The following is a 50,130-nucleotide window of genomic DNA, read 5'->3' as shown; positions in this document are numbered from 1 at the left end:
AGTGCAAACCCATCGAATGCAAATGCCGAATCTTTGCCCAGTCATCCAAATTGATCACCTTCCATAGTGGCTAGGTGGCCCTGTTTTCAATCGGCAGAAACGGCATCACATTCGGTCGGCGTCAACATTGCGCGGCAATGCATTCGAATCGCAACTATTCGAAACGATTATGCGAACGAGCTTTGGTTACATTTTGAGCTCACGACCATGGAGCCGGGGGATGAGAATGCGGCAACTTCCCGAGAATACCTGTCGAGAGGCGAAAGGCTTCGGGGTCTGTTCGGAGTAAGCGAAGGAAACGACATCATTAACGACGCCTATCACCGATGGACAGCAGATCGCTCCATTGCGAACCCCGCGGGGGGTGCGCCCCTCATTGCGGTGAGGTCGATCGCTATTCTTGAGGCACACGCAGCCGAAATTAGGCGGGTACACGACGAGAGCAAACCTGCAGCGAACCTATCCCCCGCAGACACCGCTCGCGCAATGCGTGACGCAACCGCGGCCCGAACACACCTGACTCCGCTTCTGCTCCAATCAATGACGGTGATCGAGGCGGTGCGAGGATCTCTTCATAACTTCCTCGTCAATACCGAACGCGAGCTAGACCGAGGACAGCAGCAGTCGTCTATCTTCGAGCGTGCTCAGGCGTACGTGAACGCTCAGCTAGCAGCCGAGGCGCCCGACGCTCTCGCCGTCTTTGTTGCAGCTCAAGACAGGATTGTCGGGGGTACCCCCGAACAGATGTCGCAGGCGCTCGGCTCGTGTCGTCGCATGATCAAGGCCTTAGCTGATGCGTTCTACCCGGCCACTGGTGAGGCAGTCGTAGTCGACGGCGTAGCGCGAGTGATGGATGACGAACACTATCGAAACAGGTTGACCGAGTTCGTGCGGATGAGGCTTGGAAAAAGCACAAGCGCCGCTGTACTTAAGGCCACTCTCTCGGATTTGGGCAGTCGGCTGACGGCACTCGACAACCTCGCAAGCAAAGGCGTTCACACCGCAGTCTCGGCTGCCGAGGCCGAGATGAGCGTCGTTTGGACCTATCTGCTCGCGGCAGATTTGATGCGAATCAACGAGGGCCAGTGGCTCGTTTCCTCTTCCGGTCCGACAACCGAAGTTTGAGTGTCAAGGAACCGAAACGGCCCCCAGCCTCCGGAGAGATTGAGGGCCGCTTGGTTAGGCGCTGGTTAGGTCATCGCGCAATGACTCGCTCGCTTACCATCCGTTCCGCTGCACTCGGACATCAGGCCGGCCGCGGTGCGGTTGACGCCAGTCTGTTAGGCCGCGTGTTGCCCGACGGGTTCGAATGCCCAGTCGGGTGCTGCCTCGCCTGGCACGAACACCACGTCGAGGCCGGTGTCCGGGTGAACCGCTGTCAGGTAGTCCTGGACGATCCGTTGCCGCTTTGTGGCGCTCTCACCGCGGACGCTCTGTGTTCGGGCGAGATCCTTCGCCTCCTTGAAGTCGAGTCCCGCCATGGTGATCTCATCAGCATTCTGCGTACTCGCTCTCACAGCGCGCCCTGCAGCCCGCGGTACACGGCAAATGCGCTCGGTCGTGCAGGCTGAACGTCGCCGCGCCAGTGCGCCACGATGCCAATTTCGCCGGTATCTGCGTACCGCTCGGTGAGAAGCTGCAGTGTGACGCCGAGGCGCTGCCCAATGATGAGCTGCGAGAAGTCGCCCGCGAACACATCGTTCGCCCGGCTGGCCATGGTCCCGAGGGTGTACGACGGCAGGTTATTGGACTCGAACCGGGGTACGTCCGAGACCGCGCTCGGGATGTTGAGAGGCTGGCCTGTTGTGTCATAGGCCTTGCTGTACATGCGCGAGACTTTGCTGTTCCACACGAGACCAGTGGGGGTCTCGTTGCTGTCTCGCACTGTGTAGAGCAGATCGATCAGCTCGTCGTAGTAGCGGCCGACCGTCTGCACGGTGCCGTTCGCTGCCGCAGTCCCGAGCACGTTTGCCGGCCGCTGCGCATTGAGTGCGGCAAGGATGCCCCGGGGGTTCGGCGGTGTCGGCAGACTGATCGCCCCTGCGCCAGCCGTGATTCCGCCGTAAAGCGCGACCTGGTCGAGCTTGCCCGCGATAGCTCGGGCGATCGCGTTCGAGACAACCTCGTCGGCGTTGTCAGCGTCCTGGAAAAACTCGAGCGAGCCCTTTACGAGAGCACTCATGGTCTTTGCGGTCAGGGTTACGTTGTCGAACGTCGGGTCGCTGGTCGCGATGGATCCACCCTCAGCCCGGAACGCGGCCGAAGCATCTCCCGTTGCCCGACCAATGTTGACGGTTTGCGTGTCCATCGGAATGATGGTCGCTCCGGCCTGCGTGATTGCAGCCTTGCTGCGTGCCAGGTCGATGAGGGTTGCGCTCCACGAAGCGGGGACGATCGCTGACCCGCCCGTCGTGGTGAGTGCGCGGACCATCTGGCCGATGCCCGAGAACATGGCCTGCGCGATGTCGTCGCCCTTCTCGGCGCGGGCGTTCGGGTGGGTGATGAACGCTTGTTTGGGTTCGAGCGCCGCGCGCACCCCTGTGTCGCGGTTGAGCCACTGCCCGGCGCTGCTTGCGCCGAACGGCTCGGACTGGTGCAGGCTGCGGGAGAATTCCGCGATCTGCGCCTCCTGGCTGAGGTGTCCTCTCAGCGTTTCGAGGCGCTGCTCGAATGCACGGTTGTCCGCCTCCACACCCTCCCATGAGGACTTTTCGGCGGGGGTGAGCTCGCGGGTTGCTGCGATATCGGCAAGCGGCTTGCCGACCTTCTCCCATGCCGCGGCGCGTTCTTCGAGGAGTCGTGCAATGTTCTTCTGAATGGCTGACATTTTGTCTCTTTCCGTTGGGTTGTGCGTGTTGTGGATTGGTGCTGGTTTGTGGGTGGTCAAGCGGCGTCCCGGTCGAGTTCCCAGCCGGGGCGCATCTCGTCGCAGCGCACGCAGCACTCGGACCACTGCCCGATGTACCGGTGCTTGCCCTGCTCGCAGGTCTCGGCCTGCGCGGGTGCGGCGCGCAGCAGCCACCTGCTGGGATCGGTGCGAATCGCTTTCGCGACGTACGCTGCGGGGCTTGCGACCTGCAGTGTTGTACGACCCATGACATCGGCGATCGCGGCTGCGATGTCGAGCGAAGCCACGTCGACCGGGTAGCGTGCCAAGCACTTGATCACCGAGGCGGTGCTCGGCAGTGCTGCGGCAGCCTCAGCAGCGTCCCCCGCAGGGCTGTCGGCCCCGAAGAAATCAGAATCGCGATCGCTTTTAATCTGGTGTTCTTTATAGATAGTGTTCTTGGGGTCTGATTCCCCGTCATACGGTTTTACCGTCCTACGGTTTTCCAGTAGCACGGTGGAATCCGCGGGATCAGTGAGCTCGTGAGCCTGCCCGATGAGTTTGCCGGTGCCCTCCTCCTGCGCCGGAACGGTTTTCATGTACCCGGCTGCGCGGAGCTCGGCGAGCGCCTTCTGAATCGCTTCCCGGCCCTCGCTGCCCTCTTCCACGAGCTTCTTTAGCGAGATGTTCCACCCTGCCTGGTGGCTCATCATGTAGACGAGCACACCTCTGGACCTGTACGAGAGTCGCGAATCGCGCAGCCAAAGGTTCGGAATCTGGGCAAAATTTTTCTCGAACGAGAATTGCGGTCTAAGAATCATCGCGTCCACCGTCCGAACGTATGTCCGCTGATTGAGACAGAAACCGGGCACCAAGAACCGAACACTAGTTCTCTGGCACTCCCACCCGCCTTGACCGTCGCGAGGCCGCTGGCGGGGCTCACAGAGCGTCCCGGTCAACCGCGTTGCTGTCATCGAGGTCCGCGGCGTCTCGCTCGGCGTTTACGCGAGCAAGGTAGATAGCGAACTCGCGGCCGGCTGCAGCGAGGCACTGCTCGCGGGTGGGGCGCGGCTCGACGGGCTGTGGCATCAGAGGGCCTGGCCGATCAGCAAGGCGGGGGAGATGCCGAGAGCGCGGGCGATACTCGCTATCTCGCCGACCGTGAAGTCGGCGCGCCCTCGCATCTTCCGCTCGAAGATGCGGGGCGAAATTTCTGCACGCTGAGCGACCCAATGCGGTGACCGAGATGCAGCACGCATCGCCGCGGCAACCTGCGTGACCGAGAACGCAGAATAGTCCTGCCACGCCTTCTTCGTCGCCAGGGCTTTCGCTCGGTCTGCGGCGGAGCGCATCTCGGAAGCTTTGATCTCGGCAGCGAACGCGGCCTCTTGAATCAACGCCGCGACGGCGAGAGCGGTCGCGGGAGTCATGTCGAAACCGCTGTTACGGTCCTCCACGAAAACCTTTGGCGTGTACGCGCCCTTGTCGAACCACACCTCGGCACGGATGCCCCACACGTTGCGGTACTCCCCGCCGTCCTGCGTGACCTCGACCGGCGTAGCGAACACGCACCCGAACTCGTCGGGCGCTTCCCAAACGATTGTGCCGTGCTGTAGCGTTTCGGTCATGTCCTGATTCCCCCTGATGGATTGTTTGGCCCGGCGTTGATGCGCCGGGCCTCTTTCGTTTGTCTCGTCACTCACGCGGCAGTGCTCGTGATGGTCTGCACCGAGTCACTGAGCCACGCGTCGATGTCTTCCTCTCGGTACAAAACTGTTTTTCGGCTGGGCTTGAGGAAAACAGGCGGCAGGCCCAGAAATCTTCGCTGCGCTAGGAGCGAAGTGCTCATGTGCACCTTTTCTGCCAGCTCGTCAGGCGTAAGTAGCTTTCCCATTGATCTCCCTTGAAATCTCGTTTGTTGTTTGCTTGAACACGATTTCAGCATACACCAAAACAAGCGAGTCACAAGAACACGTTTTGGATTAGGGTTCCTCTATGGATGAAAACGCAGATGAGCCGAAGTTCAGCCCCGTCGACAGGGCATTCGGCAGGAATGTGAAGAGGGCTCGCGAAGATAGCGGATTGCTACAGACGGACATCGCATCGCAAATGACCGCACGCGGACATCGATATCACCAGGCCACGGTCTACAAAGTGGAGTCGGGTCAGCGGAAGATTCCGCTTGGTGAGGCCGTCGACCTTGCAGACATCGTGCAGCGGCCTCTCGCCGAGCTACTGGCTCCTACGGAGCAGGCCAACGATGAGCGGGCCGTCCACCTCGCTGCGCAGACATTCGCCGATAAAGTCTCGACCCTTATAGACGCGTCAGATGAGGTCTATGGCTCGCAAGCGGCACTTGCGCTAATCGTCGAGCGCGTCACTGAAAAATATGGTGAAGCGCTCGGCAACCCTGACGAGTTCTATGCCATGTACGGCCCGCTCATCGGATGGGAGGGAGCAACCCGAATTTGGGACACGCTGCGGGATCTCCAGAAGGACCGGCAGTGGATAGCGCTGATGGAAAACATGGGCCGCGACTCGCTGGGGAAATAGGATGGGCAGCATCGAGCCGTATGTCATCGCGGCTGGCAAGAGGTACCGCGTTCTGTACCGGAAGCCGGATCACAAGCAGACTCAGAAGCGAGGCTTCACGACGAAAAAGTCGGCCGAGCTGTTCCTCGCTGGGGTGGAGGTCGATAAAAGCAAAGGTGCCTATATCGACCCCGGAAAGACGCGGGTGACGCTGGGGCAGTGGCTTGACGATTGGCTGGCCGGTCGGTCAGACCTGCGGATGACCTCCCGCGAACGGGCCGAGGGGATTGTCGAAAGGCACATCAAACCGCGTCTCGGTGGGTACACGATTGGGAACCTGAACCACAAGACAATCCAGGAGTGGGCCGGTGGACTGTCGGCCACCCAGTCGCCGTCGAGCGTCCGCAAGATCGTCAACGTGCTATCGGGCAGCCTGCAGCTCGCGGTGAAAGACGGGAGGTTGCCTGCGAACCCCGCGCACGGCCTGAACCTGCCAAAGGTCGATGCGAACGCAAAGCGTTACTTGACGCACGAGCAGGTGCGCGACCTCGCCGCGGCCGTCGATGTCATCGGCCGCGGTCAATTCAACGGCGCCCGCAATGGATACGGTCTGCTCGTGCGAGTCCTGGCCTATTGCGGGCTTCGCTGGGGGGAGCTTTCGGGGCTTCGCGTCAAGGACATCGACTTCGCGCGCGGCCGGCTGGAAGTGCAGCACACCGTCGTTGAGGTCGAGGGCGTGCAGCACGACTCGAAACCGAAAGACTATGAGGCCCGATCGATTCCCGTTCCGGCCTCGATCCTGGCCGAACTGCGGGTGCACGTCGACGGTCTCGACATCGACGGCCCCGCCTTTCCCAGCCCTCGCACTGGGGGTTGGCTACGCGGCCGCGTGTTCCGCCGAGGCTGGCTTACCGCGGCCTCAGAAACCATCGGAGAGCACGGACTGACACCGCACGAGCTGCGCCATACGGCCGCGAGTTTGGCGATCAGTGCGGGGGCGAACGTGAAGGCCGTTCAGAGGATGCTCGGTCACGCCTCGGCAGCGGTGACACTCGATGTCTACTCAGACCTTTTCGATTCCGACCTCGACACCGTTTCAGAGGCGTTGGATGCGGCCATTCTAAGATCAAGTGTTGCCAAAGTGTTGCCACGCGGCGAATTGTCCTCAGTGTAGAGAGAGGGCCGAGGCCCTTCGATCCCAGTGTTTATGCGGGTTGTGACTGTGTGGCCCCAGGCAGATTCGAACTGCCGCCCCTGCCTCCGGAGGGCAGTGCTCTATCCCCTGAGCTATGGGGCCAGGAGTGCGGTGTCAAGGCTACCACTGGCCCGGGGGTGCTCGTGTCAGCGCCTCCGGGATCCGTGAAAGGATTCATGACATGAAGCGAACGGTCAGCGCCCACATCGTCTGCGATATCGACGCCCCTGCGAACCTCGTGTTCTCGATCGCCACCGCAGCCAACGTGAAACTCGCGTCGGAGACGGTGGAATACCTCTGGAACGGCCAGCCGATCACACCCGTCGACATCCTCGACGTGCACGGCACGCGCCTGCACGAGTTCGATGCGAACGCGGGCCGCCTGACGCTCAACTACTGGGCTGTCGTCGAAGGCAGCTCCGCGCAGGCTCCCGTCACGAAGAACGACCTCATCACCTACCTCCGCCCGAGCCGGTACTGCGAGTCCGACACGCTGCTGCCGACGGCCCGGTCCGAGTTCGCCGGGCTCGAGGGGCGCATGCTGCTCGACAGCGTGAGTTCGTGGGTGGGCGAGAAGCTCAGCTACGTTCCGGGGTCGAGCCTGCCGACGGATGGGGCGATCCAAACCCTTCTGAGCCGGCGTGGCGTCTGCCGCGACTACGCACACCTGGTGATCACGCTGCTTCGGGGGCTCGACATCCCGGCCCGCCTGGTGTCGGTGTACGCGCCCGGTCTCAGCCCGATGGACTTCCATGCGGTGGCCGAGGCGTTCGTCGACGGCGAGTGGTACATCGTCGATGCGACCGCGCTCGCCCCCCGGCAGAGCCTGGTGCGCATCGCCACGGGCCGGGATGCCGCCGACACGGCCTTCCTCACCAACCACGGCGGCTGGCTGAGCCTGAAGGAACTCGAGGTGACGGCGACGGCGGATGCCCTTCCGCTCGACGACACCCGGGAGTTCGTGCAGCTGCACTGACGAGTCCCCGGGGCGGGTGTGTCGACTCCGATAGACTTGCTGCCCGTGACTCCCGAAGACCTCTCCAGCGTTCTGTTCGACATCGTGACCGCCCGGCTCGCCGAGCGCGGGTCCGACGTGACGATCACCCTGGGCGACGTTCTGCTGGAGCGCCCGCGCAACCGCGACCACGGCGACTGGACCTCGAACATCGCCATGAAGCTCGCGAAGCGCGTCGCTTCGAACCCCCGGGCGTTCGCCGAAGAGCTCCGCCCGGCGATCGAGAGCATCGACGGCATCAGAGCGGTGGATGTCGCGGGCCCCGGCTTCATCAACATCACGTTCGACACCGCCGCGGCCGGTGAGGTGGTGCGCAGCATCCTGAACCAGGGTGACGACTACGGTCACACGAAGGTGCTCGAGGGGCTGAGCGTCAACATGGAGTTCGTGTCGGCCAACCCGACCGGGCCATTGCACCTCGGCCACACCCGCTGGGCCGCGCTCGGCGACGCGATCGCGCGTGTGCTCACCGCGACTGGCGCGAACGTCACGACCGAGTACTACATCAACGACGCCGGCAACCAGATGGACAACTTCGGTGCCTCGATCCTGGCAGCGGCCAAGGGCGAGCCGACCCCGGAGAACGGGTATCCGGGGGAGTACATCCAGTCGCTCGCGGCGCACGTGCTCGAGAAGGCCCCCGATCTGCTCAGCCTCCCGCACGACGACGCGATCGCCATCGCGCGCGACCTCGGCTACTTGCAGCAGCTCGAGGAGATCAAGACCTCGCTCGAGAACTTCAACGTGCACTTCGACGTGTACTTCTCGGAGCGGAGCCTCCACGCGCCCGACCCGTCGACCGGCAAGAGCCTGATCGACGATGCGGCCGTGCGCCTGGCCGAACAGGGTCACGTCTACGAGAAGGACGACGCCGTCTGGGTGCGCACCACCGACTTCGGCGACGACAAAGACCGAGTGCTCACCCGCGGCAACGGCATCACCACCTACTTCGCAGCAGACGCGGCCTACTACCTCAACAAGAAGGATCGCGGTTTCACCGAGAAGATCTACCTGCTGGGGGCCGATCACCACGGTTATGTCGGGCGCCTGAAGGCGCTCGCGGCCGCCGCGGGAGACGACCCCGACGTCAACATCAAGGTGCTCATCGGCCAGCTGGTGAACCTGAACGGCGCGAAGCTGTCGAAGCGCGCGGGCAACATCGTCGAACTCGACGACCTGCTCAACTGGGTCGGTGCGGATGCCCTGCGGTACTCACTCGCCCGGTACCCCGCCGACTCACCGCTCTCCCTCGACGGTGAGAAGCTCCGGGAGCGCACGAATGACAACCCCGTGTTCTACGTGCAGTACGCACACTCGCGCACCCGTTCGGTGGCGAAGAACGCCGAGGCGGCGGGCGTGGACCGCAGCGCGTTCGAACCGGCCCTGTTGACCCACGAGACCGAGACCGAACTGCTCGGATCGCTGCAGGAGTTGCCGCGCATCGTCGCACAGGCTGCAGAACTCCGCGAGCCGCACCGCGTCGCCCGGTATCTCGAGGAGGTCGCCGGCCACTACCACCGCTGGTACGCGAGCTGCCGGGTGCTGCCGCTCGGCGACGAGCCGGTGACCGACCTGCACCGCACCCGGCTGTGGCTGAACGACGCCACGGGCCAGGTCATCCGCAACGGACTCGCCCTCCTCGGCGTCTCCGCGCCCGACCGGATGTAGCGGCCCCGCCATGAGCGAGGCACCCCACGTCGGCGCCCCTGTCGTCGGCCGGACGGCGAAGCGCGCGCCCCTGCGGCTGCGCACCAGGGTCATCATCGGCATCGCAGTAGCCGTCGTGCTGCTCGTCGTCGCCGTGGTGGTAGCCGATGTCGCGTTGCGCTCGTTCGCCGAGGGCAAGGTGCGCGACAGCATCCTCCAGAACCTGCCCAGCAATGTCACCGGCGACGTGGCGGTCACCATCGGAGGCACCTCGTTCCTGCAGCAGTACCTCGCCGGCAGCTTCGACGACGTGACTCTCGCATCGACGAACCTCTCGGTGGGCGGTGTGCCGGTGGCGGCGACCGTCGTGGCGCACGGCGTGCCGACGGACCAGGCGAAGCCGGTCGCGGAGGCCGTCGCAAGCCTCACGCTGTCGCAGGGTGCGGTGAACTCGTTCCTGACGGTGCCGGGCTCGAACGAGATCGTGCTGGGCGAGGGAACCATCGGCTACTCGGGGTCGTTCGACGTTCTCGGGCTGACCCTCGGTTACGACGCCATGGCGACGGCGACTCCGAGCGGGCCGGATGTGCTGCTCACGCCGACCGGGGCGACCCTGTCTGCGGGCTCGGCGTCGATCGACGTCGGCGGAGCGCTCAAGGCGATCGTTTCGAAGCCCGTGCCGATCTGTGTGGCGACGTACCTGCCCGAGCGCGTGCAGCTGACGTCGATCGAGCCGTCGACCGGACAGGTGACGGTGACCGCCGAGGCGACGAACCTCCTCCTCTCGGCCGATGCGCTGAACACCACCGGTACCTGCAATCAGCCCTGAGGCTCGGCATCGACCTTTGTCACGATGTGGAAGTCGGCGCCCTTCACCTCGCTGATCGTCGTCACAGAGTCGTAGAGCACCGTGGGCGCCTCGGTCGCGCTGAAGAAACAGTGGACGGTGGCCCCATCGACAATCTCGACAGGCGAGTCACCACACGTCACGATCGGTCGCGGGATCTTCTCCTGGTCGACCATCACATCGGCCACGTGACCCGCGAACTCCTCGGCGGGCATCATGAGGGTGCCACTGTCGCTGCTGCACCCCGCCAGCGTGAACGGAAGCACGATCGCGGCGAACGAGAGGGCCAGCCACGGCCGCAGGTCAGAGGTTTTCGACATAACCTCAGTATAGAGGAATGCTCATCGAGCGTCGAGTCCCGATCCGTCACCCGCGCGCGGCTTCCGATAGGATTTTATTGATCCCTCGCCTGCCCTGAGCGCCCCTGCCACCGCTCTGCCTCACATCCGAAAGTGCCCGATGACTGCCAACCCGCTCGCTCCCGTGTGGCTGTCGCAGCCGGAAGACGCCAACGACCTCCCCACCGCGGTCTGGCCAGGGGACGCCCACCGCACACCCTCGGGTGAGCTCCGGCTCGGGGGAGTGTCGGCCGCCGAACTCATCGCCGCCCACGGCACCCCGCTCTACGTCGTCGACGAAGCCGACGCCCGTGCCCGCGCACGCGGCTTCCGGGAGGCGTTCGAGCGCGAGTGCGCCCGCATCGGCACCGGCGTGACCGTCTACTACGCGGCCAAGGCGTTCCTCAGTTCGGCTGTCGCCGAGTGGATGACCGGCGAGGGCCTCAGCATCGATGTCTGCAGCGCGGGGGAGTTCGCCGTCGCTCAGGCCGCGGGTGTGGCGCCAGCGCGGATGGGTTTCCACGGCAACAACAAGTCCGTCGCCGAGATCGATGCTGCCGTCGAAGCCGGCATCGGTGCGATCGTGATCGACTCGCCCATCGAGGTCGAACGGATCGCTGCCGCCGCCCGGCGCCACGGTCGCGTACAGGCGGTCCGCCTCCGCGTGAACAGCGGAGTGCATGCCCACACTCACGACTTTTTAGCCACGGCGCACGAAGACCAGAAGTTCGGCATAAGTCTGGCCGACGCCCCGGCAGTGGTGGCGAGCATCCGGAGCCACCCGGGCCTGGCCTTCCTCGGCCTGCACTGCCACATCGGCTCGCAGATCTTCGGGCCCGAGGGGTTCGAGCAGTCGGCCGCGCGTTTGCTGGCCCTGCACGCCGAACTGCTCGCGGGCGGCGAGATCCCCGAACTGAACCTCGGTGGCGGCTTCGGCATCGCCTACACGAGCGTCGACGATCCCACCCCTGTCGACGTGCTGGCACGCCAGATCGCCGACATCGTGGCGGTCGAGTGTGCCGGTCTCGGCATCGCCGTGCCGCATCTCGCGTTCGAGCCCGGCCGGGTGATCATCGGTCCGTCGACGGTGACGCTCTACACCGTCGGCACGGTCAAGCCGGTGACGGTGAGCGTGGGGGAGCCCGGCGCGCAGGATGCCGCGCTGACGCACACTGACATGACGCACACTGACATGACGCACACTGACATGACGGGCATCCAGAGCCCCACCGCCGTGCGCACCTACGTGAGCGTCGACGGCGGAATGAGCGACAACGCACGGCCGGCCCTCTACGGAGCCGACTACACCGTGCGCCTCGCCAACCGCCGCTCCGGCGCGGAGCCGGCACTCGTGCGGATCGCCGGCAAGCACTGCGAGAGCGGCGACATCGTGGTCTACGCCGACTACCTTCCGGGAGACGTCGAACCGGGCGACACCCTCGCCGTCGCGGCGACCGGCGCCTACTGCTGGTCGCTCTCGAGCAACTACAACTACCTGGGCCGGCCCCCTGTCGTCGCCGTGCTGGGCGGCGAGGCCCGGCTCATCATGCGGGGAGAGACGATCGACGATCTGCTTGCCCGCGATCCGGGTATCGGAGCTGCCACTCGCAAGGCCCCCACCGCACAGAGAGTCTCATGATCGAATACCGCAACCTCAAGATCGCCCTCCTCGGGGCCGGCAGCGTCGGATCGCGCGTCGCGCAACTGCTGCTCGAGCACGGCGACGAACTGGCCTCGCGGGTCGGTGCGGGGCTCGAGCTGGTCGGCATCGCGGTGCGGGATGTGGATGCCGAACGGCACGTGAGCCTGCCGAGGGAGCTGTTCACCACCGACGCCGAGTCGCTGATCCTCTCGGCCGACATCGTGATCGAGCTGATGGGTGGCATCGAGCCGGCGCGCAGCTACATTCTCGAGGCGCTGAACTCCGGCGCCGATGTGGTGACCGGCAACAAGGCCCTGCTCGCGCTGCACGGCACGGAGCTGTTCGCAGCGGCCGAGCAGGTCGGAGCGCAGTTGTACTACGAGGCTGCTGCGGGCGGCGCGATCCCGATCATCCGGCCGCTCCGGGACAGCCTGGCCGGCGACCGGGTGAAGCGCATCCTCGGAATCGTGAACGGCACCACCAACTTCATCCTCGACCGGATGGATGTCGACGGCGACACCCTCGAGGGCGCGCTGGCCACCGCTACGGCGCTGGGTTATGCAGAGGCCGACCCCACCGCAGACATCGAGGGTTTCGACGCTGCGCAGAAGGCGGCCATCCTGGCCCGTCTCGCCTTCCACTCGGCGGTGCCCGTCGAGGCGGTGCACCGGGAGGGCATCACCTCCATCACCGCCGACCAGGTCGAGCGCGCGCGTCGGGCGGGCTACGTCGTGAAGCTGCTCGCCATCTGCGAGCGGGTCGTGGATCCGGTCACCGGCGAGGAGGGCATTTCGGCGAGGGTGCATCCCGCCCTCGTGTCGAGGCTGCACCCGCTCGCTGCCGTGCACGGTGCCAAGAACGCCGTCTTCGTCGAGGCCGAGGCGGCCGGCGACCTGATGTTCTACGGAGCGGGAGCGGGCGGGCTCGAGACGGCATCCGCAGTTCTCGGCGACCTGGTCTCGGCGGCGCGGCGACACGTCGCGGGCGGGCCGGGCGTGGGCGAGTCGTTCACGGCCTACCTGCCGGTCGTCGACATCGGCAAGGTGCAGACCCGCTACCAGATCACTCTCGAAGTGGTCGACGCCACGGGCGTGCTCGCGACCATCGCCGGCATCTTCAGCGACCATGACGTCTCGGTCGAGACGCTGGAACAGTCGTCCGCCGCCGCGGCGGGCCCCGCAGCTTCACCGGCCACCGTTGCCGAGACCGCTACCCTAGTAATCGTCACGCACAGGGCGAGCGAACAGGCCCTGGCGGCCACCGTCGCCTCCCTGGCCGGGAACACGGCCGTCGCACGCGTCACGTCAGTCATGAGAGTTGAAGGAGCCTAGTGTCCCCGAACAGTCCCCGCATCCCGTCCCGGCAGTGGAGAGGCGTGCTGCACGAGTACGCCGACCGACTGAACATCACCGAGGCGACGCCGATCATCACGCTCGGCGAGGGTGGCACCCCGCTCATTCCCGCTCCGGCGCTCTCCGCCCGCACGGGCGCGAAGGTCTGGGTCAAGTTCGAGGGCATGAACCCGACGGGCTCCTTCAAGGACCGCGGCATGACGATGGCCATCTCCAAGGCCGTCGAGCACGGTGCGAAAGCCGTCATCTGCGCCTCGACCGGCAACACCTCCGCGTCGGCTGCCGCGTATGCGACGCACGCCGGCATCACGGCCGCCGTGCTGGTGCCCGAGGGCAAGATCGCGATGGGCAAGCTCAGCCAGGCCATCGCCCATGACGCCGAGCTGCTGCAGGTGCAGGGCAATTTCGACGACTGCCTCGACATCGCCCGCGAGCTCGCGGCGAACTACCCGGTGCACCTCGTGAACTCTGTGAACCCCGACCGCATCGAGGGCCAGAAGACGGCTGCCTTCGAGGTCGTCGAGGTGCTTCAGGATGCGCCCGACTTCCACATCGTGCCGGTCGGCAATGCGGGTAACTACACTGCCTACTTCCGCGGCTACAGCGAGGAGCTCGAACGCGGTGCCACCACGAAGCTGCCCCGCATGTTCGGCTTCCAGGCCGCCGGCAGTGCCCCGATCGTGCTCGGCCACGTCGTGAAGAACCCCGACACCATCGCCAGCGCCATCCGCATCGGCAACCCCGCCTCGTGGGCATTCGCCACCGAGGCCCGGGAGACGAGCGACGGCTACTTCGGCGCCATCAGCGACAAGCTGATCCTCGAGGCGCACCGCATCCTGTCGGCCGAGGTCGGCATCTTCGTCGAACCCGCGTCGGCCATCAGCGTGGCGGGCCTGCTCGAGCGCGCAGAGGCCGGGGCGATCCCGGCCGGCGCGACGGTGGTGCTGACGGTCACCGGACACGGTCTCAAAGACCCGCAGTGGGCGCTCCGCACCGCCGACGGCAGCGACATCACGCCGACCATCGTGCCGGTCGACGTCTCGGAGATCGCGGGCGTGCTCGGCCTCAGCAAGGCGACCGCATGAGCGAGGCCGGGGCCCCGTACGCGATCGGCGTCTCGCTTCCCGCTGGCCTCTCGGTGTCGGTGCGGGTTCCCGCCACCTCGGCGAACCTCGGGCCGGGCTTCGACACACTCGGGCTCTCCCTCTCCCTCTACGACGAACTGACCGTCACGGTTCGGGCCGAGCCCGGTGCGACGGTGGATGTCCGGGGTGTCGGTGCCGGCGAAGTGCCGACCGACGCATCCAACCTCGTCGTGCAATCGATCGCGCACACCTTCGCCGCCTACGGCCAGCCGATGCCGGGCCTCGACCTCATTGCGCGCAACTCGATTCCCCACGGACGGGGGCTCGGATCATCCGGAGCCGCCATCGTGAGCGGCATCATGGCGGCGAAGGGCCTGCTGGAGGGCATCGTCGACATCGACGCGCTCGGCCTCCTCGCCCGCGCGACCGAGCTGGAAGGGCATCCCGACAACGTGGCGCCCGCCCTGTTCGGCGGCCTCACCATCGCCTGGGTCACGCCCGAAGGACCGCAGTTCAAGAAGCTGATCGTGCACCGTGGAGTGTCACCGCTCGTGCTCGTGCCGCAGGCCACGATGTCGACGGCGCTGGCGCGGAGCCTCCAGCCGGCGACGGTGCCGCACGAAGACGCGATCTTCAACGTGTCGCGCTCGACGCTGTTGATCGCAGCCCTCATCCAGAGCCCCGAGCTGCTGTTCGCGGCAACGGAGGACAAGCTGCACCAGAGCTACCGTGCGGCAGCGATGCCCGAGACCGACCGTCTCATCCGGCTGCTGCGGGCCGAGGGATTCCCGGCCGTCGTCTCCGGTGCGGGCCCCAGCATTCTCGTGCTCTGCAGCGACCCCGGCCAGCGCCTAGCGGCGGTCGATCTCGTCGCCAGAGCATCGACGACACCCTGGGATTCCCGGGTACTGGCCGTGGACTTCAAAGGTGCTACAGTGATAGCGCACCCGGTCGAAGCCGACTAGTTTTTCTTGCTCCGAGCCCCGGTCGCATATCCTCCACATTACCGCTGGCATTTGTAGAGCCGTCCGTTTTCACGGCATCCAAATGCTTTCAGCTCTTCTGCCACCGTTCTGAGTGGGCAGAGGAAGGAAATCACCTCAGTGACTGACATCAACCTCCAGGTTCCCAGCGTGGAATCCCGCGCCGATCTGGCCACCCTCCGCGTCTCCGAACTGCAGACGCTTGCGGCTGCCCTCGGAATCCCGGGCGCCTCGAAGCTCCGCAAGGGCGACCTCGTCGCCGCGATCTCGAGCGCACAGGCGGGAAACACCGCCCCAGAAGCGGCAGCGCCCGCGTCGGACCCGACGTTCGCCGAGCAGATCGCCCCCGCGGCGGCTGCCGAGGCGGCTGCGTCCGTCGAAGCTGCTCCCGTTGAGGCTGCACCCGTGGCCGAGGCGCCCGTCGAGGCTGCACCCGTGGCCGAGGCGCCGGTCGCCGACGGCCCGCAGACGAGCCCGCGCCGCCGCGCCTCTCGCCGGGTCACCTCGGCCGACCCGACGTCGGCTCCGGCCGAGGTCACCGCCGCCGCCGTCGACGCGCCGCAGACCACATCTGGCCGCCGTCCGGCCGTGCAGCATGTCAACGCCGGCGCCGAGGAGCACGCTCCCCTGGTTCCGCAGGCCGACACCGCGGACTCGTCAGACGCTTCTGCCGCCGCACCGGAGTCCGAGCCCCGTCGGGGCCGTGGCAGCCGTCGCAGCTCCGGTGGCCGGGCCAGCTCCAGCGGTGACGCTGTCGCTGCGTCCAGCACCGACGCTGGTACCGCTGCCGCCGCCGCCGGCACGTCGGCCGCAGACAGCTCCGTCGCCGAGGAACCCCGCGTCGAGGAACCCCGCACCGAGGCATCCCTCACAACAAGCGACCCCGCAGCAATCGACCCCGCGGCGATCATCGACTCCGCGATCGACAACTTCGTGGCCGAGAACGCCGCGCAGGGTGGTACGGCGCAGGGCGGTGGTGACGTTGCCCGCTCCGAACGCCAGGTGCGCACCCCGCGCCTCACCCGCGCCCAGCGTGCAGCGCAGGCTGCTCGCGATGCCGCCAATGGCGACGCTCCCGCTGTCGATCGTTCTCGCACGGACTCGATCCTGCCGAACCTGCCGATCGTAGGCTCCGACGACGACGCTTCGAGCCAGGGCTTCGACGAGGGCGACCGCGACCGCGAGAACGGTGACCGCGACCAGAACGAGCCGCGCCAGGGCCGCGGCCGCAACCGGCGTGACCGCAATCAGCAGGGCGGCAACCAGCAGGGCGGCAACCAGCAGGGTGCCGGCCAGAACGGCGGCGGCCCGAACGGCGATGCCGGCAGCCAGAACGCCGACCGTGCCCAGAACGGGCAGGGCAGCGAACGCCAGAACGACCGCAGCATTGCCGACCGCACCAACAGCGATCGCCTGAACAACAGCCAGCGTGGTGCGAACGGGTCGCAGCGCAGCCCCCGCAACGACCGCAGCGCCGATCGGAACGACCGCAACGACCGCAACGACCAGGACACCTACGACGAGCAGCAGCTCGACGAGCTGAACGGCAACACGGGCGGCGACCGTCAGAATCCGAACGACCGCAACGATCGCAGCGCCCGCAACCGCTACCGCGACCGCAAGCGCCGTGGCCAGAACGGCAGTGACGAGCTCGAGCCCGAGATCAGCGAAGACGACGTGCTCATCCCGGTGGCGGGCATCCTCGACATCCTCGACAACTACGCCTTCGTGCGCACCAGCGGCTACCTGCCGGGCAACAGCGACGTCTACGTCTCGCTAGGCCAGGTCAAGAAGTACAACCTGCGAAAGGGTGACGCGGTCGTCGGTTCGATCCGCCAGCCGCGGGAGGGCGACAACAACGGTCGACAGAAGTACAACGCCATCGTGAAGGTCGAGTCGATCAACGGCCTGCCCGTCGACGAAGCCGCGAACCGCGTCGAGTTCTCGAAGCTCACGCCCCTCTACCCGCAGGAGCGCCTCCGCCTCGAGACCGAGCCCGGCAAGCTGACCCAGCGCATCATCGACCTGGTCGCCCCGATCGGCAAGGGCCAGCGCGGCCTGATCGTTGCGCCGCCGAAGGCCGGCAAGACCATCGTGATGCAGCAGATCGCGAACGCGATCTCGACGAACAACCCCGAGGTGCACCTCATGGTCGTTCTGGTCGACGAGCGTCCCGAAGAGGTCACCGACATGCAGCGCACGGTGAAGGGTGAGGTCATCGCCTCCACCTTCGACCGCCCCGCCGAAGACCACACCACGGTCGCCGAGCTCGCCATCGAGCGTGCGAAGCGCCTCGTCGAGCTGGGCCACGACGTGGTCGTGCTTCTCGACTCGATCACCCGCCTCGGCCGCGCCTACAACCTGGCCACGCCGCCCAGTGGGCGCATCCTCTCCGGTGGAGTGGATGCCGCGGCCCTGTACCCGCCGAAGAAGTTCTTCGGCGCGGCTCGCAACATCGAGAACGGTGGCTCGCTCACCATCATCGCTTCGGCGCTCGTCGAGACCGGTTCGAAGATGGACGAAGTGATCTTCGAAGAGTTCAAGGGCACGGGCAACATGGAGCTGCGACTCTCGCGCCAGCTCGCCGACAAGCGCATCTTCCCTGCGGTCGATGTGAACGCATCCGGAACCCGCCGCGAAGAACTGTTGATGGGCGTCGACGAGACGAAGATCACCTGGAAGCTCCGCCGCGCCCTCGCCGGGCTCGACCAGCAGCAGGCGCTCGAGATCGTTCTCGGCCGGCTGAAGGACACGACCAGCAACGTCGAGTTCCTCATGCAGGTCCAGAAGTCGATGCCGCAGACCACCCCGACCGACAGCCGCACCGGCAACGGCCACACCACCAGCCACAACGGCTCGCACGGAGAGTAGGCAGTCATGTTCGAATCAGTGGAGACACTGCTGATCGAGCACGACGAGCTGCAGGAACAGCTCGCCGATCCGGCGTTGCACTCGGATCCTGCTCGTTCCAAGAAGGTCAACCGTCGGTACGCCGAGCTCAGCCGCATCATCGCGGCTTGGCGCGAATGGCAGCAGCTGACCGACGATGTCGCTGCGGCGACCGAGATGGCAGCGGACGACGAGTCCTTCGCCGCCGAGCTTCCCAGCCTGACTGAAAAGCTCGAACAGGCGACGGAGAAGCTCCGCCGCCTACTGATCCCGCGGGACCCGAACGACGGCCGCGACGTCATCATGGAGATCAAGATGGGGGAGGGCGGCGCCGAGAGCGCGCTCTTCGCCGCCGACCTCCTGCGGATGTACCTGCACTATGCAGAGTCGAAGAAGTGGAAGACAGAGATCATCGAGCAGACCTCGAGCGATCTCGGCGGCATCAAGGATGTCCAGCTCGGCATCAAGGGCAAGTCGACCGACCCCGCCGAGGGCGTCTGGGCGCACCTGAAGTACGAGGGCGGAGTGCACCGCGTGCAGCGTGTTCCGGCCACCGAGTCGCAGGGGCGCATCCACACGTCTGCTGCCGGTGTGCTCGTCTACCCCGAAGTCGACGAACCCGAAGAGGTCGAGATCAGCCCGAACGATCTCAAGATCGACGTCTACCGCTCGAGTGGCCCGGGCGGCCAGTCGGTCAACACCACCGACTCCGCCGTTCGGATCACACATCTCCCAACCGGCATCGTCGTGGCGATGCAGAATGAGAAGAGCCAGCTGCAGAACCGGGAAGCCGGCATGCGCGTTCTGCGTGCGCGCGTGCTCGCGAAGCAGCAGGAGGAGATCGACGAGGCGGCCAGTGCTGTGCGCAAGAGCCAGATCCGCACGATGGACCGCTCCGAGCGCATCCGCACTTACAACTTCCCCGAGAACCGCATCGCCGACCATCGCACCGGGTACAAGGCCTACAACCTCGACGCTGTGATGAACGGGGCGCTCGAACCTGTCGTCGCCTCCTGCATCACCGCCGACGAAGAGGCTCGCCTGGCGGAACTGGGGGCAACGGCCGAGTGACGGCCGAGCCCATGAGTGTCATCCAAGTCGACCGGCCCATCACGGTGCGCGTGCTGTTCGAGCACGCCGTCGGCATCCTGACGCGGGCTGGTGTGCCCGACCCCGAGGTGGATGCCCAACTGCTGCTCGGGCATGTGCTCGGCGCCAGTCGTGGCCAGGTGCAGGCCCTCACCTACACCGACTCGCACGTCTCCGTCGAGGACGCCGTCGCCATCTCGGAGGTGGTGGAGCGCCGCGCCACCCGCGAACCGCTCCAGCACATCACCGGAACGGCCGGCTTCCGCCTGCTGGAACTCGCCGTCGGTCCCGGGGTCTTCGTGCCCCGGCCCGAGACCGAGTTCGTGGCGAGCCTCGGCATCGACAGCCTCCGGGCGGTCGCCGACGAGTCACCGATCGCCGTCGACCTCGGCACAGGCAGCGGGGCCATCGCGCTCTCGCTCGCCACCGAGGTCCCGCACAGCCGCGTCTGGGCCGTCGAGAACTCCACCGCCGCCTTCATCTGGGCCAGGCAGAACTTCCGTTCGGTGGATGCCCGCAACGCCACCCTCGTCTTCATCGACCTCGCGGATGCCCTTCCCGAGCTGGACGGCCGCGTCTCGGTCGTCGTCTCGAACCCGCCATACATCCCCTCGGATGCGATCCCGCGCGACCCGGAGGTGCGCCTGTTCGACCCCGAGCATGCGCTCTACGGCGGAGCGGACGGCCTCGACGTGGTGCGGAGCGTCTCCCAGACGGCCTTGCGGCTGCTCCGCCCGGGCGGTGCGCTCGTGCTCGAACACGGCGAATTGCAGGGGGCGGGTATCCGGAGCCTGCTGCAGCAGGACGGCTGGCACGCCGCTTCGACGCATCGCGACCTCACGGGTCGCGACCGGGCGACCACCGCCGTGCGCTGACCCGCATGCCGAGTCCGGAGGCTCCCGCGTGCCAACCGGTTCCACAGGATCAGCCCGGTAACATGGTGGGAGACATGGCTGCCATCTACGACTGCACGGTTCCGAGCGAGCTCCTCGCGGGAATGCGTCTCGCCCGGGCGGCGATCTCCCGGGGCGAACTCGTCGTCATCCCCACCGACACCGTCTACGGGTTGGCCGCCGACGCCTTCGACCCCCGGGCCGTGCAGCGCCTACTCGACGCCAAGGGCCGCACGCGCCAGTCGCCGCCACCGGTGCTGATCCCCGATGTGCGCACCCTCGAGGCGCTGGCCGAGAGCCTCAGCCCCGCCGCCCGGGAGCTCACTACAGCATTCTGGCCGGGCGGGCTCACGATTGTGGTGAAGGCGCGGAGCTCCCTGATGTGGGATCTCGGCGAGACCCACGGCACGGTCGCCCTCCGGCAGCCGAACGGCCCGCTCGCCCTCGAACTGCTCGCCGAGACCGGCCCGCTCGCCGTGTCGAGCGCGAATCTCACCGGGCAGCCGGCCGCGGCCAGTGCCGCAGAGGCGCTCGGGATGCTCGGCGAGAGTGTCTCGGTCTACCTCGACTCCGGGCATCCTGAGGCTGACAGCGCCGCTTCCTCCTCCATCGTGGCGCTGCCCTCCACCATCGTGGACGCGACGCATCCCGAAGAGGTGCGCATCATCCGTGAGGGCGCAATCCCGTCCTCCGAGATCCGCCGGATCGTCGGCGCGGCCCTCATCGACCGGCAGGCCGACTGAACCCGTGCGCTTCTACCTCCTCATCGGCGCCGTCTCCGCGGTCGTCACCTTCGGGCTGGCGATCCTGGTCTTCCGGCTGAGCACCAAGTACCGGCTCTACCCCAAGATCCGCGAACGCGACGTGCACACGCGGCCGACGCCACGCCTCGGCGGTGTGGCGATGTTCGCCGGCGTGGTGATCGCCGTCGGGATCGCCTCGCAGATCAGCTGGTTCCATCTGGTCTTCATGAACCCCGGCCCCATCCTCGCCATCCTCGGTGCAGCGCTGATCGTGGTTCTGATCGGTGTGGCCGACGACGTCTGGGATCTGGACTGGGTCGTCAAACTCGCCGGGCAGATCATCGCTGCGCTGCTGCTCGCGTGGCAGGGCGTGCAAATCGTCTCGCTGCCGATCGGCGGGCTCACGATCGGCTCGAGCGGAGCATCCCTCTTCATCACGGTGCTCGCCATCGTTCTGGTGATGAACGCGATCAATTTCATCGACGGGCTCGACGGTCTCGTGGCAGGCGTCGCGATCATCGCCAACGGTACGTTCTTCCTCTACAGCTATCTGCTGACGAAGTTCACGTCGCCCACCGACTACTTCAATATGGCATCCCTGATCACCGCGGTGCTGATCGGTGCCTGCATCGGGTTCCTGCCGTTGAACTGGCATCCGGCACGGTTGTTCATGGGGGACGCCGGATCCATGCTCGTCGGGCTCCTGATGGCGACGAGCGCCATCGCGGTCACCGGCCAGATCGATCCGGGTACCCTGGGCCGCTCACAGCTGCTTCCCGCGTTCATGCCGATCCTGCTGCCGTTCGCCATCCTGATCCTTCCGCTACTCGATTTCGGGCTGGCGATCATCCGGCGCCTGCGGGCGGGCAAGAGCCCGTTCAGCGCCGACCGCAAGCACCTGCACCACCGGCTGCTCGACATGGGTCACTCGCAACTGCATGCGGTCTTCATCTTCTACGGCTGGACCGCCGTGGCCAGCGTCGGCTGCCTGCTCTTCTTCGTTCTGCAGCCGTACTGGCTCGCCTTCGTCTTCCTCGGGGTCGGGATGCTCGTCTGCACCGTTCTCACCCTCGCCCCGTTGACGCGCCGCAAGGCCCTCGAGGCGACCGTGCAGCTTGCGCCCGCAGCCAGCCTCATCTCCACAGAAGGAGCCGTGCTCGATCCCCTCGATCAGGCCGGCGACCAACAGAAAGTCTGACATCTTGACCGTCTCCACGCCGACCCTCAGTTCGACGCCGATCCTCCGCCGCGCCCTCCGCGTCGGAGCACTGTTCACGGTGGGCCTCATCGTGGTCGGGGGAGTCGCCGGTTACCTCGTCGACTCGTGGACCGGGGTGACCAGCGCGGTCATCGGTGCCGCAATGGCCTTCGTCTTCCTGGCGATCACGGCAGCGAGCATCCTGATCGCCAACCGCTACTACGCGTCTCCGCTCTTCACCGCGCTGTTCTTCGCGATCGTTCTCGGAGCGTGGCTGCTGAAGTTCGTGATCTTCCTCGTGGTGGCGCTGCTGCTCCGCGGACAGCCCTGGGTGAACCCTGCGGTGCTCTTCCTCTGCCTGATCGTCGGAATCATCGTGACTCTCGTCGTCGACATGGTGGTGGTCGTGCGGAGCCGTCTGCCCTACGCGAGCGATGTGGTGCTGCCGGGTTCGGGCCGAGTTCTACCGAATGTCGAAAAAGAGTCCCCAAACGGCCACATTGGCGCAGAATCAAGCCCTGAGGATTCGTCTCCCAGCCCCAAAGCTTGATAGAGTGTGGACTGTTCGTTCCGCTACCGGGCGCTGATTTTCGAAAGCCCCATCCGTAGCAATCCCCCCATTCGTCGACGCGAGAGCCGAGCTCCACGCCCCGATACAGGAGAAAGCGCTGCTATCTAACGCTGTAAACCTGCTAGTCCCGACAGCAACCGATGAAGGTGGCTTTACGGGTCCCTCCATCAATGAGTTTTTTCCTGACGTCCTCTTCTTCGCGAACACACCGTTCGAGATCAACCGGATCATGCTCATCAGGTTCATTGCGGTACTGGCCATTGTCCTGATCTTCTGGATCGGCACCCGGAAGATGAAGATCGTCCCGGGCCGCTTCCAGTCCCTCGTTGAGATGGGACTCGACCTCGTTCGGGTCTCCATCGCTGAAGACCTGCTCGGCAAGAAAGACGGTCGGCGCTTCCTGCCGATCCTGACCACCATGTTCTTCATGGTGCTGTTCATGAACCTCACGGGCATCATCCCGTTCCTGAACATCGCCGGAACCTCGGTGATCGGTGTGCCGCTGGTGCTCGCCGTCGTCTCCTACGTCATGTTCATCTACGCCGGTGTGCGAAAGCACCCGGGGGCGTTCTTCAGGAACTCGCTCTTCCCGCCCGGCGTGCCGAAGGTGCTCTACATCATCGTGGCGCCGATCGAGCTGGTGTCGACGTTCATCCTGCGCCCGATCACGCTGACGCTCCGACTGCTGATGAACATGATCGTCGGGCATCTCCTGCTCGTGCTGTTCTTCACCGCAACATCGTTCTTCCTGCTGATCGGCAACGGCTTCGCCCTGTTCAGCATCGGAACGCTGGCGTTCGGCTTCGCCTTCACTCTCTTCGAAATCCTGGTCGCAGTGCTGCAGGCATATGTCTTCACACTGCTCACGACCGTCTACATCCAGCTCGCACTTGCAGACGAGCACTAGCAACCGCTGGTGACCGGCTCCCGAACCCGTTCGGGGCTGCAGGCAGAACTACCGGAACCGGCAACCGCCGGAACCACCACTACGGAAGGAAATCAACGTGGCAGACATCTCAGTACTCGCTGAGCTTCACGGCAACATCGCGACGGTCGGTTACGGCCTTGCGGCAATCGGCCCGGCCATCGGCGTGGGTATCGTCGTCGGAAAGACCATCGAGGGTGTGGCTCGCCAGCCTGAACTGGCCGGTCGTCTCCAGGTGCTCATGTACATCGGTATCGCCTTCACCGAGGCGCTTGCGTTCATCGGTATCGCGACGTACTTCATCTTCACCTCCACCACCTAAGCCGTCTTTCTCGTTCTACATCTAGAAAGGAGAGAGCATGTCTTTTTCACTTGCAGCAGTAGTACTCGCCGCAGATGAGGCTGCCCACAACCCGGTATTTCCCGAGCTTCCTGACCTCATCTGGGGCGGGGTCTGCTTCGTGGTGCTTCTCGTGTTCTTCTGGCGTGGGGTCCTTCCCCGTGTGAAGAAGCTGCTCGACGAGCGCGGCGAGGCCATCGAGGGCAACATCGAGAAGGCCGACGTCGCCCAGCGTGAGGCAGAAGCGGTTCTCGAGCAGTACACCGCCCAGCTCGCCGACGCGCGCGTCGAGGCGGGAACCATCCGCGAGCAGGCCCGTGTCGACGGCCAGCGCATCCTCGCTGAGCTCAAGGAGCAGGCGTCCGCAGAGGCCGCCCGCATCGCCGCCAACGCGCAGTCGCAGATCGAAGCGGAGCGCCAGGCAGCTGTCGTCTCGCTTCGTTCAGAGGTGGGCACGCTCGCCATCGACCTCGCCTCCGGCGTGATCGGTGAGAGCCTGAACGACGATGCCCGCTCTGCGGCGATCGTCGACCGGTTCCTCGCGGACCTCGAGGCCAGCGAGACCTCCGCCAGCGGTTCCACGCCGTCCAGCAGCACCGGGGCGGTGTCCTCCTAAGCATGGGTAGCGCAACCAGAGAAGCCCTGGCTTCATCGAAGACGGCACTTGCCGCGCTCCCCGCGGGTGCGTTGACGCTGTCGACGGGTGAAGACCTGTTCGCCGCCGGTCGGATCATCGGAGAGTCTGCACAGTTCCGCAGCCTCCTCGGCGATCCGTCGACGGAGCCCCAGCAGAAGAGGGCGCTCATCAACGCGGTCTTCTCCGCGGGGCTGGGTGCAGTCGCTTTGTCACTCCTGACCTCCATCACGAGTGCCCACTGGTCGACGCCGGATGAGCTCCTGGCCGGCATCGAGGAGATCGCGCTCCGCGTGGTCGCTCAGACGGTGCCCGAGGCTACCTCTGTCGAGAGCGAACTGTTCGCGTTCGGCGAGGCTGTGGCAAGCGACGCGGGTCTCGAACTCGCCATCGGTTCCACCCTCGGATCGCCGTCTGCGAAGGTGTCGCTCGTCAATGCTCTGCTCGAGGGCAAGGCCAGCGAGCAGACCGTGGTCATCGTGCGTCACCTGGTGCAGCAGCCCCGGGGCCGCCGTATTGCCGAACTGCTGGGCCGTGCAGCCGACATCGTCGCCGACGCATCCCACCAGTCCATCGCCACTGTCACGAGCGCGACGGTGATCGCGCCAGAACAGCTTGCGCGGCTGACGAGTGCTCTCGGTCGTTCCTACGGCCGCGAACTGAAGATCAACCAGATCGTGGACCCCACGATCCTCGGCGGGCTCCGTGTCGAGATCGGTGACGACGTCATCGACGGCAGCATCGAGGCCCGGCTGAACGACTTGCGGCAGAAGCTCGCGGGCTGACGACTTTTCCCGGAACGTGGAATTCCGCCCTGCGCAGCGGGGAGCATCCACAGTCCCGAGTATTACGCTTCACCTAAACAATAAGGATTGGCAATGGCAGAACTAACGATCAGCCCGGACGAGATCCGTAACGCTCTTCAGGATTTCGTCAAGTCTTACGAGCCGACTGCAGCGAGTGCTGTCGAGGTCGGCTACGTCATCGACGCTGCCGATGGCATTGCACACGTGCAGGGTCTTCCCGGCGTGATGGCCAACGAACTCATCCGTTTCGCCGACGGCACCCTGGGCCTTGCCCAGAACCTCGAGCAGGACGAGATCGGTGTCATCGTCCTCGGTGAGTTCAGCGGAATCGTCGAGGGCATGCAGGTCGAGCGCACGGGCGAGGTGCTCTCCGTGCCTGTCGGCGACGGCTACCTCGGCCGGGTCGTCGACCCGCTCGGCAACCCGATCGACGGTCTCGGCGAGATCGCGACCACCGGCCGTCGTGCCCTCGAGCTCCAGGCGCCCGGCGTCATGAGCCGCAAGAGCGTGCACGAGCCCATGCAGACCGGCATCAAGGCGATCGACGCCATGATCCCGATCGGTCGCGGCCAGCGTCAGCTCATCATCGGTGACCGCCAGACTGGCAAGACGGCCATCGCGATCGACACGATCATCAACCAGAAGGCCAACTGGGAATCCGGCGACACGAACAAGCAGGTGCGCTGCATCTACGTCGCCATCGGCCAGAAGGGCTCCACCATCGCTTCGGTGAAGGGTGCGCTCGAAGACGCCGGAGCGATGGAGTACACCACCATCGTCGCGTCGCCCGCGTCCGACCCTGCCGGATTCAAGTACCTCGCTCCCTACACCGGTTCTGCCATCGGCCAGCACTGGATGTACGACAGCAAGCACGTCCTCATCATCTTCGACGACCTCTCCAAGCAGGCCGAGGCCTACCGCGCCGTGTCGCTGCTGCTGCGTCGTCCGCCGGGACGTGAGGCCTACCCCGGTGACGTGTTCTACCTGCACTCCCGTCTGCTCGAGCGTTGCGCCAAGCTCTCCGACGAGCTCGGTGCCGGCTCGATGACCGGCCTGCCGATCATCGAGACCAAGGCGAACGACGTGTCGGCCTACATCCCGACCAACGTGATCTCGATCACCGACGGCCAGATCTTCCTGCAATCCGACCTGTTCAACGCCAACCAGCGCCCCGCAGTCGACGTCGGCATCTCGGTGTCGCGCGTCGGTGGCGACGCCCAGGTGAAGAGCATCAAGAAGGTCTCCGGAACGCTGAAGCTCGAGCTCGCCCAGTACCGCTCGCTCGAGGCGTTCGCGATGTTCGCGTCCGACCTCGACGCGGCATCCCGTCGCCAGCTGGCCCGCGGTGCCCGCCTCACCGAGCTGCTCAAGCAGCCGCAGTACTCTCCGTACCCCGTCGAGGAGCAGGTCGTCTCGATCTGGGCCGGAACGAACGGCAAGCTGGATGAGGTTCCCGTCGAGGACATCCTCCGTTTCGAGCGCGAACTGCTGGACTACTTCGGTCGCAACACCGAGGTGCTCTCGAAGCTCCGCGACACCAACGTGCTCTCCGACGACATCGTGTCGGCTCTCGAGTCGGGTGTGGACTCCTTCAAGAAGGATTTCCAGACCGGTGAGGGCAAGCCGCTCGCATCCGTCGGTTCCGAGAGGTTCGAGGCTTCCGACAAGGAAGACGTCAACCAGGCACAGATCGTGAAAGGTCGCCGCTAAGTAATGGCTGCTCAGCTTCGGGTCTACCGACAGAAGATCAAGTCTGCCCAGACGACCAAGAAGATCACGCGGGCGATGGAACTGATCTCTGCGTCACGCATTCAGAAGGCGCAGGCTCGGGTCGCAGCATCCGGTCCCTACGCTCGCGCCGTGACGAACGCCGTGTCAGCTGTTGCCACCTACTCGAACGTCGACCACATCCTCACGACCGAGCCGGAGAAGGTCGAACGGGCGTTGATCGTCGTCTTCGCCTCGGACCGTGGTCTCGCGGGCGCCTTCTCGTCGAACGTGCTGAAGGAGTCGGAGCAGCTCGCGACGCTCCTGCGGAGCGAGGGCAAAGAGGTCGTCTACTTCACGATCGGCCGTAAGGCTGCGGCGTATTTCGCATTCCGCAAGCGCGCAACCGCAGAGTCGTGGACCGGCGGAACCGACCAGCCCACGTTCGAGGTCGCGAAGGAGATCGGTGACGCCCTCGTCGAGATCTTCGTGAAGGATGCGTCAGACGGAGGTGTCGACGAGATCCATGTCGTCTACAACCGCTTCGTGAACATGGTGTCGCAGGTGCCCGAGATCGTCCGTCTGCTTCCTCTCGAGGTCGTGGAGGGTGATGAGGTTCCCGCCGACAGCGTCGTTCTGCCGCTCTACGAGTTCGAGCCCGAGGTGGGCGATGTTCTGGATGCCCTCCTCCCGGTCTACATCGAGAGCCGGATCTTCAATGCCATGCTGCAGAGCGCCGCGTCTGAGCACGCTGCACGCCAGCGGGCGATGAAGTCGGCCAGCGACAACGCCGACAAGCTCATCCGTGACTACACCCGTCTGGCCAACAATGCGCGCCAGTCGGAGATCACCCAGCAGATCTCAGAGATCGTGGGCGGCGCCGACGCGCTGACCCCCGCTCGCTGATCGACAGTTTTTTCGAAACGTTAGAAGAGAGAGAAGCATGACACCGACAGCAACAGCCACTGAGCCAGCTGTAGCCTCGGCGAAGGCTGCCGGCATCGGCCGCATCGCCCGGGTCACCGGCCCCGTCGTTGACATCGAGTTTCCGCACGATGCGATTCCCGGTATCTACAACGCCCTGAAGTCGACTGTCACCATCGAAGGCGTGGTGACCCCGATCACGTTCGAGGTCGCCCAGCACCTCGGTGACGACCTCGTCCGCGCCATCGCCCTGAACCCGACCGACGGTCTCGTTCGCGGCCAGGAGGTCACCGACACCGGAGCACCCATCTCGGTGCCCGTCGGCGACGTCACCAAGGGCAAGGTCTTCAACGTCATCGGAGAGGTTCTGAACGCTGACGCCGACGGAACCATGAACGGTGAGAAGATCGAGATCACCGAGCGTTGGCCCATCCACCGGAAGCCCCCGGCCTTCGACCAGCTCGAGTCGAAGACGACTCTGTTCGAGACCGGTATCAAGGTCATCGACCTCCTGACGCCGTATGTGCAGGGTGGAAAGATCGGCCTCTTCGGAGGCGCCGGTGTCGGCAAGACCGTTCTCATCCAGGAGATGATCCAGCGTGTTGCGCAGGACCACGGTGGCGTGTCGGTGTTCGCCGGTGTCGGTGAGCGCACCCGTGAGGGCAACGACCTCATCATGGAGATGGAGGAGGCGGGCGTCTTCGACAAGACGGCGCTTGTGTTCGGCCAGATGGACGAGCCGCCGGGAACGCGTCTCCGCGTCGCCCTGTCGGCGCTGACGATGGCGGAGTACTTCCGCGACGTGCAGAAGCAGGACGTTCTGCTCTTCATCGACAACATCTTCCGCTTCACGCAGGCCGGTTCGGAGGTCTCGACCCTGCTGGGCCGCATGCCTTCCGCCGTGGGTTACCAGCCGAACCTCGCCGACGAGATGGGTGTGCTCCAGGAGCGCATCACCTCGACGCGTGGTCACTCGATCACGTCGCTCCAGGCCATCTACGTGCCTGCCGACGACTACACCGACCCGGCTCCGGCGACCACCTTCGCGCACCTCGACGCGACGACCGAGCTCTCCCGTGAGATCGCGTCGCGCGGTCTCTACCCGGCCGTCGACCCGCTGACCTCGACCAGCCGCATCCTCGACCCCCGCTACCTGGGTGAGGATCACTACAACACGGCCGTTCGAGTCAAGGCGATCCTGCAGAAGAACAAGGAACTCCAGGAGATCATCGCGATCCTCGGTGTCGACGAGCTCTCTGAAGAAGACAAGATCACCGTTTCGCGGGCACGCCGCATCCAGCAGTTCCTGTCGCAGAACACCTACATGGCGAAGAAGTTCACCGGTGTCGAGGGTTCGACGGTTCCGCTGAAGGACACGATCGAGTCATTCACGGCCATCGCCAACGGCGAGTTCGACCACGTGGCCGAGCAGGCCTTCTTCAACGTCGGAAGTATCAACGACGTCGAAGAGAAGTGGGCTCAGATCCAGAAGGAAGACGGCTAGACATGGCTGACGTCACCGGCGCTGCCGCGCCGCTGCAGGTCAGCGTCGTGTCGGCCGACCACGAAGTGTGGTCGGGCGACGCGACGCAGGTCATCGCGAAGACGACCGAGGGCGAGATCGGTATCCTGCGCGGGCACGAGCCCCTGCTGGCGATCCTGTCCGAGGGCGAGGTACGCGTGACGCTGGCCGATGGCAAGCGCATCGTTGCCCGTGCCAACGAGGGTTTCCTCTCGGTCGAGAACGACAGGGTCACCATCGTGGCCCGTGCGGCAGAGTTGGTTTCATAACAGTTGTTGATACTGCTTCCTCCCTCCGAAACGAAGAGGGACGGCGGCACGGATGATCGGCTCGACCTGTCTTCGCTCAGCTTTCCGAAGCTGAAGACGCGTCGGGCCGAACTCGTTCGTGCGGTGCGCACACTTGCGCGGGACGCGGATGCTTCGGCCGCTGCGCTCAAGTTGTCGCCAGGCCTGGCCGCCGTCGAGGTGGCGCGGAACCGCCGGTTGACGCTGTCGCCGACCAGGCCCGCGCTCGACCGCTACACCGGGGTCGTGTTCGACGGGCTCGATGCACCCTCTCTCCCGGCCGCCGCTCGCTCGTTCGCGTTCGCGCACGTCGGGGTGCACTCGGCACTGTTCGGCCCGCTCCTCGCGGGTGACCGCATCCCCGCCTACCGGCTCTCGCACGATTCGCGAGTTCCCGGTCTGGCCGCAACGTCGCTGAAGAAGCACTGGGTCCTGGCCGCCTCCGATGCGTTGGCCAGGCATCCGGGCCTGCTGCTCGACTTCCGCTCGGAGGGGTACGTGGCCCTCGGGCCGGTGGATGCTCGCCCGAACTCGTACTTGCTGCGAGTGTTCACCATGGGGCCCGACGGCTCGCGCCGCGCCCTGAACCACTTCAACAAGAAGGCGAAGGGCGAGCTGACACGTGCCCTCGTCCTCGCGGGCGAGGACTTCTTCTCGGTCGACGACCTCGTCGTGTGGGCGGCCCTGGCCGGTTTCGACCTTCGCATCTCGGGCCCCGCCGAGCTCTCGCTTACCGTCTGACCGCCTTCGATCGAGTGGGCAGTTCAGGCCCCGAGAATTGTCTCTGCGGGCCGGAACTGCCCCATCGATGCGCGGAAGCAGCCCTCCACATGGTCGTCGACGACACCGGCGGACTGCATGAGGGCGTACATCGTCGTGGGGCCGACGAAGCGGAAGCTGAGGGCGCGGAGTGTCTTGCTGAGGGCGGTCGACTCGGGGGTGGTGGCGACGAAGTCCTCCAGGCTGCGGGGGCGCGGCGCGGGGATGGCGGGCACAGAGGCCCAGAGCAGGCGATCGAGCGCGCCAGCGCCCTGCTCGGCGATCAGGTTCTGCGTGATGCGGGCGTTGTTGATGACAGCGGTGATCTTGCCTCGGTGTCGGATGATCGAGGCGTCGGTGACGAGACGTTCCACGTCGGCCTCGTCGAAGGCTGCCACAGCGTCGATGTCGAAGTTGCTGAATGCCGTTCGAAAGGCCGGGCGACGCCGGAGGATGGTGATCCAGGAGAGTCCGGCCTGGAAGCCTTCGAGGCTGATCTTCTCGAACACCTTCTGGTCGGTGTGGAGGGGTGTGCCCCACTCCTCGTCGTGGTACCGCTGATACTCTGCGTCTGAGCCGGCCCAGGCGCAGCGCGGCAGTTCGTCGGTACCGACGATGAGCGCTGACCGAGAGGGTCGGTCAGGCGCGGGAGGAGCGCCGAGCGCGGTCCGTCCGGCTGCCGCTACCGGCGACGGCGCCGCCGCCGTCCCGCCTTGCCCGATGTCGGCGGTCACGCGTGGTGCTCGATACGTTCGTGCTCGAGCAGCCAGATCTTGGTGGGCAGGCCGTTGCCGGCGCTATAACCCGTGAGGCGCCGGTTGGAGGCCAGAACACGATGGCAGCCGACGAGGATGGGCACCGGGTTCGCACCGACGGCACCTCCGACCGCCCTCCCCGATCCGGGGCGCCCGGCAGCCAGCCCGAGCTCACCGTAGGAGAGTGCCTCGCCCCAGCCCACCAGCGACAGTTGATGCCAGATATCGCGCTGGAAGGGTGTGCCCGCGACGTCGAGCGCCACCGAGAATTCGGTGCGGGACCCGGCGAAGTACTCGCTGAGTTGCTGGAGGGCGTCGTCGAGAAAAGGGCTGCGGTGTTCGGCGAGATCGTCGTGGGGGAGCATCCCGGCCCGCTCGATCGAGAGCGACGCGATGCCGTGGTTGGTCGCTGTGATTTCGAGTCGCCCAAGGGGGCTGTCGGTACGGGCGATGAACAGCGGCGTGGGGAGCGAGCCAGCAGGTCGTGAGGCGGTGGCTCGCGGCGCAACGGGTCGTCGCGCGGCGGGCTCTGGTGCGGTGGATGGTGGTGCGGTAGCGGGTGGCGCGGTGAGTGGTGTTGCGGTCATGGCTCGACTGTATCGCCGGGAGAGAGCTTGGGGGGCCGTGCACTGCACTCTGTGGACAACCCGGGTGAAGGAGCCTCCTGTTGACGAGAAGGTGCGCGAGGTACCGTTGACCACACCATGGATTCCCTTGCAGAGCACCACGACTACGGCGACCTTCCGCTCGACGAGGCCGGTCTCGACGCCGATCCGTTCGTGCAGTTCACGACGTGGCTCGCCGAGGCCGAGGCTGCGGGGGTCGAAGAACCGAACGCGATGGTCCTTGGCACCGTGGACGCCGAGGGTGTGCCCAGCAGCCGCACGGTGCTGCTCCGCGGAGTGGACGCCCGAGGCTTCTCCTTCTACTCGAACTATTCGTCAGAAAAGGGCCGGGCGCTAGCCTCGACTCCCGCGGCGACGCTCTTGTTCCCGTGGTATCCAGTGCATCGGCAGGTGATCGTGCAGGGCGAGGTGTCCAGGCTGAGCGCGGCAGAGAGCGACGCCTACTTCGCGAGTCGCCCCCGTGGATCGCAGCTCGCCGCTGCAACCAGCCACCAGTCGCGGCCTGTCGTCTCGCGTGCCGGGCTCGAGCAGAGGGTCGCCGAGCTCACCGCCCGCTTCACGGGACCCAGTGGTGAGGAACTGCCCGTCGAGCGTCCGGTGCACTGGGGCGGGTACCTGCTGGCGCCCCGGCGCATCGAGTTCTGGAAGGGCCGTACCTCGCGACTACACGACCGGCTCGTGTACGCTCGCGATCCCGGCTCGGCGGCCGGCTGGACGGTGACGCGCCTGCAGCCCTGACGCCCTGCAGCTCTGAGGCATGAGCCGGATGCGGCGCGGACGGTTGGCGGTGCAGCGCAGCGGCTGACGTGATGCGGGGTCAGTAGCCGGTGAGCGGCCCGAGCAGGTACGCAGTGCGCGACGGGCGGTCGGTCATCCGCTCTTCGCGGTCGGCCAGGTCGGCCAGGTCGGCCGAGGCGAGGCGGAGGTTGGTGCCAACACAACCGCGTGATCTGTGAGCGGAGCGGCGACGCGCCTCGAGGCTGGACGGTGACCCGACTGCAGCCCCGACTTCGCTACTCGAGGAGCAGACGCCCCGTGAGCGCTGCGCGTGCGGCAAGGAACGCGGAACGAGATATTGCAGACACATGGGAAGAGCACAGAAATACGATCGCAACAACGATTTATTCTCACCTGTCGTAGCATGAGAACATGCTGAAAACACTTGTCGAGGCGCGACTCGGAAGAGTCATCGACGAAGTTCAGGCCAACGTGTTGGCGAACCTGGCAAGAGAGTGGCTGTGGTGGCCGCACGATACGCCGACTGTGCCCGGGCTTGCTGCGGAACTTCTGGCGTCGGGCTTTTCGACGGACAAAATGGCTTTGCTCGCCGGACTGTCGCGGCACGACGATCGACGCGAGATACAGGAAGCGTTCAATGGCGCGATGACAGAGCTGGGACTGGACTGGTATTCGACCGACCGCCGCAGGGATGCGGAGTTGCGATGCGCCCTCTGCTGCGAGGTTATTCGTCGTCGAGCTGTCAGACCGACGGTTGGTGCCCAATACTTCGCGCACTCGTACTTCTACGACCTGAGGGAGGATCCCGGTGCCGTCTATCTTCCGCTCGTGGGCCTAGTGGTCGAATTGGAGGAAAGCGATGTGAGCAGCCAGTGCAGGTTCGATCGGTTCATCCTCGAGTATCTCGACAAAAAAGACCTCGGCGGTGACTGAGCTTTTCAGTGGCCGGTGAGGGGCCCGAGAAGGAGCGCGGTGCGTGACGGGCGGCCGGTCATCCGTTCCTCCCGGTCGGCAAGGTCGGCCGACGCGAGGCCGAGGTTGGTGCCCAGGAACCGGAGGGGCTCAGGCTCCCAGCGCGGCGAGAGGTGGTTCACCCACGGCAGTGTGCGGAGGTCGGCACCGGGCGCGGCGAGGCTCGGGTCGTTGCCGGTCATCAGGGCGGTGAGGGTGCGGCCCGCAAGGTTCGTGGTGCTGAGGCCGTCGCCGACGTAGCCGCCCGCGTACGCGATCCCGGTGCGGGGGTTGAACGAGGCGGAGGCATGCCAGTCGCGTGGCACACCGATCGGCCCGCCCCAGCGGTGGGTCACCTCCGCGTCGAACGCGTCGGGGAACAGGTCGACCAGCGTGTCACGGAGGTGGTCGAACACCCGCTCCACGGTGTCATAGGAGGGCCGGATGCTCGACCCCCAGTGATAACGGGCGCCACGTCCGCCGAACGCAAACCGGTTGTCGGCGGTGCGCTGGCCGTAGATCAGCAGGTGACGGTAGTCGCTGAAGGTGTTGCCGTGGGCGATGCCGGCAGACTCCCAGAACGTGTCGGGTAGCGGCTCGGTCGCGATCATCAGCGAGTAGAGGGGGAGGATGCGGCGTCCGACGCCGGGCAGCTTGGCGCCATAGGCCTCGGTGGCGATGACGATGCGGTCAGCGGCGACTGTGCCGGTGCCGGTGCCGGCGCCGGTGCTGGATGTCGCGGCCGATGCCGCCCGGAAGGTGACGTGGCCCGGCACCCACGACACGACCTCGGTGTGTTCGTGAATGCGCACGCCGAGACGCTGGACGACTGCCGCGAGTCCGTGCACGAGCTTTCCCGGGTGCAGCCGCGCGCAGGCGGGGTCGTGGGTGGCGCCGAGGGCTCCTGCCGGATGGCCTGCTGTCCCCGTCGTGGGCGCGGCGGCGGTCGCGGAGGAAGCTGAGTTGTGCAGGCCGCCGCCCACGAACGACGTGTACGTCAGTCGGTCGACTCCGAAGCGGTCCGCCTCCTCCACCTCGGCGTGCGCCGCTGCGACCTGCACGGGACTCATTGCGAACGTGAGCGTGCCACCCTGCGCGAAGTCGCAGTCGATGCCCTCGAGCGCGGTCACGCGGCCCACCTCCGCGACGGTCGCGACCATCGCGGAGCGCATCGCGACGGCGGCGTCGAATTCGTGCGTGCGTTCGAGTGATGCCGCCGAACGCGGGAACAGCGCTGAGCACCAGCCACCATTCCGCCCGGAGGCTCCGAACCCGACGGTCTCCTTCTCCAGAACGACGATCGCAAGCGACGGGTCGGCCTTAGCGAGGTAGTAGGCGGTCCAGAGCCCGGTGAGGCCTGCTCCGATGATGCAGACGCTGGCAGCCAGGTCGGATGTCGCCGCCGAACGGTCGGCACGGGCATCCGGGGCCGCTCCCGGCGCCCTCTCGTCCCAGAAGTTCATGGCACGCTCCTTCATGGTGGTGGGGCATTCGTGAGATGGGTGTGACCTGGTGAGATCCGCATGAGAGTCTCACCAGGTGGCAGCTGTCTCACGTGCGGCTGGGGTGGCGAGGGCGCGGGCGGGTCAGAGGCGCGCCCACGCCTCCGTCAGCACCCCGCGGAGGATGCCCTCGATCTCGTCGAACTCGGGCTGGCCCACGGTGAGCGGCGGCGCGAGCTGGATGACCGGATCGCCCCGGTCGTCGGCCCGGCAGTACAGGCCGGCATCGAAGAGAGCGCGGGAGAGGAAGCCGCGCAGCAGCCGCTCCGACTCGTCGTCGTCGAACGTCTCCTTCGTCGCCTTGTCCTTCACGAGCTCAATGCCGAAGAAGTACCCGTCGCCCCGCACGTCGCCGACGATCGGCAGGTCGTTGAGGCGCTCGAGCGTCGAACGGAAGGCCGGCGACAGCGTCCGCACGCGTTCGTTCAGCTTCTCCTCCTCGAAGATGTCGAGGTTCTCGAGCGCCACCGCGGCGGACACCGGATGCCCACCGAACGTGTAGCCGTGCGAGAACGAGGCATGGCCGTGCTTGAACGGCTCATACACCCGATCCGACACGATCGTCGCACCGATGGGGGAGTATCCGCTCGTCATGCCCTTCGCGCAGGTGATCATGTCGGGCACGTAGCCGTACTCGTCGCAGGCGAACATGTGGCCGATGCGGCCGAAGGCACAGATCACCTCGTCGCTCACCAGCAGCACGTCGTACTGGTCGCAGATCTCACGCACGCGCTTGAAGTAGCCGGGGGGAGGGGGGAAACATCCACCCGAGTTCTGCACCGGCTCGAGGAAGACCGCGGCCACCGTCTCCGGACCCTCGAACAGGATCATCTCTTCGATGCGGTTCGCCGACCACTGTCCGAAGGCCGTCAGATCATCGGCGTGCTCGGATGCGCGGTAGAAGTTCGTGTTCGGCACACGGAAGCCGCCGGGAGTCACCGGTTCGAACATCTCCTTCATCGCGGGGATGCCGGTGATCGCCAGCGCCCCCTGCGACGTGCCGTGGTAGGCCACCGCACGGGAGATGACTTTGTGCTTGGTGGGGCGGCCCTGCAGCTTCCAGTAGTACTTGGCGAGTTTGAATGCCGTCTCGACGGCTTCGCCGCCGCCCGTGGAGAAGAAGACGCGGTTCAGGTCGCCGGGCGCGTAACCGGCCAGTCTGTCGGCGAGTTCGATGGCAGCCGGATGCGCGTACGACCAGAGGGGGAAGAACGACAGCTCAGCGGCCTGCTTCGCCGCCACCTCGGCCAGACGCTGCCGCCCGTGGCCGGCGTTCACCACGAAGAGCCCGGAGAGACCGTCGATGTACTTCTTGCCGGTGGAGTCCCAGATGTGGTGGCCTTCGCCCTTGACGATGATGGGCACGCCGGCACCGTCCTCCATGACCGACTGGCGGGCGAAGTGCATCCAGAGGTGGTCTTTGGCCTTCTGCTGCAGGTCGGCCTCGTCGAACTTCGACGACAGCCCCGGGTCGGAGACCGCCGACGAGGAGGTGTTGGGCGTGACGGGCGTGGGTGTGAGTGTCATGGTTACCGTGTTCCCCAGTTGTAGAGCTGCTTGTGCAGCTTCAGGTAGACGAAAGTCTCGGTCGAGATGACCCCCGGAAGGGTGCGGATCTCCGAGTTCAGAAGGGTGATGAGGTCTTCGTCGTTCTCGCAGACGACCTCGATCAGCAGGTCGAAAGTGCCGGCGGTGAGCACGACGTAGTCGACGGCGGGAAGGGCGGCCAGGGCATCCGCGACGATGCGGGTGTCGCCCGTCACCTTCACGCCGATCATCGCCTGGCGGTAGAAACCGAGCTGGAGGGGGTCGGTGACGGCGACGATCTGCATGACGCCGGCATCGGTCAGCTTCTGCACGCGCTGGCGCACCGCAGCTTCGCTCAGACCCACCGCTTTGCCGATCTCTGCGTAGGATCGACGACCATCGCTCTGCAGCTGCTCGATGATCGCTTTCGCGGTCGCGTCGAGCGGGGCAGGGCGGGGCTTGGGGCTCATGGCCCGATTGTGTCAGTCGATAGACGGATCTGCAAGCGGATCCGTAGCAGAACCCGCATAGGACCCACGAAATCCACCGCGAGGGGTGGCCATGGGCCGCCGCCGTGCGCGTCGCTGAGGCCATGCCGGGCCGCCGCGCCGCAACGGGCCGATCGTCTAGTCTTGATCGGTATGGCTGTTGCCCCGAAACGCAGCCCGTAGAGAAAGACCTCCGGCGTGACGCAGATCGGCGACAGTACAGGGCGCATCCGCGTCACCACGCCCCAGGGCTCCGAAGCCGCGTTCACCGTCTCGTGGTGCGCGCTGACCGACGTCGGCAAGAAGCGCAAGGTCAACGAGGACAGCGTGGCCGCGGTGCCGCCCATCTTCGCGGTCGCCGATGGCATGGGAGGGCACGAGGCCGGCGACATCGCCAGCGCCGCCGTCGTCACAAGACTCGGTGAGGTTCAGGGAGAGAGCTTCACGAGTGCCGACATCATCGACGGGGCGCTGACCCTTGCCCTCGCCGACATCGACGTCGTGGGCGATGCAAACGTGCTCGGCACGGGAACCACCGTCACCGGGGTCGCCCTCACCCTCGTCGACGAGCTGCCCCGCTGGGCCGTGTTCAACATCGGCGACTCCCGCGTCTACCAGTATCTGAACGGGGCGCTCGAACGCGTGACCGTCGACCACTCCGTAGTGCAGGAACTGGTGGATGCCGGGCTCATCACTGCCGAACAGGCTGAGACCCACCCGGACAGCAACATCATCACGCGGGCGGTCGGCTTCCATGAGAAGCCGGTGCCCGATTACTCCCTGCTCGACGTGCTGGAGGGCCAGCGCATCCTGGTCTGCAGCGACGGGCTCACGAAGGAGCTGACCGACCACGGCATCGCGCACTTCCTCGAGCAGTCGTCGACGCCCGACGTGGCGGCGGCCGGGCTGGTGGATGCCGCACTAACGAACGGCGGACGAGACAACGTGACCGTGCTGGTCATCGATGTGAGTCGCTGAGCGCACAGAGCTGCTGGGCGCAGTGTGCCGCTGAGCCCACAGACCTTCCCGCGCGTGATCTCGCGATTCCGGAACGGAATTCGTGAAGATTGTGTTTCGTGATGGTGCTTTTCGACGCTTTCACCCCATGGCGGTGCGGTGCTGTGCCAGTATCGGGATCACCGATTTTGAGGGAGTGCAGAACCGATGCCGCTTGAACGCCCGCAGGACCCGATGCTCATCCAAGCCATCCGCCACTCGCAGGCGATGCAGCGTGCGCGCCAGCTGAACCTCACTCGCCGGGGCTTCCTCGGCGCGGTGGGGCTCGGTGCAGGGGCGCTGGCCCTCGCCGCGTGCGCACCCGTCACCGCCACCCAGAAGGCCCTCACGCCGGCCGCCGATCTCTCTGCCACGCAGAAGACGCTGATCTGGGACAACTGGCCGGGCTACATGGACGAAGACGACGCAGGTGCCAACCCCACCCTCGACGCCTTCCGCACTCAGACCGGCCTCGACGTGACGTACAACGTGGCGGTCGACGACAACAACACGTACTACGCCAAGGTGAAGGACCAGCTCGCCCTCGGCCAGGACATCGGTGCCGACACCGTGTGTCTCACCGACTGGATGGTCTCCCGCCTCGTGCGCCTGGGCTACATCCAGGATCTCGACCATGCCAACATGCCGAACCTCGCGAACATGAATGCGTCGTTCGCGAACCCCGACTTCGACCCGGGGCGCGCGAAGAGCGTGCCGTGGCAGGGCGGCTTCGCCGGAATCTGCTGGAACAAGGAGAAGGTGCCGAACGGTCTGAAGTCGATCGACGACCTGTGGAGCGCCGACCTCAAGGGTCGCGTGGGTGTGCTCAGCGAGATGCGCGACACGATCGGCCTGATCATGCTCAACCAGGGCACCGACATCACGGGCGACTGGGCGGATGACAAGTTCACCAACGCGATGGACGTCTTCACCAAGCATGTCTCCGAGGGCCAGATCCGCAACATCAAGGGCAACCAGTACCTGAACGACCTGCAGAGCGAGGACACCTACGCCGCGATCTGCTGGTCGGGCGACATCACCTCGCTGAACGCGACGGCCGGCGACAAGTGGCAGTTCGCGATCCCGGATTCGGGTGGAACGCTCTGGAACGACACCTTCGTGGTTCCGATGGGGTCGGCTCACAAGGCGAATGCCGAGTCGGTCATGAACTACTACTACGAGCCCGAGGTCGCCGCGACCCTGGCCGCCTGGGTGAACTACATCAGCCCGGTCGACGGAGCGAAGGAGGCGATGGATGCCATCGACCCCGAGCTCGCGACGAACCAGTTGATCTTCCCGGATGCCGACACCCTGTCGAGCGTGCACGTCTTCCGCACGCTTTCCGCGCAGGAGGAGAACGACTTCGGGGCGCAGTTCCAGAAAGTGCTGCTGGGCAGCTGATGGCCGCAGGGACTTTTGCCGAGAAGGGCGCCGACCTCGAACTCGTCGGCATCACCAAGACGTTTCCGGGCTTCACCGCGATCCGGTCACTGGATCTGTTCATCCCTGCGGGGTCGTTCTTCGCCCTTCTCGGGCCCTCGGGCTGCGGCAAGACGACCACTCTCCGGCTGGTGGCGGGGCTCGAGGAGCCCACGGCCGGGCGCATCGTCATCGGCGGCAAGGATGTGACGTCGACGAAGTCGTTCCAGCGGCCGGTGAACACAGTGTTCCAGTCCTATGCGCTGTTCCCGCACATGAGTGTGCTCGAGAACGTCGCGTTCGGGCTCCGTCGGCGGGGGATCGCGTCCCCGCTCGAGAAGGCGCACGAGGCGCTCCGGCTGGTCGAACTCGATCACCTCGCCGCGCGTCGGCCGGCCCAGCTCTCGGGCGGGCAGCAGCAGCGCGTGGCGCTCGCCCGTGCCGTGGTCAATCGGCCGGCGCTGCTGCTGCTCGACGAACCGCTCGGCGCGCTCGACCTGAAGCTCCGCCGGCAGATGCAGCTCGAGCTGAAGGACATCCAGACCGAGGTGGGGCTGACGTTCCTGCACGTCACCCACGACCAGGAGGAGGCCATGACCATGGCCGACACGATCGCGGTGATGAACCGGGGCGAGATCGAGCAGATGGGCGCGCCCGAGGAGCTCTACGAGCTGCCTCGCACGGCTTTCGTTGCGAACTTCCTCGGGCAGTCGAACCTGTTCACGGGCGAGGTCGTCTCGTCGACTCCGGATGCTCTCACTGTTGCCAGCGCCGGGCAGCAGCTGGTCATCCCTTCCGCCCGCGCCCCGCGCCGCTCAGGGACGGTCACCGTCGGTGTGCGGCCGGAGAAGCTGCTGCTGCTGACGGCTCCTCCTGCCGCGCCGTCATCCGGCGTCAACGTGCTCGGGCCGGGGCGCGTCATCGACGTGTCGTTCAGCGGGGTGAGCACGCAGTACACGATCGCCGTGCCGGGGATCGGGGACGTGATCGTGTTCGCGCAGAACATGGTGTTCGGGCCGGTGGTGCACGTCGGCGCCGAGGTGTGGGTGAGCTGGAACGTCGAGCACGGCTTCGGCCTCGAAGACTCTCCCGCCGAGGCGGCTGCGGGTGTCGCGGATGCCGCGTCCGCCGCGGGTGCCGATGGCGACGTCGCCACGTCCGCTCTGACGACGGTGAAGGCCTGAGGCGTGGCGTTCTCGGCGTTCGCGTCCACACCGGCTGCGGCAGGGCCGGTCGTTCGCCGCCGCAGCTGGATCGCCCTCGTGCTGCTGCTTCCGGGCATCCTGTACCTGCTGCTGTTCTTCATCACGCCGCTGATCTCGCTGGTGTTCACGTCGTTCCAGCAACCGGTGATCAACGGGGACATCGGGCAGTACAGTGCAGGATTTCAGTGGTCGAACTACACCGACAGTGTGGTTCAGTACCTGCCGCTCATCCTGCGGGCGTTCGGATACGCGCTGCTGGCGACACTGCTCGCACTGGTGATCAGCTACCCGCTGGCGTACTTCATCGGGGTGAAGGTGCGCGGCTTCCCGCTCGTGCAGAGCCTGCTGCTGACACTCGTGATCGCGCCGTTCTTCATCAGTTTCCTGCTGCGGACGCTCGCCTGGAAGCAGATCATGAGCGACGAGGGACCGATTGTGGTGGGTCTAAAGGCGCTCTCGATCTTCCCGTCGGACGGGCACATCACGGGCACGCCCTTCGCCGTGATCTTCGGGCTGACGTACAACTTCATACCGTTCATGACGCTGCCGCTGTACGCGACGCTCGAACGGTTGGATGTGCGCTTCATCGAGGCGGGCAACGACCTCTACGCGTCGCCGTTCACGACCTTCCGGAAGATCACGGTTCCGCTGTCGCTGCCTGGGATCGTGTCGGGAACACTGCTGACGTTCATCCCGGCCGCCGGCGACTACATCAACGCGTCAGGAGACTTCCTCGGATCGGCGCAGACGTCGATGGTGGGAAATGCGATCGAGTCGAACTTTCTCGTGACGCAGAACTATCCGGTGGCCGCAGCGCTGTCGATCGTGCTGATGGCGGTCATCCTGATCATCGTGGGCTTCTATGTGCGGCGGGCCGGAACGGAGGACCTGATATGAGTGCGGAGTCGGTGTCGGGCGCACCGTCGTGGACGAAGCCGCGGGCGCGGGGGGTGTCTGGCGGTGCGTCTGCGACAGGGGCCGACGTCACCTGGTCGCTGTCCGCAGAATCGGCTCACGGAGCATCGCGGCTGGCGACGGCGTCGCCCGGCGGCATCGCGCGGGAGCTCGAGGCTCCGGTGGCGGGTCCGGGTGCGGGCGGTGGGCGCGGTGCGGCTGCGCCGGGGCGCCGCCGCGGCATCCGGTTCCGGGGGCTCGGGCTGCCGGTCTACACGGCGCTGGCGCTGCTGTTCCTGCTGATCCCGATCGCGTACACCTTCGTGTTCTCGTTCAACAATTCGGGCAAGCTGAACATCGCGTGGCAGGGTTTCACCCTCGACAAGTGGACGAACGTCTGCGCGGCGCAGGGTGTCTGCGAGGCGTTCGCCAACAGCATCCTGGTCGGAGTGGTCGCGACGGTGCTGGCTACCGCCCTCGGGACCGCGATCGCAATCGCGCTGGTGCGTTACCGGTTCCGGGCGCGGTCGGCGATCTCGCTTCTGTTGTTCCTGCCGATGGCGACGCCCGAAGTGGTGCTGGGGGCGGGGCTCGCGGCGCAGTTCCTGTCGCTGGGGGTCAATAAGGGGCTCGCGACGATCATCATCGCGCACACGATGTTCTGCATCAGCTTCGTGGTGGTCACGGTGAAGGCGCGGGTGGCGTCCCTCGACCCGGCGCTCGAGGAGGCCGGGCGTGACCTCTACGGATCGCCCGTGGCGGTATTCTGGCGCATCACGTTCCCCCTGCTGCTGCCCGGGATCGCGGCGGCAGCCCTGCTCTCGTTCGCGCTCAGCTTCGACGACTTCATCATCACCAACTTCAACTCGGGGGCCGTGGACACCTTCCCGAAGTTCATCTACATCGCGGCTGCGCGCGGCATCCCGGCGGAGGCGAACGTGGTGGCGTCGGCCGTCTTCATCCTGGCGATCGTGATCGTCGTGGTCGCGCAGGTGACGCGGGCCGCGCGCGCTGCGCGCCTCGCCCGCCTCCGCGGCTGACCCCGCTCCGCCCGCTCGGCCGCCCTCCGCCGCAATCGAAACACCGAAAACTGTCGGTATCCAGCGTTCGGAACGTCAGTTTTCGGTGTCTCGAGGAGGTCAGAGGGCGGGGAGGTCAGTGGGCGGGGAGGAGGGCTTCGCCCAGACGGATGGCGCCGACGGGGGCGGTGCCGCCGTAGACGGTGAGGTCGAGGCGAGGGAGGACAGCGTCGACGGAGGCTTGCGAGAGGGCGCCGGCGCGCACGAGGAGGGTGAGGCCGACGAGGGTGGCGGCGCGGAGGTTGCCGTCGAGCATCTTGAGCGCGACGGTGGTGCCCGCGGTGCCGGTGGCAGCGGCGGGTGCGGCTGCGTCGCCGGTGGCGAGCGGCTCGGAGTGGCCTGACGCCTCGGCGGCACTGGGAGCGGCCGAGGCTGCGGTGGTCGACATCACCATCACGCCCTCGGCGCCGAGCTTCGAGAAGACGGCGAGCTCGTCGATGCAGAGGGTGTTCGCGCGGCCGGGGCCATCGATCGCCCAGCCGTTCGCGAGCACGGAGGCTGTGAGCGTGGCCGCTTCTGCCGAGACGAGACGGTCGAAACCGAGGGCGGCGGTGTGATCGCTCGCGCCGTCGTCGCCGCCGGAGGCAGCGTGCTCCGAGACAGCCGGCGCGAAGACGTCGACCGGAGCATCGGCCGCGTCGACCGGGCTGAGCAGCGGGGCGAGGGTAAGTGCGGAGGTGATGCGCCCGATACCTCGGGCCAGCCCCACGAGCGACACAGCGTGGACGGGCGCGCCGCAGCCGTCGACGGCGGAGGCCGCGACGGACTCGCCGGTCAGTTCCTCGATGGTGGCGAGGATGCGCTGCTGCAGCGGGTGCGACGGTTCGAGGTACGTGTCCAGAGGCCAGTCGTTGACGACGCACGCGAGCAGCATGGCTGCGTGCTTGCCCGAGCAGTTCATGTAGAGCGGCGACCGGTCGAGACCCGCTCGCACGAGGGCGTCGCGTGCCCCCGAGGATCCTGGCCAGTCGTGCGGGCACTGCAGGGCATCCGGAGCCAGACCGGCGAGCTGCAGGATGCTCTGAACAACGGCCACGTGCTCAGGGGTGCCTGCGTGGCTGGCCGTCGCGAGCACCGTCTGCACGGCATCCAGTGACACACCCGAACCATCCAGCCCGCGGAGCACCGCCAGCGCCTGGAACGGCTTCAGGCAGGAGCGCGGGATGATCGGGGCCGACGGATCTCCGAGAGTGCTGAGGATGTCGCCTGCGGGCGAGAGGACGACCGCGGAGCCGACATGGCGTGATTCGACGAAGCCGCTCCGCTCCACGACCGCGAGCTCGACCCCCGCGGATGCTGCGAAGGTGCCGGCGGCAGGGGTGCCGGGGGTCGCGTGCGCACCGGTCGCAGGCGCGCCGTGGGCAGGTTCGCGCGGGGCGGGGCTGCCCACGGCAGCGCTCACGCGAGCTGCCCCGCGGCCAGCGCGGCGAAGCCGTCGTCGAGCACGCTGAGGGCGTCTTCGAGTAGGGCATCGCTGATCGTCAGGCTGGGCAGGAAGCGCAGCACGTTGCCGTACGTTCCTGCGGTGAGGATGATCACTCCCTGCGAGGCCGCGTACGCCGCAAGGGCGGTGACGGCGGCTCCGTTCGGCTCCTTCGTGGTGGCGCCCGTGCCGGGCTGCACGAGCTCGATCGCGATCATCGCGCCGACGCCGCGCACGTCGCCGATGATGTCGTACTTCTTCTGCAGGTCGAGCAGGCCGTTGGAGAGCGTCTGCTCCACGCGGGTCGCTTCGGCGAGCAGGCCGAGGCGTTCGATCTCGCCGAACACCGCAACCGCCGCGGCTGCCGCGACGGGGTTGCCGCCGAAGGTTCCGCCGAGACCGCCCGGCAGGGCGGCATCCATGATCTCGGCTCGCCCGGTGACGGCCGCGAGCGGGAGGCCGCCCGCGATGCCTTTGGCCGAAGTGATGAGGTCGGGGGTGAGGCCGAAGTGCTCGCTTGCGAAGTACTTGCCGGTGCGGGCCATGCCGCTCTGGATCTCATCTGCGACGAAGACGATGCCGTTCTCGGTGCACCACTGCTGGAGCGCCGGCAGGAATCCCTCGGCGGGCAGCACGAAGCCGCCCTCGCCCTGGATCGGCTCCACGACGAGGCAGGCGAGGTCGTACGCGCCGACCGTCTTCTCGAGGTAGGCGATGGTGCGGGCCGCAGCCTCGGCACCCGTGAGGCCGTCGTGGTACGGGTAGGAGTTCGGGGCGCGGTAGACGTCGCCGGCGAACGGCCCGAACCCGGTGGAGTACGGGGAGGCCTTGAAGTTCATGGCCATCGTGAGGTTCGTGCGGCCGTGGTACGCGTGCTCGAGCACGGCGACGCCGACGCGGCGGGTGTACTTGCGGGCGATCTTCACTGCGTTCTCGACGGCCTCGGCGCCCGAGTTCGCGAGCATGGTCTTCTTCGGGAAGTCGCCGGGTGTGTGCTCGGCGAGGAGCTCGGCGACCCGCACGTACTCCTCGTAGGGCGTGACGGTGAAGAGCGTGTGGGTGACATCGTTCAGCTGCTCGGTCGCTGCTGCGACGACGCCGCCCTGGGTGTGGCCGACTGTCGTCACGCCGATGCCGGCGCCGAGGTCGATGAACTGGTTGCCGTCGACATCCACCAGGATCGCGCCGTTCGCCTTCGCGATGTACACGGGCAGAACGGATGACACTCCCACCGGAACCACGGCGAGGCGTCGCTCGTGCAGGGCGTTCGACGCGGGGCCGGGGATCGCGGTGACGATCTTCCGCTCCTGAGGGATGGTGAACGCGGAGGTGCCGAGAGTGTCAGTCATAGTCCTCAAGAATACCGGGCCGAACGCGTTCGGTGGAGGCATAGGGTTGAGTTGTGACTGAGCATCGCTACACAGTGAATGTCGAATGGCTGGGCAATCGCGGAACCGGCACGAGCAGCTACCGCGACTACTCTCGGGCGGGCGTGATCCGCGCCGCCGGAAAGGTGGAGTTGCCGTCCTCGGCCGACCGCACGTTCCACGGCGACCGCGACCGCTGGAACCCCGAGGAACTGTTGCTCGCGGCGCTCGCGGAGTGCCACATGCTGTCGTATCTGCACGTGGCGGTGACGCACGGGGTGGTCGTGACCGGCTACGAAGACGCCGCGACGGGGACGATGGTTCAGGAAGGCCAGGGCGGCCACTTCACGTCGGCGACGCTCCATCCGGAGGTCACCCTCGCCGACCCCGCCCAGGTGGAGCTGGCGAACAGCCTCCACGGCGAGGCGAGCGGGTACTGTTTCATCGCCCAGTCAGTGAACTTCCCTGTGCTGCATGAGCCGCGGGCCCAATGACGCGCGAGGCTGGTAGCAGCATCCGGATGCCCGCCCGACCGACCTGCGGCGACAACTCATGACGCGCTACCAGCGTGTCGTTCTCGTGGTGGCGATTCTCTCGTCGTTCATCTCGTTCCTCGACGGCACCGTCATCAACGTCGCCCTGCCCGCGATCACCCGGGAACTCGGCGGGGGCCTCGCGGGGCAGCAGTGGGTCGTCGACGCCTACCTCATCTCGCTCACAGCCGTCATTCTGCTCGCCGGTTCGCTGAGTGACGCATTCGGGCGCCGCCGCGTCATCTTTTGGGGGCTGCTCGGGTTCGGGGCGGCATCCATTCTGTGTGCGGTCTCGCCGACGGATGAGTTCCTGATCGTGAGCCGCGGCATCCAGGGCATCGCGGGAGCGTTGCTGGTGCCGAGCTCGCTGGCGATCATCATCGCGAATTTCGACGGACCGAAGCGGGCGAAGGCGATCGGGCAGTGGACGGCGTGGACGAGCACGGCCTTCCTCGCCGGCCCGCTCCTCGGCGGTGTGCTCGTCGACCTGCTGTCGTGGCGGCTGGTGTTCGCGATCAACGTGATCCCGATCGCGATCACGCTCGTGATGCTGCGAAAAATCCACGTCGAGCCGCCTCGACCGGTCAAGCCGGTCATCGACTACCGCGGGGCCGTGCTCGGGATCCTCGGCATCGGGCTCCCGGTGTTCGCCCTGATCGAGCAGGGCCGGCTCGGCTGGGCGAACCCCGTGGTGTGGGGTGCGCTGGTGGTGGGGGTCGTGGCGTTCGTGCTGTTCATCGCGAACGAGCGGCGGGTGCCACAGCCGATGCTGCCGCTCAGCCTGTTCCGGGTGCGGAACTTCTGGGTCGGCAACCTCGCGACGACGTTCGTCTATGCGGCGATCTCGCTCGGGTCGTTCCTGCTGACGCTGTTCCTGCAGCAGGTCGCGGGGTACACCGCGACGCAGGCGGGGCTCGCTTCGCTGCCGTCGACGATCATCAGCATCGCGCTGTCATCGCTGTTCGGCACGCTGGCGGGCAAGTACGGGTCGCGGCTCTTCATGGCGGTCGGGCCGGTGATCGCGGCGGTCGGCTGGGTGCTGCTGTCGCAGGTCACGGCGTCGGCCGACTACCTGACGCAGGTGTTCCCGGGCACGGTGGTCTTCGCGCTCGGGATGACCGTGACCGTCGCACCGCTCACCGCCGCCATTCTCGGGGCGATCGACCCCGAGCGTGCCGGCATCGCTTCGGCCGTGAACAACGCCGTCGCGCGCGTCGCAGGGCTGATCGCGACTGCGGCGGCGGCGCTGATCGTGGGGGAGGCGCTCACGGTCGACGGATTCTCGCGCGGCGTGCTCACGACGGCGGCGCTGCTCGTGGTGGGCGGCATCGTGTCGGCCATCGGCATCCAGAACGCCCGCCGGCCCGCCAAGGTCTGACGGGGCCACGCCCCCCACCCACCTATCCATCCACCGAAATTTGTCGCTTCGAGCGTCACTTACCGACAAATTTCGGTGGATCGACGCCGCTGGCGGGGAGGGAGTGGGGGGCGGGTCAGCGGGTGGCGCGGCGCGGGAGCTTCGGGAGGGCGTGCTGGTCGAGCCAGGCGGCGAAGAGGCCGCCGACGGGGGCCGGCGAGTGCGCCTGTACGAGGGCGACGAACTCCGGCGTCGAGACCGAACCGTGGCGGTTTGTCGCCACCCACTCCCGCAGCACCCGGAAGAAGATGTCGTCGCCAAGCGTGCGGCGAATCGCATGCAGTGTGAGCGCGCCGCGCTTGTAGAGCCGGTCGTCGAACATCCGCGCGGCACCCGGGTCCCCGATCATCAGGTCTTTCGGCAGGCGGTTGAGGCGCGTCCACGCGGTTGTCGCGCAGTCGTCGGCCGAGAGCGATCCGGATTCCTCCGACCAGAGCCACTCGGCGTAGCAGGCGAAGCCTTCGTGCAGCCAGATGTCCTTCCAGCGGGAAGCGGTCAGCGAGTTGCCGAACCACTGGTGCGAGAGCTCGTGGGCGATGAGGCGTTCCGAGCCGCCGACCCCGTCGATGTGGTTGCGGCCGAAGATCGCGAGGCCCTGGGCTTCGAGCGGGATCTCGAGCTCGTCATCGGTGACGACGACCGTGTAGTCGTCGAACGGATACTCCCCGAACAGTCGCTCGAACAGGGCCATCATGCGCCCCTGCGCCTCGAAGTCGGCGAGAGCGTTGGGCCGCAGGTCGTCGGGCAGCAGCACGAACTGCGGAACGCCATCCTGGGACACATGCATGGTCTCGTAGAGCCCGATCTGCACGGTCGCCAGGTAGGTGGCGAGAGGTTCTGCCGAACGGAACTCCCAGCGCGTGCGGGAGGCGCGTTGCGTCTTCTTCATGAGTTCGCCGTTGCACAGCACGCGGTAGGCCGATTCGGCGGCGAACGCGATCGTGTAGGTCGCCTTGTTCGACGGATGATCGTTGCAGGGGAACCACGACGGCGCCCCGCTCGGCTGCCCGGCCACGATCACGCCGTCGGTGAGTTCCTCCCAGCCGACCTCGCCCCACTGGCTCCGCACCGGCTTCGGCTGTCCGCTGTACTTGACGACCACCGTGAACTCCACTCCCTTGTTGAGCGGTGTGAGAGGGGTGACGACGAGCTTCCGGGCCGTCTGCGTGAGGTGCGCCGAGCGGTGCCCGTCGACGCTCACCTTGCTCGCGACGAGCCCGGCGAAGTCGAGGCTGAAGCTCGAGAGGCGTTGCGTCGCCACGGCGGTGATGGTGGCCGTGGCACTCAGCCGGTTTGAGGAGACGCGGTAGTCGCAGTCGATGTCGTAGTGCAGCACGGTGTAGCCGCCGTTGCCGCTGGTCGGCAGGTATGGGTCGCCGAGGGAGCGGGCTCCCGCAGCCGCCAGTGCCGTGGAGGTGGGGCGCGCCATCAGCCACCCGCCGGCGACAGGCCGGCTTCGGCCGCGGTCTCGAGGCGGAGCGCGGAGGAACCCTGGCCCGCGACATCCGGAGCAGGCGGCTGGTCGGCCCACGGCGCGATCGGGTTGCCCGCCCAACGCGACCCCGACGGAACGTGCTCGCCCCGCATCACCAGCGAGGCCGGCCCGACGGTCGCGTCGCTGCCGATCGACGCGGCAGGAAGGATGACTCCGTGCGGCCCGATCGTCGCTCCGTCGTCGAGCGCCACACTGTCGAGGCTCATCACGCGGTCGTGGAAGAGGTGCGTCTGCACAACGACACCCCGATTGACTGTGGATCCCGCCCCGAGGGAGATCAGGTCGGCCTCGGGGAGCCAGTACGTCTCGATCCACGCGCCTCGGCCGATGCGCGCGCCGATCGACCGCAGCCACCACGCCAGAGCGGGCGTCCCGGAGGCGGCGTTCGCGAACCAGGGAGCGGCAACCATCTCCACAAAGGTATCCGACACTTCGTTCCGCCAGACGAACGACGACCAGAGTGGATGTTCACCCAGCCGGATCCGCCCGACGAGAGCCCACTTCGCCGCCGTCGTGATGACCGCCGCGATGCCACCACCGGCAAGCATCACCGCGCCGGAGAGCACGATCGCCCAGCCGAGTCCGAGCGTGCCGAGGAGGAGTTCGAGCAGGACGGCGATTCCGAGGCCGATCGCGACGCTGACCATCACGGGTATGAGGCGGCCCAGTTCCCAGAGCGCGCGGGCGACCTTCAGCCGCCCCGAGGGGTGGAAGGTGCGGCCCTCGTCGAACTCGGTGACCTGCCGGCGGAGCCGCACGGGCGGGTTGCCGAGCCACGACGACCCGCTCTTGGCCTTGCGGGGGGTCGCGCTGAGAACAGCCACGAGACCATTCCGCGGCACGGTGCGGCCGGGGCCGGTCATCCCGCTGTTGCCGAGGAACGCGCGCTTGCCGACCTTCGCCTCGTCGATGCGGAGCCAGCCCCCGCCGAGCTCGTAGGAGGCGACCATGGTGTCGTCGGCGAG

At 66.4% G+C, this 50,130-nt stretch carries 49 protein-coding genes and 1 tRNA gene (1 of these 50 cut by a window edge); 34 read left to right on the top strand and 16 right to left on the bottom strand.

Annotated elements, in window-relative coordinates:
- Positions 1 to 540 precede the first annotated feature (540 nt).
- A complete protein-coding gene (locus B7R22_RS09915; RefSeq protein WP_116411570.1) occupies positions 541 to 1,125 on the top strand; it encodes a hypothetical protein in 585 nt (194 codons plus the stop codon).
- Between the two features lie 155 nt (positions 1,126 to 1,280).
- On the opposite strand, the gene B7R22_RS09910 is transcribed toward B7R22_RS09915, so the two are convergent.
- The 4 genes from B7R22_RS09910 to B7R22_RS09895 all read right to left on the bottom strand — a co-directional run bounded on the left by B7R22_RS09910 (position 1,281) and on the right by B7R22_RS09895 (position 4,530).
- Positions 1,281 to 1,481, bottom strand: a complete 201-nt coding sequence (locus B7R22_RS09910) for a hypothetical protein (RefSeq protein WP_116411569.1) — start codon at positions 1,479 to 1,481, stop codon at positions 1,281 to 1,283.
- Between the two features lie 32 nt (positions 1,482 to 1,513).
- Entirely contained in the window at positions 1,514 to 2,827 is a 1,314-nt protein-coding gene (locus tag B7R22_RS09905) for a phage major capsid protein (RefSeq protein WP_116411568.1), read from the bottom strand.
- A 56-nt stretch (positions 2,828 to 2,883) separates the two neighbouring features.
- Positions 2,884 to 3,657 carry a hypothetical protein gene (locus B7R22_RS09900; RefSeq protein ID WP_147305347.1) on the bottom strand — a complete coding sequence of 258 codons (774 nt, stop codon included), beginning with the start codon at positions 3,655 to 3,657 and terminating at the stop codon, positions 2,884 to 2,886.
- 258 nt (positions 3,658 to 3,915) lie between these two features.
- Positions 3,916 to 4,530, bottom strand: coding sequence for a hypothetical protein (locus B7R22_RS09895; RefSeq protein ID WP_147305346.1), 615 nt, complete (start codon positions 4,528 to 4,530; stop codon positions 3,916 to 3,918).
- 292 nt (positions 4,531 to 4,822) lie between these two features.
- Between B7R22_RS09895 and B7R22_RS09890 the strand changes: the two genes are divergently transcribed.
- Both B7R22_RS09890 and B7R22_RS09885 read left to right on the top strand, forming a co-directional pair.
- A complete protein-coding gene (locus B7R22_RS09890) occupies positions 4,823 to 5,380 on the top strand; it encodes a helix-turn-helix domain-containing protein (RefSeq protein WP_116411565.1) in 558 nt (185 codons plus the stop codon).
- Between the two features lies 1 nt (position 5,381).
- Positions 5,382 to 6,533, top strand: coding sequence for a tyrosine-type recombinase/integrase (locus B7R22_RS09885; protein WP_116411564.1), 1,152 nt, complete (start codon positions 5,382 to 5,384; stop codon positions 6,531 to 6,533).
- Between the two features lie 51 nt (positions 6,534 to 6,584).
- Here B7R22_RS09885 and B7R22_RS09880 read toward each other — a convergent pair.
- A tRNA-Arg gene (locus tag B7R22_RS09880) sits at positions 6,585 to 6,656 on the bottom strand.
- Positions 6,657 to 6,735: 79 nt separating this feature from the next.
- On the opposite strand from B7R22_RS09880, the gene B7R22_RS09875 reads away from it, so the two are divergent.
- Genes B7R22_RS09875 through B7R22_RS09865 form a run of 3 tightly spaced genes read left to right on the top strand, consistent with a single transcriptional unit; the run spans position 6,736 to position 10,045 of the window.
- On the top strand, positions 6,736 to 7,530 hold the full coding sequence (locus B7R22_RS09875) for a transglutaminase-like domain-containing protein (protein ID WP_116411563.1): 795 nt from the start codon (positions 6,736 to 6,738) through the stop codon (positions 7,528 to 7,530).
- A 45-nt stretch (positions 7,531 to 7,575) separates the two neighbouring features.
- Positions 7,576 to 9,237, top strand: coding sequence for an arginine--tRNA ligase (argS, locus tag B7R22_RS09870; protein WP_116411562.1), 1,662 nt, complete (start codon positions 7,576 to 7,578; stop codon positions 9,235 to 9,237).
- A 10-nt stretch (positions 9,238 to 9,247) separates the two neighbouring features.
- Positions 9,248 to 10,045 (top strand): LmeA family phospholipid-binding protein, encoded by a 798-nt coding sequence (locus B7R22_RS09865; RefSeq protein WP_116411561.1) that lies wholly within the window; start codon positions 9,248 to 9,250, stop codon positions 10,043 to 10,045.
- Here the strand turns inward: B7R22_RS09865 and B7R22_RS09860 are convergent.
- Positions 10,036 to 10,383: a hypothetical protein gene (locus tag B7R22_RS09860; protein WP_116411560.1), complete on the bottom strand. Its 348-nt coding sequence runs from the start codon at positions 10,381 to 10,383 to the stop codon at positions 10,036 to 10,038. The genes B7R22_RS09865 and B7R22_RS09860 overlap by 10 nt on opposite strands.
- Positions 10,384 to 10,522: 139 nt before the next feature.
- Here B7R22_RS09860 and B7R22_RS09855 point away from each other — a divergent pair, with 139 nt between their 5' ends.
- From B7R22_RS09855 to B7R22_RS09765, 19 genes are all read left to right on the top strand, one after another.
- Positions 10,523 to 12,040 (top strand): diaminopimelate decarboxylase family protein, encoded by a 1,518-nt coding sequence (locus tag B7R22_RS09855; RefSeq protein ID WP_116411559.1) that lies wholly within the window; start codon positions 10,523 to 10,525, stop codon positions 12,038 to 12,040.
- Positions 12,037 to 13,374 (top strand): homoserine dehydrogenase, encoded by a 1,338-nt coding sequence (locus B7R22_RS09850; protein ID WP_116411558.1) that lies wholly within the window; start codon positions 12,037 to 12,039, stop codon positions 13,372 to 13,374. Before B7R22_RS09855 ends, B7R22_RS09850 begins: the two co-directional genes overlap by 4 nt.
- Positions 13,374 to 14,480: a threonine synthase gene (thrC, locus tag B7R22_RS09845; RefSeq protein WP_172582294.1), complete on the top strand. Its 1,107-nt coding sequence runs from the start codon at positions 13,374 to 13,376 to the stop codon at positions 14,478 to 14,480. The genes B7R22_RS09850 and thrC overlap by 1 nt, the downstream gene beginning before the upstream one ends.
- Positions 14,477 to 15,445, top strand: coding sequence for a homoserine kinase (thrB, locus tag B7R22_RS09840; RefSeq protein WP_116411557.1), 969 nt, complete (start codon positions 14,477 to 14,479; stop codon positions 15,443 to 15,445). Before thrC ends, thrB begins: the two co-directional genes overlap by 4 nt.
- A 138-nt stretch (positions 15,446 to 15,583) precedes the next feature.
- On the top strand, positions 15,584 to 18,334 hold the full coding sequence (gene rho / locus B7R22_RS09835; protein WP_172582293.1) for a transcription termination factor Rho: 2,751 nt from the start codon (positions 15,584 to 15,586) through the stop codon (positions 18,332 to 18,334).
- A gap of 6 nt (positions 18,335 to 18,340) precedes the next feature.
- Positions 18,341 to 19,423, top strand: a complete 1,083-nt coding sequence (prfA, locus tag B7R22_RS09830; protein ID WP_116411556.1) for a peptide chain release factor 1 — start codon at positions 18,341 to 18,343, stop codon at positions 19,421 to 19,423.
- An 11-nt stretch (positions 19,424 to 19,434) separates the two neighbouring features.
- Complete coding sequence (gene prmC / locus B7R22_RS09825) at positions 19,435 to 20,316, top strand: peptide chain release factor N(5)-glutamine methyltransferase (RefSeq protein ID WP_116411593.1); 882 nt, start codon at positions 19,435 to 19,437, stop codon at positions 20,314 to 20,316.
- Positions 20,317 to 20,390: 74 nt separating this feature from the next.
- Positions 20,391 to 21,077 (top strand): L-threonylcarbamoyladenylate synthase, encoded by a 687-nt coding sequence (locus tag B7R22_RS09820; protein ID WP_116411592.1) that lies wholly within the window; start codon positions 20,391 to 20,393, stop codon positions 21,075 to 21,077.
- A gap of 4 nt (positions 21,078 to 21,081) precedes the next feature.
- Complete coding sequence (locus B7R22_RS09815; RefSeq protein ID WP_116411555.1) at positions 21,082 to 22,275, top strand: MraY family glycosyltransferase; 1,194 nt, start codon at positions 21,082 to 21,084, stop codon at positions 22,273 to 22,275.
- Between the two features lie 4 nt (positions 22,276 to 22,279).
- Complete coding sequence (locus B7R22_RS09810) at positions 22,280 to 22,825, top strand: hypothetical protein (RefSeq protein ID WP_216363433.1); 546 nt, start codon at positions 22,280 to 22,282, stop codon at positions 22,823 to 22,825.
- 250 nt (positions 22,826 to 23,075) lie between these two features.
- Entirely contained in the window at positions 23,076 to 23,753 is a 678-nt protein-coding gene (gene atpB, locus B7R22_RS09805) for a F0F1 ATP synthase subunit A (RefSeq protein ID WP_253258992.1), read from the top strand.
- A gap of 106 nt (positions 23,754 to 23,859) precedes the next feature.
- Positions 23,860 to 24,093, top strand: coding sequence for a F0F1 ATP synthase subunit C (gene atpE, locus B7R22_RS09800; protein WP_369826455.1), 234 nt, complete (start codon positions 23,860 to 23,862; stop codon positions 24,091 to 24,093).
- A 37-nt stretch (positions 24,094 to 24,130) separates the two neighbouring features.
- Positions 24,131 to 24,727, top strand: coding sequence for a F0F1 ATP synthase subunit B (locus B7R22_RS09795; RefSeq protein ID WP_116411553.1), 597 nt, complete (start codon positions 24,131 to 24,133; stop codon positions 24,725 to 24,727).
- A gap of 2 nt (positions 24,728 to 24,729) precedes the next feature.
- The gene (locus B7R22_RS09790) at positions 24,730 to 25,530 is read left to right on the top strand and encodes a F0F1 ATP synthase subunit delta (RefSeq protein ID WP_116411552.1); all 801 of its coding nucleotides are present in this window, start codon (positions 24,730 to 24,732) and stop codon (positions 25,528 to 25,530) included.
- 93 nt (positions 25,531 to 25,623) lie between these two features.
- Entirely contained in the window at positions 25,624 to 27,261 is a 1,638-nt protein-coding gene (gene atpA / locus B7R22_RS09785; RefSeq protein ID WP_116411551.1) for a F0F1 ATP synthase subunit alpha, read from the top strand.
- A 3-nt stretch (positions 27,262 to 27,264) separates the two neighbouring features.
- The gene (locus tag B7R22_RS09780) at positions 27,265 to 28,164 is read left to right on the top strand and encodes a F0F1 ATP synthase subunit gamma (protein ID WP_116411550.1); all 900 of its coding nucleotides are present in this window, start codon (positions 27,265 to 27,267) and stop codon (positions 28,162 to 28,164) included.
- Positions 28,165 to 28,201: 37 nt separating this feature from the next.
- Complete coding sequence (gene atpD / locus B7R22_RS09775; RefSeq protein WP_116411549.1) at positions 28,202 to 29,686, top strand: F0F1 ATP synthase subunit beta; 1,485 nt, start codon at positions 28,202 to 28,204, stop codon at positions 29,684 to 29,686.
- Positions 29,687 to 29,688: 2 nt separating this feature from the next.
- Complete coding sequence (locus B7R22_RS09770; RefSeq protein WP_116411548.1) at positions 29,689 to 29,973, top strand: F0F1 ATP synthase subunit epsilon; 285 nt, start codon at positions 29,689 to 29,691, stop codon at positions 29,971 to 29,973.
- Positions 29,974 to 29,979: 6 nt separating this feature from the next.
- Positions 29,980 to 30,732, top strand: a complete 753-nt coding sequence (locus B7R22_RS09765) for a YaaA family protein (protein WP_253258991.1) — start codon at positions 29,980 to 29,982, stop codon at positions 30,730 to 30,732.
- A gap of 23 nt (positions 30,733 to 30,755) precedes the next feature.
- Here B7R22_RS09765 and B7R22_RS09760 read toward each other — a convergent pair whose 3' ends face one another.
- Together B7R22_RS09760 and B7R22_RS19805 are read right to left on the bottom strand one after the other, a co-directional pair.
- Positions 30,756 to 31,367, bottom strand: coding sequence for a DNA-3-methyladenine glycosylase I (locus tag B7R22_RS09760; protein ID WP_116411591.1), 612 nt, complete (start codon positions 31,365 to 31,367; stop codon positions 30,756 to 30,758).
- Positions 31,368 to 31,480: 113 nt separating this feature from the next.
- The gene (locus B7R22_RS19805) at positions 31,481 to 32,092 is read right to left on the bottom strand and encodes a methylated-DNA--[protein]-cysteine S-methyltransferase (RefSeq protein ID WP_116411546.1); all 612 of its coding nucleotides are present in this window, start codon (positions 32,090 to 32,092) and stop codon (positions 31,481 to 31,483) included.
- 117 nt (positions 32,093 to 32,209) lie between these two features.
- Here B7R22_RS19805 and pdxH point away from each other — a divergent pair, with 117 nt between their 5' ends.
- Entirely contained in the window at positions 32,210 to 32,869 is a 660-nt protein-coding gene (pdxH, locus tag B7R22_RS09750; RefSeq protein ID WP_116411545.1) for a pyridoxamine 5'-phosphate oxidase, read from the top strand.
- 79 nt (positions 32,870 to 32,948) lie between these two features.
- On the opposite strand, the gene B7R22_RS18800 is transcribed toward pdxH, so the two are convergent.
- The gene (locus B7R22_RS18800; protein ID WP_147305345.1) at positions 32,949 to 33,218 is read right to left on the bottom strand and encodes a hypothetical protein; all 270 of its coding nucleotides are present in this window, start codon (positions 33,216 to 33,218) and stop codon (positions 32,949 to 32,951) included.
- Between the two features lie 62 nt (positions 33,219 to 33,280).
- Between B7R22_RS18800 and B7R22_RS09745 the strand changes: the two genes are divergently transcribed.
- Complete coding sequence (locus B7R22_RS09745) at positions 33,281 to 33,802, top strand: hypothetical protein (protein WP_116411544.1); 522 nt, start codon at positions 33,281 to 33,283, stop codon at positions 33,800 to 33,802.
- 5 nt (positions 33,803 to 33,807) lie between these two features.
- Here B7R22_RS09745 and B7R22_RS09740 read toward each other — a convergent pair whose 3' ends face one another.
- The 3 genes from B7R22_RS09740 to B7R22_RS09730 form a co-directional block, all read right to left on the bottom strand.
- Positions 33,808 to 35,283: an NAD(P)/FAD-dependent oxidoreductase gene (locus B7R22_RS09740; RefSeq protein ID WP_116411590.1), complete on the bottom strand. Its 1,476-nt coding sequence runs from the start codon at positions 35,281 to 35,283 to the stop codon at positions 33,808 to 33,810.
- Positions 35,284 to 35,406: 123 nt separating this feature from the next.
- Positions 35,407 to 36,849 carry an aspartate aminotransferase family protein gene (locus tag B7R22_RS09735; RefSeq protein ID WP_116411543.1) on the bottom strand — a complete coding sequence of 481 codons (1,443 nt, stop codon included), beginning with the start codon at positions 36,847 to 36,849 and terminating at the stop codon, positions 35,407 to 35,409.
- Between the two features lie 2 nt (positions 36,850 to 36,851).
- Positions 36,852 to 37,319, bottom strand: a complete 468-nt coding sequence (locus B7R22_RS09730; protein ID WP_116411542.1) for an Lrp/AsnC family transcriptional regulator — start codon at positions 37,317 to 37,319, stop codon at positions 36,852 to 36,854.
- A 216-nt stretch (positions 37,320 to 37,535) separates the two neighbouring features.
- On the opposite strand from B7R22_RS09730, the gene B7R22_RS09725 reads away from it, so the two are divergent.
- From B7R22_RS09725 to B7R22_RS09705, 5 genes are all read left to right on the top strand, one after another.
- Complete coding sequence (locus B7R22_RS09725; RefSeq protein ID WP_116411541.1) at positions 37,536 to 38,315, top strand: PP2C family protein-serine/threonine phosphatase; 780 nt, start codon at positions 37,536 to 37,538, stop codon at positions 38,313 to 38,315.
- Between the two features lie 186 nt (positions 38,316 to 38,501).
- On the top strand, positions 38,502 to 39,734 hold the full coding sequence (locus B7R22_RS09720; protein WP_172582292.1) for an ABC transporter substrate-binding protein: 1,233 nt from the start codon (positions 38,502 to 38,504) through the stop codon (positions 39,732 to 39,734).
- On the top strand, positions 39,734 to 40,936 hold the full coding sequence (locus B7R22_RS09715; RefSeq protein WP_116411540.1) for an ABC transporter ATP-binding protein: 1,203 nt from the start codon (positions 39,734 to 39,736) through the stop codon (positions 40,934 to 40,936). The genes B7R22_RS09720 and B7R22_RS09715 overlap by 1 nt, the downstream gene beginning before the upstream one ends.
- Positions 40,937 to 40,939: 3 nt before the next feature.
- Entirely contained in the window at positions 40,940 to 41,854 is a 915-nt protein-coding gene (locus B7R22_RS09710; RefSeq protein WP_116411539.1) for an ABC transporter permease, read from the top strand.
- A 239-nt stretch (positions 41,855 to 42,093) separates the two neighbouring features.
- Positions 42,094 to 42,891: an ABC transporter permease gene (locus B7R22_RS09705; protein ID WP_253258996.1), complete on the top strand. Its 798-nt coding sequence runs from the start codon at positions 42,094 to 42,096 to the stop codon at positions 42,889 to 42,891.
- Between the two features lie 115 nt (positions 42,892 to 43,006).
- Here B7R22_RS09705 and B7R22_RS09700 read toward each other — a convergent pair whose 3' ends face one another.
- Together B7R22_RS09700 and gabT are read right to left on the bottom strand one after the other, a co-directional pair.
- Entirely contained in the window at positions 43,007 to 44,332 is a 1,326-nt protein-coding gene (locus B7R22_RS09700) for an asparaginase (protein WP_367379187.1), read from the bottom strand.
- On the bottom strand, positions 44,329 to 45,702 hold the full coding sequence (gabT, locus tag B7R22_RS09695) for a 4-aminobutyrate--2-oxoglutarate transaminase (RefSeq protein ID WP_116411537.1): 1,374 nt from the start codon (positions 45,700 to 45,702) through the stop codon (positions 44,329 to 44,331). Before gabT ends, B7R22_RS09700 begins: the two co-directional genes overlap by 4 nt.
- Before the next feature lie 53 nt (positions 45,703 to 45,755).
- Between gabT and B7R22_RS09690 the strand changes: the two genes are divergently transcribed.
- A complete protein-coding gene (locus B7R22_RS09690) occupies positions 45,756 to 46,214 on the top strand; it encodes an OsmC family protein (RefSeq protein WP_116411536.1) in 459 nt (152 codons plus the stop codon).
- A gap of 58 nt (positions 46,215 to 46,272) precedes the next feature.
- Positions 46,273 to 47,631 carry a DHA2 family efflux MFS transporter permease subunit gene (locus B7R22_RS09685; protein ID WP_116411535.1) on the top strand — a complete coding sequence of 453 codons (1,359 nt, stop codon included), beginning with the start codon at positions 46,273 to 46,275 and terminating at the stop codon, positions 47,629 to 47,631.
- Between the two features lie 115 nt (positions 47,632 to 47,746).
- Here B7R22_RS09685 and B7R22_RS09680 read toward each other — a convergent pair whose 3' ends face one another.
- Positions 47,747 to 49,099, bottom strand: a complete 1,353-nt coding sequence (locus B7R22_RS09680; RefSeq protein ID WP_116411534.1) for a M1 family metallopeptidase — start codon at positions 49,097 to 49,099, stop codon at positions 47,747 to 47,749.
- Positions 49,099 to 50,130 carry the 3' portion of a Pls/PosA family non-ribosomal peptide synthetase gene (locus tag B7R22_RS09675; protein ID WP_116411533.1) on the bottom strand. It continues 3,426 nt past the right edge of the window, so only the last 1,032 of its 4,458 coding nucleotides appear in the window; the start codon falls outside the window, past its right edge; it ends in the stop codon at positions 49,099 to 49,101. Before B7R22_RS09675 ends, B7R22_RS09680 begins: the two co-directional genes overlap by 1 nt.

This window comes from Subtercola boreus (assembly GCF_003399635.1).
Lineage (GTDB): Bacteria > Actinomycetota > Actinomycetes > Actinomycetales > Microbacteriaceae > Subtercola > Subtercola boreus_B.
Note: the sequence above shows the minus strand (reverse complement) of the source record. Positions and strands in the feature narration are given on the sequence as shown.

What these genes read in the sequence shown, in the direction of transcription:
- B7R22_RS09915 (WP_116411570.1), top strand. Translation starts at nt 541, where the DNA reads ATGACGGTGATCGAGGCGGTGCGAGGATCTCTTCATAACTTCCTCGTC.
- B7R22_RS09910 (WP_116411569.1), bottom strand. Translation starts at nt 1,481, where the DNA reads ATGGCGGGACTCGACTTCAAGGAGGCGAAGGATCTCGCCCGAACACAG.
- B7R22_RS09905 (WP_116411568.1), bottom strand. Translation starts at nt 2,827, where the DNA reads ATGTCAGCCATTCAGAAGAACATTGCACGACTCCTCGAAGAACGCGCC.
- B7R22_RS09890 (WP_116411565.1), top strand. Translation starts at nt 4,823, where the DNA reads ATGGATGAAAACGCAGATGAGCCGAAGTTCAGCCCCGTCGACAGGGCA.
- B7R22_RS09885 (WP_116411564.1), top strand. Translation starts at nt 5,382, where the DNA reads ATGGGCAGCATCGAGCCGTATGTCATCGCGGCTGGCAAGAGGTACCGC.
- B7R22_RS09875 (WP_116411563.1), top strand. Translation starts at nt 6,736, where the DNA reads ATGAAGCGAACGGTCAGCGCCCACATCGTCTGCGATATCGACGCCCCT.
- B7R22_RS09865 (WP_116411561.1), top strand. Translation starts at nt 9,248, where the DNA reads ATGAGCGAGGCACCCCACGTCGGCGCCCCTGTCGTCGGCCGGACGGCG.
- B7R22_RS09860 (WP_116411560.1), bottom strand. Translation starts at nt 10,383, where the DNA reads ATGTCGAAAACCTCTGACCTGCGGCCGTGGCTGGCCCTCTCGTTCGCC.
- B7R22_RS09855 (WP_116411559.1), top strand. Translation starts at nt 10,523, where the DNA reads ATGACTGCCAACCCGCTCGCTCCCGTGTGGCTGTCGCAGCCGGAAGAC.
- B7R22_RS09850 (WP_116411558.1), top strand. Translation starts at nt 12,037, where the DNA reads ATGATCGAATACCGCAACCTCAAGATCGCCCTCCTCGGGGCCGGCAGC.
- thrB (WP_116411557.1), top strand. Translation starts at nt 14,477, where the DNA reads ATGAGCGAGGCCGGGGCCCCGTACGCGATCGGCGTCTCGCTTCCCGCT.
- prfA (WP_116411556.1), top strand. Translation starts at nt 18,341, where the DNA reads ATGTTCGAATCAGTGGAGACACTGCTGATCGAGCACGACGAGCTGCAG.
- prmC (WP_116411593.1), top strand. Translation starts at nt 19,435, where the DNA reads ATGAGTGTCATCCAAGTCGACCGGCCCATCACGGTGCGCGTGCTGTTC.
- B7R22_RS09820 (WP_116411592.1), top strand. Translation starts at nt 20,391, where the DNA reads ATGGCTGCCATCTACGACTGCACGGTTCCGAGCGAGCTCCTCGCGGGA.
- atpB (WP_253258992.1), top strand. Translation starts at nt 23,076, where the DNA reads ATGCTCATCAGGTTCATTGCGGTACTGGCCATTGTCCTGATCTTCTGG.
- B7R22_RS09795 (WP_116411553.1), top strand. Translation starts at nt 24,131, where the DNA reads ATGTCTTTTTCACTTGCAGCAGTAGTACTCGCCGCAGATGAGGCTGCC.
- B7R22_RS09790 (WP_116411552.1), top strand. Translation starts at nt 24,730, where the DNA reads ATGGGTAGCGCAACCAGAGAAGCCCTGGCTTCATCGAAGACGGCACTT.
- atpA (WP_116411551.1), top strand. Translation starts at nt 25,624, where the DNA reads ATGGCAGAACTAACGATCAGCCCGGACGAGATCCGTAACGCTCTTCAG.
- B7R22_RS09780 (WP_116411550.1), top strand. Translation starts at nt 27,265, where the DNA reads ATGGCTGCTCAGCTTCGGGTCTACCGACAGAAGATCAAGTCTGCCCAG.
- atpD (WP_116411549.1), top strand. Translation starts at nt 28,202, where the DNA reads ATGACACCGACAGCAACAGCCACTGAGCCAGCTGTAGCCTCGGCGAAG.
- B7R22_RS09770 (WP_116411548.1), top strand. Translation starts at nt 29,689, where the DNA reads ATGGCTGACGTCACCGGCGCTGCCGCGCCGCTGCAGGTCAGCGTCGTG.
- B7R22_RS19805 (WP_116411546.1), bottom strand. Translation starts at nt 32,092, where the DNA reads ATGACCGCAACACCACTCACCGCGCCACCCGCTACCGCACCACCATCC.
- pdxH (WP_116411545.1), top strand. Translation starts at nt 32,210, where the DNA reads ATGGATTCCCTTGCAGAGCACCACGACTACGGCGACCTTCCGCTCGAC.
- B7R22_RS18800 (WP_147305345.1), bottom strand. Translation starts at nt 33,218, where the DNA reads ATGTGTCTGCAATATCTCGTTCCGCGTTCCTTGCCGCACGCGCAGCGC.
- B7R22_RS09745 (WP_116411544.1), top strand. Translation starts at nt 33,281, where the DNA reads ATGCTGAAAACACTTGTCGAGGCGCGACTCGGAAGAGTCATCGACGAA.
- B7R22_RS09740 (WP_116411590.1), bottom strand. Translation starts at nt 35,283, where the DNA reads ATGAACTTCTGGGACGAGAGGGCGCCGGGAGCGGCCCCGGATGCCCGT.
- B7R22_RS09735 (WP_116411543.1), bottom strand. Translation starts at nt 36,849, where the DNA reads ATGACACTCACACCCACGCCCGTCACGCCCAACACCTCCTCGTCGGCG.
- B7R22_RS09730 (WP_116411542.1), bottom strand. Translation starts at nt 37,319, where the DNA reads ATGAGCCCCAAGCCCCGCCCTGCCCCGCTCGACGCGACCGCGAAAGCG.
- B7R22_RS09720 (WP_172582292.1), top strand. Translation starts at nt 38,502, where the DNA reads ATGCCGCTTGAACGCCCGCAGGACCCGATGCTCATCCAAGCCATCCGC.
- B7R22_RS09715 (WP_116411540.1), top strand. Translation starts at nt 39,734, where the DNA reads ATGGCCGCAGGGACTTTTGCCGAGAAGGGCGCCGACCTCGAACTCGTC.
- gabT (WP_116411537.1), bottom strand. Translation starts at nt 45,702, where the DNA reads ATGACTGACACTCTCGGCACCTCCGCGTTCACCATCCCTCAGGAGCGG.
- B7R22_RS09685 (WP_116411535.1), top strand. Translation starts at nt 46,273, where the DNA reads ATGACGCGCTACCAGCGTGTCGTTCTCGTGGTGGCGATTCTCTCGTCG.
- B7R22_RS09680 (WP_116411534.1), bottom strand. Translation starts at nt 49,099, where the DNA reads ATGGCGCGCCCCACCTCCACGGCACTGGCGGCTGCGGGAGCCCGCTCC.